Here is a 55015-nt window from a genome sequence, read left to right as displayed (position 1 = left end):
GTCGGGGCGCAGCGCCGCCTTGAACACGTCCAGGTCGATCAGGCCGTTGTCCTTGACGTCCAGGTAGGTCACTTCGAAGCCCTGGCGCTCCAGTTCACGACAGGTGTCGAGCACGGCCTTGTGCTCGGTCTTGATGGTGATGATGTGCTTGCCGCGTTCGGCATAGAAATTGGCGGCCCCCTTGATCGCCAGGTTGTCCGACTCGGTGGCGCCGGAGGTCCAGACGATTTCACGCGGATCGGCGTTCACCAGCTTGGCGACTTCCTCACGGGCGCGTTCGACGGCGTCCTCGGCTTCCCAGCCGAACGAATGGCTGCGCGACGCGGGGTTGCCAAAGCTCTCGTACAGCCAGGGGATCATTTTCTCGACGACGCGCGGGTCGACGGGGGTCGTGGCCGAGTAGTCCAGATAGATCGGGCGGGTGGTCATTTCTACAACTCCTACTGCTTATACGGTGGCATTGGCCGCGACGGCGGTGGTCGGGGCATTGGCGGCGGCATTGTTGGCGCCGCCCACCCGGTTCACTCGCACCGCGCAGGCCTGGGCTTGATTGTTGGCTTCCTGCAATTGGCGCACACGCTGCTGATCGACCAGATCCTGCAGCGACACCGAATCCAGGTAATCGACCATCTTGCGATTCAACGTGGCCCAGAGCTCATGCGTCATGCACTTGCCAGGCTTGCCGTCGTTGCCGCTCGTACAGTCCCGCTTGCCGCCGCAACTGGTGGCGTCCAGCGGTTCGTCGACGGCGAAGATGATGTCGGCCACGGTCACGTTGCGCGCCAGGCGGGCAAGCGAATAACCGCCGCCGGGGCCACGCACGCTGTCCACGAGTTCGTGGCGGCGAAGTTTCCCGAACAGCTGTTCCAGATAGGAAAGCGAAATATTCTGACGCTGGCTGATGGCCGCAAGTGTGACCGGGCCGCTATGCTGCCGCATAGCCAGATCGATCATGGCAGTCACGGCGAAACGCCCTTTGGTAGTTAGCCGCATGGTGAATTCCCTGTGAGTCGGCAAGGGTCGCCGGCGAATCCGGCGGCCAATACCCGAGTAATTGGCTCAAGTATAGCAAATTCCCGAGTAATTTGGTATGGCTCCCGGCTAGAAAAAACCGCGCGGTTGCGCGGTTTTTTTCACTGCCAATTCGCCGGGCGCCCCGCAGGACGCGCCAGCGTACAGGAGACCTCAGGCCGCCTGGTATTGGGTAGCGCGCTTGCGGACCAGTTCGAGCACACCCTGACAGGCGTCTTCGAGGTAGTCCAGCACCTTGCCGAAACCATCGGCGCCGCCGTAGTACGGATCGGGCACGGTGGCCTCTTCGTACTCGTTGGCGAAGCGCATCAGCAGCATGAGCTTGTGCTGGTACGCCTTGGGGCACTGCTGCTGCATGGCGGAAAGGTTGTCCCAGTCCATGGCGAGGATGAGGTCGAAATCGCGGAAGTCTTCCGCGGTGACCTGACGGGCCTCACAGTGCGTGATCTCGTAGCCGCGCTTGCGCGCCGCGGCCTGCGCCCGGGCATCAGGCGCCTCGCCGATGTGAAATGCGTGCGTACCCGCGGAGTCGATGCGAACCACATCGCTCAAACCCGCGTCGTTCACCAAATGGCGAAACACGCCCTCTGCGCTCGGCGAGCGACAGATATTGCCCATGCAAACGAAAAGTACCTTGGTCATCATGGGAGTAAGTGTGCGGGAAAACCCGAGATAAGGCAAGCTTTTTTTGCGCGCACCCCCCTTGATCCACACCAAACCGTCCCCTTAAATATCTTCTATAAATCAGATAGTTAAACCCTATATTTAAGGTTATGCCTGAGAGCGACTAGGGATCGGTTACGCAAATTTCGGGCCCACTTTCCCAACACCTCGCGCCACGCCAATATTCAGTGACCTGTCAGTGAATAGATACGTTTCGACATATTTTCCCCCTCACACTGCGCCATCCAACAGCACCCGTTGCTTCAGGGCGGTCAGGGCATCGCGGGCCGCCGCCGCCTGCTCGAACTCGAGGTTGCGGGCATGGTCCATCATCAGCTTTTCCAGGCGCTTGATCTCGCGTGCCAGGGCCTTTTCGTCCTTCAGCAATTCGGCCGGCACCGCGGCCTCCAGCGCATCGTGCTGGAGCGGCGCGACGATGCCGTCGATCAGTTCGCGCACCGCCTTCTTCACGCCACGCGCCGTAATACCATGATCGGCATTGAATTGCAGTTGCTTGGCGCGGCGCCGGCTGGTCTCTTCCATGGCGCGCTGCATGGAATCGGTAATGCGGTCGGCGTAGAGGATGGCGTGGCCGTTGAGGTTGCGCGCCGCCCGGCCGATGGTCTGGATCAGGCTGCGCTCGGAACGCAGAAAACCTTCCTTGTCGGCATCCAGAATAGCCACCAGCGACACTTCCGGGATGTCCAGGCCTTCGCGCAGCAGGTTGATGCCGACCAGCACATCAAAGGTACCCAGGCGCAGGTCGCGGATGATCTCCACGCGCTCGACCGTATCGATGTCCGAGTGCAGGTAGCGCACCCGCACACCGTGCTCGCTCAGGAAGTCGGTCAGGTCCTCGGCCATGCGCTTGGTCAGCGTGGTCACCAGCACCCGCTCGCCCACCCCCGTGCGCGCCTTGATCTGGCCCAGCAGGTCGTCGACCTGCGTACGCGCCGGCAGCACCTCGACCACCGGGTCGACCAGGCCGGTGGGACGCACCACCTGCTCAACCACGTTGTCGGCATGCTCTTTTTCGTATGCCGCCGGCGTGGCCGACACGAACACGCACTGGCGCATGCGGGCCTCGAACTCTTCGAGCTTGAGCGGCCGGTTGTCCAGCGCAGAGGGCAACCGGAAGCCGTACTGCACCAGGGTTTCCTTGCGCGAGCGGTCGCCCCGGTACATGGCGCTGAGCTGGCCGATGGTGACGTGGCTTTCGTCGATGAACATCAGCGCGTCGCCCGGCAGGTAATCGATCAGCGTGGGCGGCGGCTCGCCCGGCGCGGCGCCCGACAGATGGCGCGAGTAGTTCTCGATGCCCTTGCAGAAACCCAATTCCTGCAGCATCTCCAGGTCGAAACGGGTGCGTTGCTCCAGCCGCTGGGCCTCGACCAGGTGGCCGTCATCGACGAAGCGCTTGGTGCGCTCGCGCAGCTCTTCCTTGATGGTTTCGATGGCGCGCAGCACGGTATCGCGCGGCGTCACGTAATGCGAACCGGGGTAGACGGTGAAGCGCGGCAGCTTCTGACGGATGCGGCCAGTGAGCGGATCGAACAGTTCGAGGCTCTCGATTTCGTCGTCGAACAGCGTCAGGCGCAGCGCCAGCTCGGCGCTTTCCGCCGGAAAGATGTCGATGGTCTCGCCGCGCACGCGGAACACGCCGCGCGTGAATTCGGCGTCGTTGCGGGTGTATTGCATGGCCACCAGGCGCGCCAGGATCTCGCGCCGCGAGATCTGGTCTCCGGCGCGCAGGATCAGCACCATGGCGTGGTAATCGCCCGGGTTGCCGATACCGTAGATGCACGACACGGTGCCGACGATGATGGTGTCGCGCCGCTCGAGCAGGCTCTTGGTGGCCGACAGCCGCATCTGCTCGATGTGTTCGTTGATGGACGAATCCTTCTCGATGAACAGGTCGCGCGTGGGCACGTAGGCTTCGGGCTGGTAGTAGTCGTAGTACGAGACGAAATACTCGACGGCGTTCTTGGGAAAGAACTCGCGCATCTCGGCGTACAACTGCGCCGCCAGCGTCTTGTTGGGCGCCAGCACCAACGCCGGCCGCCCGAGTTGGGCGATGACGTTGGCCATGGTGTACGTCTTGCCCGAGCCGGTCACGCCCAGCAGGGTCTGGTACATGAGGCCGTCCTGGACGCCCTGCACCAGCCCCTCGATCGCGCCGGGCTGGTCGCCGGCGGGCGGATAAGGCTGGTACAGGTGGAACGGGCTGCCGGGAAAATCGACGTACCCCGGACCGGCGCCGGGCACACCCGCCACGGCGGCGTCGGCGCCCTCGCCGCCCGCAGCGCCATTGGCTTTGCCACCGGCCTTGCCGACGGCCGCCTTCGGGTCTATTGCGCTCTTAGGCATGCTAGACTGTTCCCAGGGTAAACCCCCCATTATCCACAGCACTTCCCACTGCGTCCACTCACCCTCAGCAGAGTCCCATGAGCACCCTTTTCGATTCCGTCGAACTCGCGCCGCGCGACCCCATTCTTGGCCTGAACGAACAATTCAACGCGGACACCCGCCCCGGTAAAGTCAATCTGGGCGTGGGCGTGTACTACGACGACCAGGGTCGCATTCCCCTGCTGGGTGCCGTGCGCAAGGCCGAAATCGCCCGCATCGAGGCCGCCGCCGCCCGCGGCTACCTGCCGATTGAAGGCATTGCCGGCTACAACCAGGGCGCGCAAGCCCTGCTGATCGGCAAGAACTCCCCGCTGGCCGCCGCCGGCCGCGTCCTGACCACCCAGGCCCTGGGCGGCACCGGCGCGCTCAAGATCGGCGCTGACTTCCTGCGCCAGCTGCTGCCGACCTCCAAGGTCCTGATCAGCGATCCGAGCTGGGAAAACCACCGCGCGCTGTTCGAACGCGCCGGCTTCGAAGTCGGTACCTACGCCTACTACGACGCCGCCACCCGCGGCCTGAACTTCGACGGCATGCTGGCCGCCCTGAAGGCCGCGCCGGCCAACACCGTGGTCGTGCTGCACGCCTGCTGCCACAACCCCACCGGCGTCGACCCCACCTTCGACCAGTGGAAGCAGATCGCCGCGGTCGTCAAAGAAAACAAGCTGGTGCCGTTCCTGGACATCGCCTACCAGGGCTTCGGCGACGGCCTGCATGAAGACGCGGCGGTCGTGCGCCTGTTCGCCGACCTCGACCTGACCATGTTCATCAGCTCGTCGTTCTCGAAGTCGTTCTCGCTGTACGGCGAGCGCGTCGGCGCCCTGACCGTCGTGGCCGGCAGCAAGGACGAAGCCACCCGCGTGTTGAGCCAGCTCAAGCGCGTCATCCGCACCAACTACTCCAACCCGCCCACCCACGGCGGCACCATCGTCTCCACAGTGCTGAACTCGCCGGAGTTGTTCGCCATGTGGGAACAGGAACTCGGCGCCATGCGCGACCGCATCCGCCTGATGCGCAAGCAACTGGTCGAGAAGATCAAGGAACACGGCGGCAAGCAGGACTTCAGCTTCGTGCTGCAGCAGCGCGGCATGTTCTCGTACTCGGGCCTGACCTCGGCCCAGGTCGACCGCCTGCGCGAAGAGCACGGCGTCTACGCCGTCTCCAGCGGCCGCATCTGCGTCGCCGCGCTGAACAGCGGCAACATCGACCAGGTGGCCAAGGGCATCGCCGCGGTGCTGTAAGGCGCCGTACCGGCATCGCCCCTCGAACGGGACCCGCGGGTCCCGTTTTCATTGCCTGTCACAAAGCCGTCGCCGATCAACGCTTGCTTTTTTGCGTTATGTCCCCCAGAATGCCGCTGTATATATGTACAGTCCGATTCCCACCGGATCATCGCCATGGCCAGCAAACTCACTGATCGTCAACAGCAAATCCTGGACCTCATCCGGCAGACCGTCACGCGCACCGGCTTTCCGCCCACCCGCGCCGAGATCGCCCAGGCATTGGGATTTCGCTCACCCAACGCGGCTGAAGACCATCTGAAGGCCCTGGCCCGCAAGGGTGCCATCGAGCTCACCGCTGGCGCCTCGCGCGGCATCCGCCTGAAGGACGCCTCGCCCACCCAGACCCAGGCGCCGCTGCCCCTGCCAGGACTGGCGCAACTGCTGCTGCCGCTGGTGGGCCGCGTGGCCGCCGGCAGCCCGATCCTGGCGGCCGAGCATGTCGAGCGCGAGATCGGCGTCGATCCCAGCCTGTTCGCCCAGGCGCCCGACTATCTGCTCAAGGTGCGCGGCATGAGCATGCGCGACGCCGGCATCCTCGAAGGCGACCTGTTGGCCGTCAAGAAGGCCTCCGAGGCCCGCAACGGCCAGATCGTGGTGGCCCGGCTGGGCGACGACGTCACCGTCAAGCGCCTGCAGCGCCAGAATGGCCGCATCGAGCTGCTGCCCGAAAACCCCGACTTCAACATCATCGTGGTCGAGGCCGACCAGGAATTCGCGCTCGAAGGCATCGCCGTCGGCCTGATCCGCCCGCACGCGCTGCACTGACCGCACCCTCGCTGGCGGCAGGCGCCCGCCAGTCACGGCAAAAAGAAACCCCGCTCGGCGCGGGGTTTCTTTTTGAGGGCATCCCTTGCGGGACACCCCGGCCAGGCGGATCAGTGCTTGAGCACCGGATCCGTCGAACCAGGCTCGGCCGGCTTGGCGACCAGCGGCTCCTTGACCGCTTCTTCTTCGGCCAGCGGCTCCGGCAGGCGTTCCAGCGCCAACTCCAGCACCTTGTCGATCCAGCGCACCGGCACGATTTCCAGATGGTTCTTGACGTTGTCCGGAATCTCCGCCAGGTCCTTGACGTTTTCTTCCGGGATCAAGACCGTCTTGATGCCACCACGATGCGCGGCCAGCAGCTTTTCCTTCAGGCCGCCGATCGGCAGGACTTCCCCACGCAGCGTGATTTCGCCGGTCATGGCGACGTCGGCGCGCACCGGAATGCCCGACAGGGCCGAAACCATGGCCGTGGTGATCGCGATACCGGCGGACGGGCCGTCCTTGGGCGTCGCGCCTTCCGGCACGTGCACGTGCATGTCGTGCTTCTCGAACACGCTGTCGGCAAAGCCCAGGCGCCGGGCCCGCGAGCGCACCACCGTGCGGGCCGCCTCGACCGACTCCTTCATGACGTCGCCCAGGGAACCGGTGCGTTGGATCACGCCCTTGCCGGGCATGTCCGCCACTTCGATCGTGAGCAGATCGCCACCGACTTCGGTCCAGGCCAGGCCGGTCACCTGACCGATCTGGTTTTCCTTTTCGGCCATGCCGAAGGTGTAGCGGCGCACGCCCAGATAGTCGCTGAGGTTCTCACCCGTGACGTGAACCGGCTTGACCTCGAAGGCCTTGCCTTCGGCCTTGGCGCGGTCGCTCTGGGTCAGCAACTGCTTGATCACCTTGCGGCAGATCTTGCCCACTTCGCGTTCGAGCGCGCGCACACCGGCTTCACGGGTGTAGTAGCGCACGATGTCGCGCAGCGCGCTGTCGTCGACCGTCAACTCGGTATCCTTGACGCCGTTGTTCTTCATCAGCTTGGGCAGCAGATGGTCGCGGGCGATGTGGATCTTTTCTTCCTCGGTGTAGCCGGACAGGCGGATCACTTCCATCCGGTCCAGCAGGGCCGGCGGAATGTTCAGCGTGTTGCTGGTGGCCACGAACATGACGTCCGACAGATCGAAGTCGACTTCGATGTAGTGGTCCTGGAACGTGTGGTTCTGTTCCGGGTCCAGCACTTCGAGCAGCGCCGACGAGGGATCGCCGCGGAAATCCATGCCCAGCTTGTCGATTTCGTCGAGCAGGAACAGGGGATTGCGCACGCCGACCTTCGACATGTTCTGGACGATCTTGCCGGGCATCGAGCCGATGTACGTACGACGGTGACCGCGGATCTCGGCTTCGTCGCGCACGCCGCCCAGCGCCATGCGCACGAACTTGCGGTTCGTGGCCTTGGCGATGGACTGCCCCAGCGAGGTCTTGCCGACCCCCGGAGGGCCGACCAGGCACAGGATCGGCGCCTTGACCTTGTCCACGCGCTGTTGCACGGCGAGGTATTCGAGGATGCGTTCCTTCACCTTCTCCAGGCCGTAGTGGTCGTTGTCGAGCACGGTTTCGGCGTTGGCGATGGAGTTGTTGATCTTGCTCTTCTTTCTCCAGGGGAGGTTGATGAGCGTATCGATGTAGTTGCGCACCACGGTGGCTTCGGCCGACATGGGCGACATGAGCTTGAGCTTCTTGAGCTCGGCATCGGCCTTCTTGCGCGCCTCCTTGGGCATGTGCGCGGCGATGATCTTCTTTTCGAGCTCCTCGATGTCGGCGCCCTCTTCGCCCTCGCCCAACTCTTTCTGAATGGCCTTGACCTGCTCATTCAGGTAGTAGTCGCGCTGGCTCTTTTCCATCTGCTTCTTCACGCGGCCGCGAATCCGCTTCTCGACCTGAAGGATGTCGATTTCGGTTTCGAGCTGCGTGAGCAGGCCTTCGAGGCGCTCGGAGGTGCCGACGATCTCGAGCATCTTCTGCTTCTGCTCGAGTTTCAGCGGAAGATGCGCGGCGATCGTGTCGGCCAGGCGGCCGGCGTCATCGATGCCGGCGAGCGAGGTCAGGATCTCCGGGGGGATCTTCTTGTTGAGTTTTACGTATTGCTCGAACTGGGCGACGATCGCGCGGCGCAGGGCCTCGGTTTCGGAGCCCTGGACGGCGTCCGGCTCGATCGGGGTGACCTGGCAGGTGAAGTGCGAATCGGCGTCTTCGATGCTGTTGATGCGGGCGCGCTGGGTGCCTTCGACCAGCACCTTGACGGTGCCATCGGGCAGCTTGAGCATCTGCAGGATGCCGGCGACGCAGCCGATCTCGTAGACGTCTTCGGGAGTGGGATCATCCTTGCCGGCGGATTTCTGGGCCACCAGCATGATGCTCTTGCCCGCTTCCATCGCAACCTCGAGCGCGCGGATGGAGCGCGGACGGCCGACGAACAGCGGGATGACCATGTGCGGGAACACCACGACGTCGCGCAGCGGCAGCAGGGGGAGGTCGATCGGGTCGGAAGGCAGGGTCTGGCTGGCAGACATAGGAGGTTCCTCGGTATGACTCGGCGTATCGGGGACAGGATGACCGGAAATACCCGGACAGCCCCATCAGTTACGTCTGTTATGGGAACAATAGCCGAAAATTCAAGATCCCGGCGGCCGGATAAACAAAACGGCAAAAAAATCGGCGGCCGGTATCCTGTTTTATTGGACACGCCCCGGCAGTGTGCGTTCAATCGGGGCCCGCAGACAAAAAAACCCGTTACGGAAACGGGTTTTTCTGAAATATCCGTCAGGCCGCGGCGTCGCGGACTTCACCGCGCTCGGGCTTTTCGGTGGCCCCCTCCTCGTCGGCGTAGATCAGCAGGGGCTTGCCCTCGCCTTCGATCGCGCCTTCGTCGAGCACCACGCGCTTGACGTTGCCTTGCGAAGGCAGGTCATACATGGTGTCGAGCAGGGCCTGCTCGATGATCGAGCGCAGGCCACGGGCGCCGGTCTTGCGCTTGAGCGCCTTGCGGGCGATGGCCTTGAGCGCGGCGGGACGCACGTCCAACTCGGCGCCTTCCATGGCGAACAGCTTCTGGAATTGCTTGAGCAGGGCGTTCTTGGGCTCGGTGAGGATCTGCACCAGGGCAGCCTCGTCGAGCTCGTCCAGCGTGGCGACCACCGGCAGGCGGCCGACCAGTTCGGGGATCAGGCCGAACTTGATCAGATCTTCGGGCTCGACCTCGGAGAACAGCTCGCCCACGCCACGCTCGGACTTGGCGCGCACGGAAGCAGAGAAGCCGATGCCGGACTTCTCGGTACGGTCGCGGATGACCTTTTCCAGCCCGTCGAAGGCGCCGCCGACGATGAACAGGATGTTGGTCGTGTCGACCTGGACGAAGTCCTGGTTGGGGTGCTTGCGTCCGCCCTGCGGCGGCACCGAGGCCACCGTGCCTTCGATCAGCTTGAGCAGGGCCTGCTGCACGCCCTCGCCGGACACGTCGCGGGTAATGGACGGATTGTCGGACTTGCGGGAAATCTTGTCGATTTCGTCGATGTAGATGATGGCGCGCTGCGCCTTCTCGACTTCGTAGTTGCAGTTCTGCAGCAACTTCTGAATGATGTTCTCGACGTCCTCACCGACGTAACCGGCTTCGGTCAGCGTGGTGGCGTCGGCCATGACGAACGGCACGTTCAGCATGCGCGCCAGCGTCTGCGCCAGCAACGTCTTGCCCGACCCGGTGGGGCCGATCAGCATGATGTTGCTCTTGGACAGCTCGACTTCGTCGCCCTTGATCTCGCCGTGGCGGATGCGCTTGTAGTGGTTGTAGACGGCCACCGCCAGCATGCGCTTGGGCGAGGTCTGCCCGATCACGTACTGGTCGAGGAACGTCTTGATTTCAGCCGGAGTGGGCAGTTCGGAACGAATCGCCGCGCGCGCGGTCGCCTGCGCTTCCTCGCGGATGATGTCGTTGCACAAGTCTATGCATTCATCGCAGATGAATACCGACGGACCCGCGATCAGCTTGCGGACTTCGTGCTGGCTTTTATTGCAAAACGAGCAATGCAGCACTTTTGCGTCTGCCGATCCCTTTTTTTCAGGCATATGTAGTCGTATCTCAGGTAATGAAGCGCGGGCCCGGGTAAAGGGCCCGGCGCCTGCGCTTACTCAAACAAGGCGGCAGCGGATGGGACACAACCGGGAAGTCAGCCTTCCGAGCGGGAGGTCATCACCTTGTCCACCAGTCCATACGATACCGCATCTTCGGCCGACATGAAGTTGTCACGTTCCGTGTCCAGGGCGATGCGGTCGATCGACTGGCCGGTATTGTCGGCCAGGATGCGATTGAGACGCTCGCGCAGGTCCAGGATCTCGCGCGCCTGGATCTGGATGTCGGAGGCCTGGCCCTGGGCGCCGCCCGAGGGCTGGTGGATCATGATGCGCGAGTTGGGCAGGGTGAAGCGCTTGCCCTTCTTGCCGGCCGCCAGCAGGAAGGCGCCCATGCTGGCCGCCAGGCCGGTGCACAGGGTCGACACATCCGGCTTGATGAACTGCATGGTGTCGTAGATGGCCATGCCCGCGTACACCGACCCGCCGGGCGAGTTGATGTACAGGGAAATGTCCTTGTCAGGATTCTCCGATTCCAGGAACAGCAACTGCGCCACGACCAGGTTGGCCGTCGCGTCGTTGACCGGGCCCACCAGGAAGATGAGCCGCTCGCGGAGCAGACGCGAATAGATGTCGTAGGCGCGTTCGCCGCGCCCCGACTGCTCGATCACCATGGGAATGTAGCCCAGGCCGGTGGGGGTCACCGACGACCCGCCATTCATTGCCGCATAGAAATCGGTGAATCTCTGCATAGTGTTACGCCATCCCCATCAACTGATCGAAAGGCACCTTTTCGTCGGTGACCTTGGCCTTTTCCAGAACGTGCGCGACGACGTTGTCTTCGAGCACGATCGCCTCGATTTCAGCACGACGCTGGCGGTCGGCCAGGTAATAGCTGACAACCTGGGCGGGTTGTTCGTAGTTTTCCGCGAATTCCTCGATGCGGGCGCGGACCTGTTCCGGCTTGGCCTGCAGCTGGGCTTGCTTGACCAGTTCGGACACCAGCAGTCCCAGGCGCACGCGGCGCTCGGATTCGGTCGCGAAGGCTTCGGCCGGGATCGGCACCGACTCGGCGTTCGGCACGCCACGCTGCTTGAGCTCTTCGCGGGCGGCGGCGATGCGGCTTTGCACGTCGTTGTCGACCAGGGCCTTGGGCACGTCGAACTTGCCGGCTTCGACCAGGGCGTCCATCACGCTGGCCTTGGTGCGGCCTTGCGAGCGCACCTTGACTTCGCGTTCGATGTTGCTGCGGATGTCGGCCTTGAGCTTTTCGACATCGCCTTCGGCCTGGCCGAGCGACTTGGCGAACTCGGCGTTCAGCTCGGGCAGCACGCCTTCAGCCACTTCCTTGACGGTGATGGTGAATTCGGCGGTCTTGCCGGCGACTTCCTTGCCTTGGTAGTCATCGGGGAACTTGAGCGGGAAGACCTTGCTTTCGCCAGCCTTCAGGCCGCGGGCGGCTGCTTCGAATTCCGGCAGCATGCGGCCTTGGCCGAGCACGAACGGGAAGTCTTCGGCCTTGCCGCCATCGAACGGCACGCCGTCGATGGTACCGGCGAAGTCAAGCGTGACGCGGTCGCCGTCTTGCGAGGCGCGGCCTTCGCGGACTTCGAACGTGGCGCGCTGCTTGCGCAGCACGTCCAGGGTCTGCTGCACTTCGGCGTCGGTGACCGCGGTCTCAAAGCGGGTGACGGCCAGGGCCGACAGATCCGGCACGACGACTTCGGGGTAGACCTCGAAGGTGGCGGTGAAGGCCAGCGTGTCATCGCTGACGCCTTCGGTCTTGGGTTCCAGGTTCGGGGCACCGGCGACGCGCAGCTTGGCGCCGTCGACGGCTTGTTCGAACGCACGGCCGACCTGGCTGTTGATCACGTCGTAGCGGATGCCAGGGCCATGGCTGCGCTCGAGCATGGCGAGCGGCGCCTTGCCGGGACGGAAGCCGGGAACCTTGGCGGTGCGGGCCACGCGCTTCAACTGCGCCTGGACTTCCTTTTCGACGTCGGCCACCGAGACGGCCAGATCAACACGGCGCTCGAGGCCGGAGAGGGTTTCAACCACAGGCTGCATTAAAAGACCTATTTTCCGAGAGAATGAGATGACGGGCGGATAAACGCGGCATTTTACCGGAAACTTCCGGACCCCTGACGCAACGGGGCGCGAGCACCCGGATAAGCCCGGATGCTCGCGCCCCGTTTTCCACCCGGAAAGGGCGGCAAATTGCCTGCCAGAGCGCGTTATTTGGCCTTGGCGATGCGATCTTCGATGTGCTGCGCGCGCTTGGCCGAGGACGGGTGCGAGCTCATCATATCGCTCTTGCCGCCATCCAGCTCGGCCAGCTTCTGGAACGCCGTCACCAGGCCGCGGGTGTTCAGCTTCTTGGCCTGCAACTGATCGAACGAGTAATCGTCGGCGGCGCTTTCCTGCGACTGCGAGAACTGCGCGTTGATGAACTTCTCGGTCAGGTCGCCCAACTGCGACGAGTTCAAGGCGGCGACCGTGGCGCCACCCGCGGCGCCGGCGGCATCGCGCGCGGCCGAGACCGTGTAGGCGGTCTGCATGGCCTTCTTGCTGTGGCCCAGTGCCACGTGGCCGATTTCATGGCCCACCACGCCCAGGACTTCGTCGTCGGTCATCATGTCCATCAAGCCGCTGTAGACGCGGATGCAGCCGTTGGCCATGGCCCAGGCGTTGACGTCCTTGGTGATGTAGACCTTGTAGTTGGCCTTCTGGCCGTTGACCGTGCCGCCCAGTTGCTTGGCGATCTTCTGCAAGCGGACGTCGTACTTGCTGCCCGGGGCAGCGATCTTTTCCTGGGAATCGCTCTGCGCGCAAGCCTTGTCGGACAAAGTCTTGATTTCGGCATCGCTCAGGGTGGCGGCCTGCACCACCTTGCTGCCGGCGCCCACCAATCCCCCGATATCGAGAGCATGCGACGCGGAGTAAGGGGCGAGTGCGACGGCCAGCGCGGCAACGGTGTAGCGGATCTTCATGGAAAAAAACTCCTCTTGACTGACTCTGTGCGAGTGAGGCGGCAATTCTATATACGCCAAAAGCGCTCAAACCGTTTCGCCACAGAGTTTCGCAAATGCGAATTTCGCTTACATAAATGGCATGCAGATGACTCCTTACCGTGGTAAGTACCGGCGCCGCGCCGTTGTTTTGTCATCAAAAACCCGTCCGGGCGACACCTGGCGTTGATAGAATTGCCGCCGCGGTTTTTTCAGTACCTCCCCAATAAACGGCTCGCACCCATCATGACCCCCAACACCCCTCCCCGCCTCGGCCTGCTGCCGGGCCTGATTTTCAGTTCGCGCTGGCTGCAACTGCCGCTCTACCTGGGCCTGATCGTCGCCCAGGGCGTGTACGTGATGCTGTTCCTGAAAGAACTCTGGCACCTGCTGACACATGCCACCAGCTTCGGCGAGATGGAGATCATGCTGCTGGTGCTGGGCCTGATCGATGTCGTGATGATCTCGAACCTGCTGGTGATGGTGATCGTCGGCGGCTACGAGACCTTCGTGTCGCGCCTGCGCCTGCAGGGCCATCCCGATCAGCCGGAATGGCTCAGCCACGTCAATGCCAGTGTGCTCAAGGTCAAGCTGGCCATGGCCATCATCGGCATCTCGTCGATCCATCTGCTGCGCACCTTCATCGAGGCGGGCACACTGGGCACGCCCAATGCGCGGTTCTCGGAGGCCGGCGTGATGTGGCAGACCATCATCCACGCCCTGTTCATCCTGTCGGCACTGGGCATCGCCCTGGTCGACAAGCTGGCCACGCCGTCGCACCCCAAGCACTGAACGCGGGGCGCCGGCAAAAACACAAAAGCCCTGCACGGCCGTGCAGGGCTTTTGTCTTGGTGGCGCGCCATGGGGCGGCGCGCCACCGGCCTGGAATCAGGCCGCTACCTTGATGTTCTTGGCGCTGGGGCCCTTGGGGCCCGTGCCAACCTCGAACGTGACGCGCTGGTTTTCCTGCAGCGACTTGTAGCCTTCGCTGCGGATCTCCGAGTAGTGGGCGAACAGATCCTTGCTGCCGTCGTCGGGCATGATGAAGCCATACCCTTTTTCGGCGTTGAACCACTTGACGATGCCGGTTGCCATGGAATTTCCTCGAACCTAAAGATGCGATTGCTCGCGGGAGTGCCAGATCATCAAGGATGGGAGAGGAAGCCACTGCAGTACCACTACCGCGACAAGTTGAACGCAGACCGCGTCGCTTGAGAATCTCGCTGAACCCAGTGTATTGGCGAACCTGGAAAAACGTCAAATATGCGGCCATCGCGCGCCTGGCCGCGTGGCAATTGCAACTGGCCATGCGTCGATACAAGCGGATACGCGGCCCACTGCGGCGCTCGCGTCAGCCGGCGAAGCCGCCGGCATCGAGAAATTCCTGTTCCGGCTGCGAGGTCTGGCGCCCCAGCGCGGCGTTGCGGTGCGGGAAGCGGCCGAAACGCTTGATGATGTCGCGATGCAGGACGGCCCAGCGTACCGCGTCGGCGCCAAGCGGCTCCATCAGCGCCACCGCGCGGTTCTGGGCGGTCATGGTCTCGGCATGCTCGAACGGCATGTAGAAGAACTGGCGCAGCGCCGGATCGACCGCCAGGTCGTGACCGGCGGCGATGGCGCGTTCGGCGAACATCAGCGCCAGCGGATCGGTGGCGAACATGTGGGCGGTGCCACGAAAAGCGTTGCGCGGGTACTGGTCCAGCAGGATCATCAGCGCCAGCGCGCCCTGCGGCTCGTCCAGCCAGGCATCAAGCTGCCGCGAGGCGGCGGCCATGTGGGCCTGGCCGCAGCGCTGGCGCAAGCGCTCGTCGAAGGCCGCGTCCTTGGCGAACCATTGCCCCGGCCCAGCCTCGCGCCAGAACGCCACGACGTCTTGCGGCTGGTGGGAAACGGGAGTTGGGCCGGAATGGGTCATGGGGATCGTCCTCGGGTCGGTTGCGGCCGCCGCGCCGACCGGATGGGGTGCGGGGAACAACGGCAAGGATACCCCGGGCGCACGGGCCCGGGCGCGTTGGCGCCGGCTTGGCCCGGCGTCGGGCATCGGAGCGCCGGAAACGACAAGGCTCCCCGCAGGGAGCCCAGACGCAAAAAAGCCCCCGAAGGGGCTTTTCCGAAAACGCAGGACCTTACAGGACCTGAATCTTCGTGGCTTGCGGGCCCTTGGGGCCATTGGCCGTCACAAAGCTGACGCGCTGGTTCTCTTCCAGAGACTTGAAGCCCGAGCCCTGAATTTCGGAGAAGTGAGCGAACAGATCCTTGCCACCCGCTTCCGGGGTGATGAAGCCATAACCCTTTTCCGAATTGAACCACTTAACGACGCCGGTTTCCATACTGTATTTCCTAGAGATAATGGGCAAATGCCCGGAGGTCACGAATCAATCAAGGAGGGGACAGTAGAACAATAACGCTGAGCCGGAAAAGGCACGGCACTGAACGAAAATCGCAACGCTTGTGATCGTGTGCCGACACTATCGTTATGTTCCCCTCACAAGTCAACATAATCCTAAAAAATACGTGCCAATAATGCAACAAAGAGAAACTGCGGACAGAATTTACACGTTTTCATAGGCAAAAAGAAGGCCTGCATAGGTGTAAACACCCACGCATCATAAAAAAACAATCAAGGCTTATTTAAATGCCCGCCCCAAACCCGCACACACTCATACGCCGTTTGGACGGACACTTTGGTTTGCCGCCAGGCTTACTCGTCGATAGGTAAACCCAACAAGTCGAGCGCCGCGCCGAATTCGTCGGGGCCCGAGCAAAGGAAAACCGCCACGTCGCCGGGATTGATATTCTCCAGGACCTGGTCGATTTGGTCTTGCGCATTATCAACATCGTCGACACTGGCAGCGTGTATGTCCGCTCCGCCTTCGACTTTTTCGGGGGGCACGATATCGGCGATCGCATTGAGATCGGTCACGCCCGTCACGACATAGGCGCTGATGCTCTCGCCATCCAGCGTTGTGTGCAGCTCAACGCCGCCCGCCACGTCGGCAACATGCCGACTCAGTATTTCCATGATCACTCTTCCTAGACTTGCGGGCCAGGCCCGCCGGGCAGGCACCACTCGGGTGCGCGTACGCCCAGGCGCGACTATAACAGCCTTATGCTAAGACTTCTTGACAGCCGGACCGAGCGACGGCCGCGCGGCGCCGGAAGTGGCTGCGACAGTGCGACTGCGCACGCCGGCCGCGGTCAGCGCGGCCAGCAAGGGCTTCTGGGCCTCCAGGAACACAGCCTTCTCCTGATCCGCCAGTTTGCACACGAACATCTGCGCCAGCAGCCGGGTGCGGCGCGCCTTGCGGTTGTCGGCTTCCTGGGCCAGCCAGGCGGAGACCCAGTCGGCGGCGGCCTGCGCGTCGCCTTGCTGCTTGATGTGCCCCAGCAGGTCGAACACGGTGACGCCGGTGATGGCGCCGTCCTCCGCGCGGGTCAGAAAGAGCTTGGCGGCCTGACCGGTATAGCCGGGGATCAGGGCAAGGCAATCGCGCTCGGCGGGTTTCTTCATCGGTACTGCCTGTATCGGTTGTGAGTAATCCCGCACTGTAACCCGGGCCCGCGGGCTGTCGCTTGGCCGCCATCGAACTCTGCTATCGTCGGCCTGTTTCTTCCCAACCCTCTTCCCAACCCCATAACGGCGGACATCATGCAACGCGATTTCGATCTGGTCGTCACCATCCTGGGAGCCCTGCGCGACGCGCCCGGCCCCAACCTGAGCACCCACGACATCAAGGAAGCGGCCCTGGCCCACGAGCAGGGCCTGCAATTGGTCGCGCATCACCTCGACCTGCTGGCCGACGCCGGGCTCGTCAAGCAAGTCAGCGAAACGGCGGCCACCGCCGGCGACACGCGCTGGCGCATCACCTGGAAGGGCTACGACGCCCTGGAACAGGATGAAGAGGACGAGGACGACGAGGACTTCGACGCCGAAGAATGAGGCGTCCGCCGGCCCGGGGCGGCGCCTGCCGCCCGGGCGCCCTCAGCGGCGCCGCAGGATGCGGCGCGTCAGCAACGCGGCCGCGGCGCCGATCACCAGGCTGAACATGAACGCGGCGATCGCCAGCATCGCCGACTGGTCGCCGAAGCCGGCCGACCGCGACAACGCCACCACCGCGACGCCAACCACTGCCGCCAGCGCGGCCACGCCAGCCAGCACGCGGCCGGCCGAACGCAGCCGGCCGCAGAGCGAGCCGCCCACCAACGCCACCGCCACCATGGCGGCCATGGACCAGAACAGGTATTCGTAGTGCATGCGGACGGACTCCCCTGCTGTGTTGAGGCGACCGGATTATAGGCGGGCGCGCAGGGCCCTCAGTGCCGCGGCGCGACGGCGACGGCGCTGATCTCCACCAGGGCGCCGTAGTGCAATGCGCGGGTCGGCACGATGGCGCGGGCCGGGCGGTGATCGCCGAAGCGGCGTTCGTAGACGCGATTCACGTCGTTCCACAGGCCGATGTCGGGAATGTAGACGGTGACGTTGACCACCGAGGCCATCGACGCGCCCGCGGCCCTCAGGATGGCCGCCAGGCTGTCCAAGGCGGCCTCGGTCTGCGCGGCCACGCCTTGCGCCAGTTGCGGCCGCTCGCCGGGCCGGGCCGGCGGCAGGAACCCGAGCTGGCCGGAAACAAAGACAAAGCCGTTGGCGCGCACGGCCTGGGAATAATGGCCGGCGGGCGCCGTGGCGTCGGGGGTGTCAATGATGTCCATCTGGACTCCTGTGCGGGACGACCGGGCTACCAGCCGCGAAAACGTTGCCACTGCGCCACGACGCGGCGGTCGCCGCCGCGCACGACCTGGTAAGCGTCGTGCTGGGCGCAGGTGGCGCAGGCATGGTTGGGCACGATCCGCAGCCTGGTGCCCAGCGGCAGGTCCGGCAAGGTGGCGGCGCTGCCGGCGCGCAGTTTGATGATGCCCTGCTCCTGGTTGGTTTCGGCCAGTAGCAGATCGGGATAAACCTTGCCGTCGGCATCACACACCAGTCCATACAACTGATCCACCGGCTGCTTTGCCGTGCCGCGATCGCGCGACATGGCCATCCAGCCCGCGTCCACCAGGATCCAGCCCTTGTCGGGCTGGTGGCCGATCACCGTGGTCAGCACGGAGGCGGCGATGTCGTCCACGGCGCACACGCCGAGCCCGGCCATGACCAGGTCGAAAAACACATAGACACCCGCCCGCACCTCGGTCACGCCGGCCAGACTGCGGGCGAAGTGGGCGGTGGGCGTGGAACCCACGCTGACCACCAGACACGGCAGGCCGGCGGCACGGATCGCCTCGGCGCAACCGACCGCGGCGGCGCGTTCCTGTTCGGCCATGACGGCGATCGCCTCCAGGCTGCGGCAACCGTAGGATTCACCGGCGTGGGTCATGACGCCGCGCAGGCACGCCGCCGCATGCAGGGTGCGCGCAATCGCCAGCAACTGGTCGGTGTGGCCAGGCGCCACCCCCGCGCGGTGGCCGTCGCAATCGATTTCGATCAGGGCGGGAATGGCCGCGCCCGCCTCGGCGGCGCGCGCGGCCACCGCCCGAGCGGCATCGACACTGTCGACCACCACGGTCAGGTCGATCCCGCGTCGGCGCAGCGCCAGCACGCGGTCGAGCTTGGCGGGCGCCACGCCCACCGCATACAGCAGATCGGTGACGCCGGCGGCCGCGAACTGCTCGGCCTCCTGCAGCGTCGAAACCGCCGCCGGCCCCTCGGGACGCGCCATGACGCGGCGCGCGACCTCGATCGACTTGGGCGTCTTCAGATGCGGACGCAGTTGCACGCCATGGCCGGCCATGAGGTTGTTCAGGCGCTCGATGTTGCGCGTCATGCGGGTTTCGTCCAACAACAGGCAGGGCGTTTCCAGCGTATCCAGGGTGGCGCAGGCAGAGGTCATGGCAATATCGACGGAACAGTAACGGGCGGTACGGACGGGAGCGGCGCGGGCGCCGCCCGGGCGGATCCGCATGGCAGGAGTATGGCGCGCCCAGGGGCTTACGTGTTTAATGATGGCTTAATCAATCATTAAGGCCGCACTGAATGATCACAACGGACGACCTACGCTTCTTCCTGAGTCTGGCCGCCACCAGTTCGCTGGCGCAGGCCGCCCGCGCGCTGGATGTGACCCCGCCGGCGGTGACGCAGCGGCTGCACGCGCTGGAAAAGCGCCTGGGCGTGCGGCTGGTAAACCGCTCGGGACGCGGCACCGCCTTGACCGACGAAGGCCGGCTGCTGGCGCTGCGCGCCGGCCAGATCTGCGGCGAACTGAACGACTTGGCCGATGAGCTGGCCGGCCGCCGCGGCGTGGTGGCCGGCCATCTGCGTGTGGTGGCGCCGCTGGGTTTCGGCCAGCGCTATGTCGCCGCGCTGGTGGCCGGATTCCGCGAGGAACAGGCCGACGTGACGGCCAGCCTGACGCTGTCGGACGGCCCGCCGCGCCTGGCCAGCGATGACTGGGACGTAATGATCCACATCGGCGAGCTGCGCGATTCCACCCTGGTAGCCTATCCGCTGGCGCCGAACCGGCGCATCCTGTGCGCGTCGCCCGCCTACCTGGCACGCCACGGGGCGCCGGCCAAACCCGAGGATCTGCGCGACCATGCCTGCATTGCGCTGCGCGAGAACGAAGAGGATGTCACCCTGTGGCGCTTCAAGCGCGGTCGCGGACCGGCGGTGGGCGTGCGCATCGCGCCGGTGCTGTCGAGCAACGCGGGCGCGGCGGCGGTGGCCTGGGCGCTGGCCGGACATGGCATCGTGGCGCGCTCCGAATGGGATGTGGCCGAGCACGTGAAGGCGCGCGCGCTGGTGCCGCTGTTGGCGGGCTGGAGCCTGCCCGAGGCCAACGTGGTAGCGCTGGTGAAATCGCGCCAGGAACTGCCGGCGCGCACGGCGGGGTTCCTGGCGCATTTGCGGACGGCGTTCGCCGTCACGCCATGGCGCGACAAGGCCTGAGGACGAACCCCGGCGGTGGGGGCCGGCGCGTCAGTCCAGCATCGCCTCGGCCTCGATCTCGATCAGCCATTGCGGCAGTGACAGGCCGCTGACGATGATCCACGACGACGGCGGCGGGTCTTGCGGGAAGCGGTCGCGCAGCGCTTGCGCGATCACTTCCTGGTCTTCGCGCGCGCTTTCGCAGATGTAGATACGCAGCATGATGACCTGGGCCAAGGTGGCGCCGGCCGCGGCCAGCACGCGCTCGACGTTGTCCAGCGCGGCTTCGGTCTGTTCCTGCAAGCCGGGCCCGACGGTGCGTTCGTCGGCGTCGACGCCGACCTGGCCCGACAGCAGCATGCGGCGCTGACCGGTCACGATGACGGCCTGGCTGAAGCCGTATTGCACGCTGTTGAACACGCTTTCGGGATTGACGACGGTACGGGTCATGGGGGGTCTCCTGGCGGGTGCCGCGATCCGCGGCGCATGGATGGGTTGATTCTAGGGCCGCAAGACGGCTCAGGCCGTGGCCGGCGCGGATCGGGCACCACGGGCCGCATACAGGGCCACCAGCAGCACCACGACGCCGGCGCCGACGGCGGTCCAGAAGCCCGCGCCGACGCCGTAGCGATCGACGATTCCACCGGCCAGCGCCGCCCCCGCCGCCACCCCCACGCCCAGGCCCGTGACCAGCCAGGTCAGCCCTTCGGTCAGGCGCCGTCCCGGCACGGTGCTTTCCACCAGCGCCATGGCGATGATCATGGTCGGCGCGAACGACAGGCCCGCCAGCAGCACGCCCAGCGACAGCGTGAGCAGATCCCCCACCCACAAAAGCGGCAAGGTGGTGAAGGCGGTGACGCTGGCGGCGATGGCCAGCATGCGCGCCAACGGCATCTGGAACTTCAGCACACCGAACGCCAGCCCCGCGCCGCAGGAGCCCAACGCGTAGGCCGATAACACCGCGCTGGCGCCCGCCGGCACGCCCTGCTGGCGCGCGAAGGCCACGCTCAGCACATCGATCGTGCCGACGATGACGCCCATCGCGGCCATCATGGCGGTCAGCTGGCGCATCAACGGCACGGCCAGCACCGAGGCTTCGCGGCCCTGCAGACGCGGCTGCACCGCCGGCGCGGTGGCCCGCTGCATGACGAAGGCGGCAACGCCCAGGCCCAGCAGCAGCGCCGCGCCCAGGGGGCCCGCCTCGGGAAACAGGATCACGCACAGCCCCACCGCCAGCGGCGGCCCGATGATGAAGCTCAGCTCATCGAATACCGATTCGAGCGCGTAGGCGGTGCGCAGTTGCGGGCGCTCGCGATAGATTTCGGTCCAGCGCGCCCGCGCCATGGCAGGCATGCTCGGCAGGCTGCCGGCCAGCGCCGCGAATACAAACAGGGTCCAGTCAGGCGCCTGCAGCCGCACGCACAGAGCCAGGCCGGCCAGCCCGGCCACACTGGCGCCGGCGGCCAGCGGCAAGACGCGACCCTGGCCGTGGCGATCCACCAGGCGCGAGATGCGCGGGGCCAGCAGCGCCGTGGCCAGCGCGAACGTGGCCGCCACCGCGCCCGCCAGGGTGTAGGCGCCGCGCACCTGCGACAGCATGGTGATGATGCCGATGCCGGTCATGGGTAGGGCCAGCCGCGCCACGGCGCAGGCGGCAACGAACGCGGCGGCGCCGGGCGCCTGGAACAACTCGCGATAGGGATTGGACACCCGGCACCTCTGGGGATGTTGCAGGCCGGCGGCGGAGCCGCCGGATATATTGACATACGTAACGTATGTAAGATCGTATTCACCTGCGCGGCGGATGTCAATTAACATACGCTTCGTAGGTTTATGGAGCCGGACATGGCACGATCGCGCGCCGAGATGATTGAGCAAACCCGCGGAAAACTGCTGGCGACGGCGCGCGAGTCGTTTCGCCGCGTCGGCTACGCGGCCACCTCGATGGATGATCTCACCGCGGCGGCCGGACTGACCCGAGGAGCGTTGTATCACCATTTCGGTGACAAACAGGGCCTGCTGGCGGCGGTCGCCGCGCAGATCGACCACGAAATGGAACAACGTTTGCAAGCCATTTCCCGCGACGCCGCCGATCCCTGGACCGCCCTGCGCGAGCGCTGCCGCGCCTATCTGGCGATGGCGGCCGAACCGGAGATCCGCCGCATCGTGCTGCAGGACGCGCGCGCCGTGCTGGGCCAGACTGGCGCCGCGGCGCAGGAACAATGCACCGCGTCGCTCGCCACCCTGCTGCACGAACTCATGGAGCGGGGCGAAATCGCGCCGGCCGAGCCCCGCGCGCTGGCCCGCATGCTGCACGGCGGCCTGGCCGAAAGCGCCTTCTGGATTGCCGAGGACGATGGCCAGGCGCGTCTGGCGCACGCCCTGCGGGCGTTGGAACTGCTGCTGCAAGGCCTGCGCCTGCCCTGAGCCCGGGCCGGCCGCGTGCCGGCCCTCGCGGCAAGCGCCGTCGTCGCGCATAATGCGACACGACGGGCGCGGGCCGGCCCCAGGCGGCCCGCCGCGCCCCCTTCCCGCAACCTGGATCCCTTGTTCCGCAACATGAAGCTCTCGCGCCATTCTTTCCTGGCGGTCCTGTTTGGCACCGCCGCGCTACTGCCGGCGGCCGCGCCCGCCCAACCGCCGGCGCCGGAGATCAAGCAGGCCCTGGTGGGCAAATGGCGGCACCAGACCATGCTGCGCACGGCCGACGGCCAGGCATTGCCGCCGCAGCCCTCGGGCGGCGCGGGCGTGGCGGAGTTCCGCGGCGACGGTACCTGGTCGATGCAGGGCCCGGGCGCGATGTCCAGCGGCACTTACCGCTGGCTCGATGCCAAGCGCATCGAACAGACCCTGGAGCAATCCACCACCCGGCTCGAGATCGGCGTGGCTTCCATCCGCTACGTGAAAATCCAGGGCGACCACCTGACCCTCACACGGGTCCAGGATCGCAAGGAAATCGACAAGCTGATGCCGCCGCCGGCCCCCGATGCCCGGCGTCCCGATCAGATGATCGTCACCAACGTCTTTACCCGGCTGCCGGCGGACTGACCCGTGCCGACGCCGTCGCCCGCTGCTGGCGCGCGATCGGCCAAAGGCGGTATGGAAGCGTGTCCGCTTCTTTGCTACGCTGAGTCACAACCGTGGAGTTCACTGACCATGCAACCCAAGATCCGCGTGCTTTGCGTGCAGCCCTCGTCGGTATCGGCGCGCTTTGCCTTCCTGGCGATCGCGCTGCGTTGGTCGCTGGGTGCCACCCCGCGCCCGGCGCGCTTGCGGATCGGCCCCCACGACCTGGCGCCGGTCGGTTCCGAAGCCGCTTTCTGGCTGTTCGCGCTGCGCCACGCGTTGGCGTCGCAATCGATGCTGGTCACGCGCGGCGATCACTGGGATGTGGCCGCCTCGGTCGACGGCGATGTCATCCGCGCCTTTGGCCGCAAGTTCGCCTTGCGCCAGTGTCTCTGAAGCGGCCCGGCCGCCGCGCCGGCCCGCTCAGCCGCCCAGCGGCGGCTTGCGGTGATAGGCCGCCAGTTGCTCGGCGGTCCAGCGTTGCCGGGCCTCTTCCTGGCAACAAGTGCGGAACACCTGCGCGCCGACATCCAGAAAGCGTCCCATGTCGTCGTCGGTCAACTTGCCTTGCACCCGCATCAGGCAGTCCGCGTAGGCGGACAGGATGCCGTCCCAACCCTGGGGCTTGCCGGGTGCGACAGGCCTGCTGATCATGCGGGCCATCATTTCGTTATGGTCCATGCTGGATCCCCCTGTAGCCTCGCCACGGCCACGCAGGCCGCGCAGCGGTACACAAGAGACACTGGGCAGCAAGCGCCATGCCCGCGCCGCCGGCCCCGGGCGGGCCGGTCAGAACTCCGGCAGGTCGAACACCGTATGCAGGGTGGAACTGGGCACCGGCACCGAGGCCAGATGCTCGCGTCCGTCATCGCCGGTCAGCACCCGCACCGGGCGCGAGGCCACCGCCACGCCATCCACGCTGATCAGGGTTTCGACATCGGCGCCGGCGTTGATGGCCTCGATCACCTCGGACGCGGCCGCGGTCACGGGCTCGCTGACCCAGCCGGGCACGCCGCGTTCGGCCAGGCCCCAACGCACGTAGGCGATATGGCCACTCACGGCATCTTTGCGTACGGCGACGATCGCGTAGAACATTCGGGCTTCCCTCAGATTGGGTGGCCCGGATCGTATAACAACTTCGCGGATCCGCGATGACAGCCGTCAGGGTTCGATATCGATGGGCGCAAAGGATTTCACCAGGTCATCCAGCTGCTTGAGCTGGGTCAGGAAGGGTTCGAGCTTGTCCAGCGGCAGCGCGCTGGGGCCGTCGCACTTGGCGTTGCGGGGATCCGGGTGAGCCTCCAGGAACAGCCCCGCCAGCCCCACGCCCATGCCCGCCCGCGCCAGTTCCGCCACCTGCTCGCGGCGTCCGCCCGAGGCCGCGTCCAGGGCCGAGCGCTGTTGCAGCGCATGGGTGACGTCGAAAATGACCGGCCGGTTGCCGGTCACTTTCTTCATGACGCCAAAACCCAGCATGTCCACCACCAGGTTGTCGTAGCCGAAACTGGTGCCGCGGTCGCACAGGATGATCTGCTGGTTGCCGGCCTCGGTGAATTTCTCGACGATGTTGAGCACCTGGGTGGGGCTGAGGAACTGCGGCTTCTTGATGTTGACGACACGGCCGGTCTTGGCCAGTGCCACCACCAGGTCGGTCTGGCGGGCGAGGAACGCCGGCAATTGCAGGATGTCGGCCACTTCCGCCACGGGCGCCGCCTGCCAGGGCTCATGCACGTCGGTGATGACCGGCACGCCGAAGTTCTGCTTGACCGCCTCGAAGATCTTCATGCCCTCTTCCAGGCCCGGACCGCGATAGGAATGGATCGACGAGCGGTTGGCCTTGTCGAACGACGCCTTGAACACGTAGGGAATGCCCAGCCTGGTGGTCACGCGCTGGTATTCCTCGCAGGCGCGCAGCGCCAGATCCTTGGATTCCAGCACGTTGATCCCGCCGAACAGCACGAAAGGCCGGTCGTTGGCGCAGGTGATCGAGGGCGAGATGACGACTTCCGGGGCGGTCATGGTGAGGCAATCCTGTAAAAGATGAAGCAGGTAGTAAGAGCGTAATGTACAACCTGCCTGCCCCGGATCCGGCCCGACGCGTCGCTTTTTTGCGAGGACGCGGCGGCGGGAAATCATGCGTTGCCGCGTGCCCAGCCGCTGGCGTTGTGCGACGGCGACGAAAACGCCGCGTCGGCCCGGCCCCGCGCGGCCAAACCCATGGACGAGCGGGAAAACCCTGCTACAACATACCCTGGGCGCCAATGCCCCTGGACTGGGCCGGTCAAGCACATTGCCGGCGGCGGGCCATCCGGCACCAACTCGTGAGGCAAACATGGGATTCCTAGACGCGCTGTTGCGGCGCAAGCCCACCCAGGAGCAGTTTGCCGCGCTGTTCATCGCCGCCGCGCGGCAGCGCGGCTTCAGGGGCGAACTGGGCTACAAGGCGGATGAGTTCCAGTTGCTGCACGGCGCAGGGTCGTACTTCAATTTGCACAACGCGTACAACGCCTATTGCGACGCTCCGGGCGGGCAGCGCCAGGGCGCCCTGCAAGGCTATGTCTCCACCCTGTTAACCAGCAGCCAGACGCACCCGGCGTCGCTGGCCGAGGCCCGCCCGCTGCTGCGTCCGGTGATCCGCGGCCGCGCCATGCTCGAAGCGGTGCGCCTGCACCACCTGCGCAGCGACGGCAACGACAGCGGCTTCCATCCGGCGCTACGCCCCTTTGGCGACGATTGCGTGGTGATGCTGGCGCTCGATCACCCTGAGTCCATCGCCACGCTCACCCACGGGCCCGATGCGCAATGGGGCCTGTCGTTCGACGAGGCCCTGGCCATCGCCATCGACAATCTGCGCGAAGCGGTCGACCATTTCGTGGAGGTGGCTGCCGGCGTGTACGGCGGCGGCTGGGAAGACGGTTACGACATCAGCCGTGCGCTGCTGCCCGACATGCTGGAGCGCATTCCGGTGCGCGGCCGGCCGATATTCATGATGCCGACCCGCGACCTGCTGCTGGTCAGCGGCGATGGCGATGAGGCCGGGCTGTTGAAAATGACGGAACTCTGTCTGCAGGTGGTGGCGCATGGCCGCCCCGTATCGCCCTGCATGTACCGCTACGGCACCGCCGGGCTCGAACGCTACCGGCCGCAACAGCCCCTCCTCGCCCGCCCGCTGGCGCACCTGGCGCGGGTATTGGCGCAGGGCGATTACGAGGCGCAGAAAGAAGCCCTGGATCGCCTGCACGAAGCACGCGGTATCGACCTGTTCGTGGCTACCTACAACCTGTTCACGCAGAGCGACGACCCGGCCGCCTCGTTCTCGCTGGCCACGTGGACCCGCGGCGTGGCGACCTCGCTGCCCAAGGTCGACCGCCTGGCGTTGGTGCGCCCGGAGGCCGCCGACGATTTGGGCGAGGTTCGGGTGGTGAGCTGGGAGCAGGCGGCGGCCGAACTGGCGCCGCTGCTCGAACGCGAAGACCGCTATCCGGCGCGCTACCGCACCCTGGGCTTTCCCGACGACGCGCAATTGGCACGGCTGCCGGCCCTGGATTGAGCGAGCCGCCGCCGCGCGCGGGTCACGCCTGCGTGGCCGGTTCGCTCACCAGCCGATAGGCCAGCGCGCCGATGACCGCGCCGACGATGGGCGCCACCCAGAACAGCCACAATTGCTCCAACGCCCAACCGCCCACGAACAGCGCCGGGCCGGTGGAACGGGCCGGGTTCACCGAGGTATTGGTGACCGGGATGCTGACCAGATGGATCAGCGTCAACGCCAGGCCGATCGGGATCGCCGCGAAGCCGGCCGGCGCGCGCACGGACGTGGCGCCCAGGATCACGAACAGAAAGCCCGCCGTCATCACGACTTCCGTCACCAGGGCGGCAACCAGGGAATACTTGCCCGGCGAATAGGCGTCGAAACCGTTGGCGGCGAAGCGGCTGGCCTGCAGGTCAAAGCCCTGTTGGCCATTGGCGATGGCCGCCAGCACCGCCGCCGCCGCGATCGCGCCCAGCACCTGGGCCGCCACATAGGGCAGGATGTCGCGGGCCGGGAAACGCCCTGCGGCGACCAGCCCGACCGTGACCGCGGGATTGAAGTGCCCGCCCGAAATGTGGCCGACGGCAAACGCCATGGTCAGCACTGTCAGGCCGAACGCCAGCGCGACCCCGGCAAAGCCGATGCCCAACTGCGGGAACCCCGCCGCCAGCACCGCCGCGCCGCAGCCGCCCAGCACCAGCCAGAACGTGCCGAAGAATTCCGCGCCGCAGCGCTTGGATAATGAGTACATGTTTCGCCCTCCGCGATTGAAAGCGCGAAGGTAGCGCGGGCAGGACGTTACGACTTCAAAGCAATGCAAATTCCGCGCGGTTCCTGACATTGCTTGACGATCTCGGCCCGGTCGCCCCGGCCCCGGACGCCATGAGACAGCACGACCGCAGCCCGCGCGATGCCGGCGCCACCAGCCATGCATCGGTGGCGGCCTGTGGTGAACGGCGAGGTGGACGATTGAGGCGCCCGGCGTGGCCAGCCGGTCTTGCCGGAATGCGGCGGCATTGTTACTTTTGCCACTCCCCGTCCCCGACAGGAATGCGTCCGCCATGACCATCGTCGTTTACGCCACCAACGCCCGCGCCCTCTGGGAAACCATCCAGGCGGACATCCCCTCGATTGGTGCCAAGGGCACTTCCGGCGGCAACACCTGGCGCAAGGACGACGGCGGCCGCGCCACCAAAATCTATCGCGCCACGCCTACCGGCCAGCACGACGAGCGCGCCTATTTCGTGGGCACGGTACGCACCGGCCAACTGATGCTGCTGGATCTGCTGCCCGGCAGCGAGCCGTTGACCTGGCCGCTGTTCGGCGCCTTGCATGGCCACCTTGCGGGCATGCTGCTGGCGACCTATCCCGATGCCATCCTGTCGTTGAATCTGTTCCCCAACCGTCCCGCCGAAGACTGAAGCGCCACGCCATGCTGTTGTTCTCCATCGGCGCGCTGGCGCTACTGTCGTTGGCCGTGCTGGCCTGGCGCATCGTCCGCCGCCCGCCCGGCCAGACGCCCGGCGGCATAGCACGCGCCGCAGCCGGCGGCGCCGCGCTCCACCTGTTCATGGGCCCGCCGATCGGCGTGCTGGTGTTGTGGCTGATGCTGTCCGTGGCGGCGCGCAGCGCCGAGCACCTGGTGACCTCGATCCTGCTGATTCCCTGGTCGTACCTGGTGGGCGGCGTGCCGGCGCTGCTATGCGGCCTGGTGGCGGGCGCCTGCACGCCCGCGGCCGTGTCCTGGCGCTCGTACTGTGGGACCGCCCTGCTCGGTGGCCTGTACGGCACCGTGTTCATACTGGGCGTGGCGATGCGGGAGGGCGACTGGATAGCCCTGACATTCCCGCTGCTCGCCGGCGGCGTACCCGGGCTGATTGCCGGCGCCGTGTGCGGGCGCGTGTTGTACGGCGGCCGCAGGGCCGCGGCGGCCGCGACCGGCTGACCGCCCCCTTACCGCCGCCTCGACCCGCCCCCGTTCACGGGTCGCGCAACGCAACCCATCCCGGGTGTGGTGACCTCGGCTCAGCCGCCGAAGGCGCGGCGCAAGCGTTCCATTTCAGCCCGGTTCAGCCGTTTGGCCTCGTCTTCGGCATAGTCGCGTTCACCCGCCTCGTACTTGCCGTCATACATGCAACTGCTGCGGCTGACCCGGCATTCCAGGCTGACGCGCGAGGCGGCGGGCCCCGAGGCGGCGGGCGCGGACCAGACGTTCAGGGGCGACGAGGACGAGCATCCGGACATGAGTGCGGCCAGCAGCAGCAACAGGCCGCCACGGCCAAGCATTTGGATCGACAATGGTTACCCCCGCTCGACAGGAAAGGCGTCAGGCCTCTTTATAACAAAGCCGTGGACAACGCCGTGGCGCGGCTTGCGACGACCCAAGACAATTCGTGCCAAGACCGCGCGGCTCGGCACCGCGCCCGGCGGTCAGGCCATCCGTTTCTACGTTGTCGCGTATTGGGCCAGGCCATGGCCCAGCGACCAGTTTTCGGGCGCCACTTCGATGAGGTTCACGAACACATCCTCGGGGCGCACGCCGGGGCTGGCGCCGAGCCGCCGCGCAAGGCTTTGATACAAGGCTTTCTTCTGCTCCTTGCTGCGGGTGGCGTTCGCGGTGATTTGAATGAATACCAGCTCATCACTGCGCATCACGTTCAGGTAGCTTCTGCCGTAACGGAAATCGCAGGCTTCGTGCCCGGTCACGGTCATGAACGCGTCATCCTCGGGCACGTTGAACGTCTCTCTCATTGCTTGGTAAACGGCTTCGCAGATGGCCTGCCGATAGGCGGGCGGCTGGCCGGCGCGCAGGGAAATATTGACAAATGGCATGATGATTCCTTGGGTGGAAGAGGGTACGAGGAGGGACTTTATGGCCTATCATCCATTTCAACAACGCATCATAAGAAATACCAGAGATAACCACTTGAAATGACTGACCGCCCTCTCGACATCGGCGCCGTGCGGGCGTTCGTGCAGATCGCTGAACTCGGCAGCTTCACCCTCGCCGCCGATGGCCTGGGCACCACGCAGTCCGCCGTCAGCCTGAAGCTCAAGCGGCTGGAAAGGCAGTTGGGCGTACGGCTCATCGAACGCACGCCGAGGCATGTGCAGCTTTCGGCGCATGGCATCGCGTTTCTGGAGCACGCCAGAGGCTTGTTGCAAGCCCACGATCGCGTGTTGAATTTCCGCGCCGGGCAGCGCTTGCGGCTGGCAATAGGCATCAGCGACCATGTGGCCGGTCCGGAGCTACCCGCCCTGATCGCCCGCATGAATGCGCAAGACCCCCAGTTGCTGGTCGAAATCCGCATCGCCTCGTCGGCCGACCTGCTGCAACGATTTGATCGGCGCGAACTGGATGCGGCCCTGGTTCGCACGGACGCGGGCCGCGACGACGGCGAACTCGTAACAAACGAGCCCTTCCATTGGTTCGCCTCTGCGGGCTGGCAGCGTCACGCTGACGAACCCCTGCCCTTGGCCACGATGGCCGAGCCTTGCGGCGTGCGTGCGATGGCCGAAGCGGCGCTGGACGCGGCCGGCATGCCGTGGCGGGAAGTGTTCGTGGGTGGCGGCGTGGCGGCTGTTGCGGCCGCGGTCATGGCCGGCCTGGGCGTGGCCGCCCTGGCACCGCGCATGTTGCCGTTCGGCGCGGAGAACGTGGGCAACCGGCTGGGATTGCCCGCGCTCCCGCGTCTGCCGGTCATGCTGCACAGCCGGGCGCCTGATGGCCGTTCGCGCGACGCGCTCAAGGCTTTGGCGGCGGCGTTCAGAAGCGCCGCGCTCGCCTAGCGGCGGCGGCGGCCTGGGCCAGAAATGGAGTTGGTGCGAAGGAGGGGACTCGAACCCCTACACCTGTTACGGCGTCAGGACCTAAACCTGGTGCGTCTACCAATTTCGCCACCTTCGCAATAGGCCAAGCCCGCTATTGTAGCTTGCTTGTTAAAATCTTGCGTCATGAATCCGCGCCTCGATGCCCTGCACCCCTACCCGTTCGAAAAATTGCGCGCCCTGCTGGCCTCGGCCAGCGTGCAACCGAACGGCCCGACCCCCATCAATCTGTCGATCGGGGAGCCCAAGCACGCCGCGCCGGAACGCGTCGGGCAAGCCATCCGCGACCATCTTGGCGGCTTGTCGGTCTATCCGTCAACCAAGGGCGATCCCGCGCTGCGCCAGGCCATCGCCCAGTGGTTGGCGCGGCGCTACAGCATCCCGGCGCCCGACGCCGAGACCCAGGTGCTGCCGGCGCTGGGCTCGCGCGAGGCGTTGTTCGCCTTCACCCAGACCGTCATCGATCCGTCGGCCGGATCGGTGGTGATCTGCCCCAACCCGTTCTACCAGATCTACGAGGGCGCCACGCTGCTGGCCGGCGCCACGCCCTACTACGTCAACGCGGACGCGTTGCGTAACTTCGCTTGCGACTGGAACCAGGTGCCGGACGAGGTCTGGAAAAAGACCCGGCTGGTGTTCGTGTGCTCGCCCGGCAACCCGGCCGGCAACGTCATGTCGTTGGACGAATGGGAGGACCTGTTCGCGCTGTCCGACCGCCACGGCTTCGTGATCGCCTCCGACGAGTGCTATTCCGAGATCTACCTGGACGAAGGCAATCCGCCACTGGGCGGCCTGCAGGCGGCGCGCCGCCTGGGCCGTGACGACTACCGCAACCTGGTGGCGTTCTCCAGCCTGTCCAAGCGTTCCAACGTGCCGGGCCTGCGCTCGGGCTTCGTGGCCGGTGACGCCAGATTGATCGGCCGCTTCCTGCTGTACCGCACCTACCATGGCAGCGCCATGAGCCCGCTGGTGTCGGCCGCCAGCATCGCCGCCTGGACCGACGAAGCCCACGTCAAGGACAACCGCCGCCTGTACCGCGAGAAATTCGACGCCGTGCTGCCGATCCTGCAGAACGTGCTGGAGGTCTCGCGTCCGCAGGCCTCGTTCTACCTGTGGGCGGCCACCCCGGGCTCGGATACCGCGTTCGTGCGCGACCTTTACGGCCGTACCGGTGTTACCGTGCTGCCGGGCAGTTTCCTGGCGCGCGAGGCGCACGGCGTGAATCCGGGAGAGGGACGCATCCGCCTGGCCCTGGTGGCGCCCCTGGCCGACTGCGTGCAGGCGGCCGAACGCATCGCCCATTTCGTCCATACTTCTGTTTGATCAACCTTTTTTCAAAAGCTGAGCCGCTATGACTCTCGACCTGCAGACCACCATCGAAAAAGCCTGGGACGACCGGGCCAACCTGTCGCCTGCCGACGCCAGCGCCGAAGTGCGCGAAGCCGTCGAGCACACCATCGACGGGCTGGATCTGGGCCGCCTGCGCGTGGCCGAGAAAATCAACGACGACTGGGTCGTGCACCAGTGGATCAAGAAGGCCGTGCTGCTGTCGTTCCGCCTGTACGACAACGCCATCATGGGCCAGGCTCCGCTGCAGTTCTACGACAAGGTGCCGCTCAAGTTCTCGGAATACGGCGACAACGCCTTCAAGCAAGGCGGCTACCGCGTGGTGCCGCCCGCCGTGGCCCGCCGCGGCGCCTTCATCGGCCGCAACGTGGTGCTGATGCCCTCGTACGTCAACATCGGCGCCTACGTCGATGAAGGCACCATGGTCGACACCTGGGCCACCGTCGGTTCGTGCGCCCAGATCGGCAAGAACGTCCACCTGTCCGGCGGCGTCGGCATCGGTGGCGTGCTCGAGCCGCTGCAGGCCAACCCCACCATCATCGAAGACAACTGCTTCATCGGCGCCCGCTCGGAAGTGGTCGAAGGCGTGATCGTCGAAGAGAACTCGGTGCTGGCCATGGGCGTGTACCTGTCGCAAAGCACCAAGATCTATGACCGCGCCACGGGCAAGGTCACCTACGGCCGCGTGCCGTCGGGTTCGGTGGTGGTGCCAGGCTCGCTGCCCTCGGCCGACGGCTCGCACAGCCTGGCCTGCGCCGTCATCGTCAAGCGTGTCGACGCGCAGACCCGCGCCAAGACCAGCATCAACGATCTGCTGAGGGCGTAATGCGCACGACCGCACGGCCGCCCGAAGGGCGTGCACCCTCCCTTGGGGAGGCAGCCGCGCAGCGGCAGGAGGGCCAACCTCCCTCGGTGGTTCTGGATCTGGTCAAGGACCTGATCGCCCGTCCGTCGGTCACCCCGGCGGACGCCGATTGCCAGGCGACGCTGGCCGCGCGCCTGGCGCGCATCGGCTTCACCTGCGAAACCATCGCCCAGGGCGGTGTCACCAACCTGTGGGCGCGCCGTGGCGACACGGCGCCGCTGGCGGTCTTCGCCGGCCACACCGACGTGGTGCCGCCGGGCCCGCGCGAGAAGTGGGAAAGCGACCCGTTCGTGCCCACCGAGCGCGACGGCTACCTGTACGGCCGCGGCGCCGCCGACATGAAAAGCTCGATCGCCGCGTTCGTGGTGGCGGCCGAGGAATTCGTGGCCGCCAACCCGCGGCACGGCGGCTCGATCGCCCTGTTGATCACCTCCGACGAGGAAGGCCCGTCGATCGACGGCACCGCCATCGTCTGTGACGCGCTCAAGGCGCGTGGCGAGCAGATGGACTACTGCATCGTCGGCGAACCCACCTCGGGCGAGGTGCTCGGCGACACCTGCAAGAACGGCCGCCGCGGCTCGCTGTCGGGCACGCTCACGGTCAAGGGCATCCAGGGCCATGTGGCCTACCCGCATCTGGCGCGCAATCCGGTGCACCAGCTCGCGCCGGCGTTGGCCGAGATCGTCGCGATCGAATGGGACCAGGGCAACGAGTACTTCCCGCCGACCACGTTCCAGGTCTCGAACCTGAACTCGGGCACGGGCGCCACCAACGTGGTGCCAGGCGAGGCGGTGGCGCTGTTCAACTTCCGCTTCTCCACCGCCAGCACGCCGGAAGGCCTTAAGGCGCGGGTGCACGAAGTGCTGGACCGCCATGGCCTGGAATACACGCTGGACTGGGAACTGGGCGGCGAGCCCTTCCTGACCCCGCGCGGTTCGCTGACCGATGCGCTGGTCAAGGCCATCCGCGACGAAACCGGCGTGACGGCCGAGCTGTCGACCACCGGCGGCACGTCCGACGGCCGCTTCATCGCCAAGATCTGCCCGCAGGTCATCGAGTTCGGCCCGTGCAACGCCACGATCCACAAGGTCAACGAGCGCATCGAGCTGGCCTCGCTGGAGCCGTTGAAAAACATCTATCGGCGCACGCTGGAAAACCTCCTGCCCGCCAAGTAAAAAGCCCCTCATGTATCAATCCGCCCGCCAAGAACTGCTGACCCTGCGCGACCTGATCCGCTACGGCGTATCGCGCCTGAACGCCGCCCAGGTGGCGCTGGGACACGGCAGCGACAACGCCTGGGACGAGACGGTCTACCTGGTTCTGCACGCGCTGCACCTGCCGCTGGACACGCTGGAGCCCTTCCTGGACGCCCGCGTGCTCAGCGAAGAGCGCAACCGCGTGCTGGACCTGATCGACCGCCGCGTCACCGAGCGCGTGCCAGCCGCCTATCTCACCAACGAGGCCTGGCTGCGCGGGCATCGCTTCTACGTGGACGCGCGCGTCATCGTGCCGCGCTCGCCCATCGCGGAGCTGCTGGACGAAGGCCTGTCGCCCTGGGTGCAGGACGCGCAGGCCGTCGACAGCGTGCTGGACATGTGCACCGGCTCGGGCTGCCTGGCGATCCTGGCGGCCCTGGCCTTCCCCTATGCGCAGGTGGACGCGGTCGACGTATCGCCCGACGCGCTCGAGGTCGCCCGCCGCAACGTCGACGACTACGGCCTGGGCGACCGGCTGACGCTGCGCCAGAGCGACCTGTTCGACAGCCTGCCCGAGCGCCAGTACGACGTGATCATCTGCAATCCGCCCTACGTCAACAGCGGCTCGATGGACGCGCTGCCGCAGGAATACCGCCACGAGCCGCGCCTGGCCCTGGCCGGCGGCGCCGACGGCATGGACCTGGTGCGCCGCATCCTGGGGGCGGCCCCGCGCTACCTGTCGGAAAACGGCGTGCTGGTGCTGGAGATCGGCCACGAGCGCGACTTCTTCGAAGCCGCCTTTCCTGAACTGTCGCCGGTGTGGCTGGATACGGCCGAAGCGTCGGATCAGTTGCTGCTGCTGACCCGCGAGCAGTTGACAACGTGATCCGCGCCTCTGGATTGACCCTTCGCCGCGGCACCAAGGTGCTGCTGGACGACGCCGAATTCGTGGTGCACCCGGGCGAACGCGTCGGCATCGTCGGCAAGAACGGCGCCGGCAAGTCATCGCTGTTCGCGCTGCTGACCGGCGCGCTGGACCTGGACGCCGGCAACCTGGCGCTGCCGGCCGGCTGGCGCATCGCCAGCGTCGAACAGGAACTGCACGCCGACGACCGCCCCGCGCGCGAATTCGTCATCGACGGCGACACGCCGCTGCGCGCGCTGCAGGCGCGCCGCGCCGAACTCACCGACGACCAGGGCACGCAGATCGCCGAAGTCGAAGCGGCGCTGGTCGAGGCCGGCGCCTGGAGCGCGGCCTCGCGCGCCGAACAGTTGTTGGCGGGCCTGGGCTTCAAGCCGGCCGAATGGAGCCAGCCGGTGGCGAGCTTTTCCGGCGGCTGGCGCATGCGCCTGGCGCTGGCGCGCGCGCTGATGGCGCCGTCCGAACTGCTGCTGCTGGACGAGCCCACCAACCACCTGGATCTGGACGCCATGCTGTGGCTGGAGAAATGGCTGGCCGCCTACCCCGGCACCGTCATGCTGATCTCCCACGACACCGAGTTCCTGGACGCGGTGGCCAAGTCCATCCTGCATTTCGACCACGCCAAGCTGGTGCGCTACCGCGGTGGCTACGGCGATTTCCTGACGCAGCGCGCCGAGCGCCTGCGCCAGACCAACATCGCCTATGAGCGCCAGACGCGCGAAGCCGCGCGCCTGCAAGGCTTCATCGACCGTTTCAAGGCCAAGGCCTCCAAGGCCAAACAGGCCCAGAGCCGGGTCAAGGCCCTGGCGCGAATGCAGGTGCTGGCGCCGCTGCACGCCGAGGCTGGCATCGACATCCGCATCCCCTCGCCCGATCAGGTGCCGGACCCGCTGCTGACACTGGAGCATCTGTCGGCCGGCTACACCGACGCCGCCGGCAATGCCGTGCCGATCCTGCGCGACGTGACACTGATGGTGCGCGCCGGCAGCCGCGTCGGCGTGCTGGGCGCCAACGGCGCCGGCAAGAGCACGCTGATCAAGACCCTGGCGGAAGAACTGCCGGTGCAGGCGGGCGAGCGCCGCGCCTCGCGCGGGCTGGCGATCGGCTACTTCCACCAGCACCAGCTCGACATGCTGGATGTGGACAGCACGCCGCTGGCCCATCTGGCGCGGCTGTCGCCGGACACGCGCGAGCAGGAACTGCGCAACTACCTGGGCGGCTTCGGCTTCTCGGGCGACACGGTCAACAGCAAGGTCGGCCCGATGTCGGGCGGCGAGAAAGCCCGCCTGGCGCTGTCGCTGATCGTGTGGCAAAAGCCCAACCTGCTGCTGCTGGACGAACCCAGCAACCACCTGGACGTCGAAACGCGCGAGGCCCTGGCCGCCGCGCTGGCCGAATTCGGCGGCAGCATGCTGCTGGTGTCGCACGATCGCCACCTGCTGCGCACCACCGTGGACAGCTTCTGGATCGTCGCCGACGGCGCCGTGCGCGAGTTCGACGGCGACCTGGAGGACTACCGCGACTGGCTGGCGGCCCGCAACGCCGGCGAGCGCGCCGAAGCGGCCCGCGAAAACGCCGAGAACGGCGAGGCCGTGATCGACCGCAAGGCGCAACGGCGCGCCGAGGCCGAACAACGCCAGCGCCTGTCGGCCTTGCGCAAGCCGCTGGAAGCCAAGCTGGCCAAGGTCGAGGCCGAAATGGAAAAACTGCGCGCCAAGCTGCAGGCGCTCGACGCAGTCATCGCCGACCCGGATCTGTATTCCGACGCGCGCCGGGCGGAACGCCAGAAGGTCATGGCCGAGCATGGCGAGCACGGCAAGCGCATGCAGACGCTGGAAGAACAGTGGCTCGAACTGCAGGGCGCGCTGGAAGAGATCGAGCAAGGCGAAGCCTGACTCGGGGGCGGACGGCATGGGCCGTCCGCCCTAGCCATTGGCACGCAATACTCAATAACAATAATAATTATCATTTATAATTTGCGGCGAATCTGACTCTATCTGACGCGGGGCGTCAGCGACATGTCTTCGCTTACCGATGTATTTCTCCGGCACTACCGCGAGGTGCTGGGCTTTCTCGCCATGCGCACGGGCTCGCGCGACGTGGCGCAGGATTGCGCCCAGGACACGTGGATCAAGCTGGCCGAATTCAAGGACAAGACGCTGCCGGACAACGACCGCGCCTATGTCTTTCGCGTGGCGGCCAACATCGCCACCGACTGGCACCGGCGCCGCAGCCGCGAACTGAACGTGGCCGCCCACTACGCGGCGGCGCAACCGCCGGCCTTCGAGGCCGACACGCTCGAAGTGGCCTCGGCCAACCAGTTGCTGCGCCGGCTCGAATCCGCCCTGCTGCGCCAGCCGCGCCGCAGCCTCGACGTGTTCGTGCTGCATCGGCACGACGGGCTGACCTACGGCGCCATCGCCGAACGTCTTGCCATCTCGGTCAGCGCGGTCGAGAAACACATGATGCGCATTCTGCTGGCCTGCGACCAGGCCTTGTCGGCGTGAGCAAGGCCAGCGTTCGCGGCAAGGCCCCGTCGGCCGACGAGCAGGCCTCGCACTGGGTCATCCGCCACAGCGGCCAGCCGCTGGATCCGCAGGCGCAAGCCGAATTCGATGCCTGGTATCACGCCGACCCGCGCCATGCCGCCGCCTACGAGCGCTTGGCGCGCGTCTGGCGCCGCATGGGCCAGATCGATCGCGGCAAGCTGGCGGCGCGCCCACCGCGCAAGCGCCGCACGGCGCTGGCCTTGGCGCTCATCGCGGCCGGCGGCCTGGCCGCCTACACGTTGCGCGACTTCCAACCTGGCGCCGACTACGCCAGCGGCACGCAGCCGCTGCGCGTCGCCCTGCCCGACGGCTCCCGCGCCATCCTGGACGCGCACTCGGCCATCGCCTTGGACTTCGGGCCGGACAAGCGCGAAGTGCGCCTGTTGGCAGGCCAGGCGTTGTTCGAGGCCGCACCGCGGCGCGCCGCTGGGCCCGCCTTCACCGTCGTCACCGCCAACGCGCGCGCGACGGCCTTGGGCACCCGCTACACGGTCACGCGCGATCCCGACGCGACCCGCGTCACCGTCTACACGCACCAGGTGGCGGTGCAATGCCTGGCCTGTGCCGACGCCCAGGCGCGCATCCTGGAACCCGGCCAACGCATCGCCGTCAGCGCCGCCGGCATGCGCCGCGACCCGGCACCGCCCGAGTCCGCGCCCGCCTGGAGCGAAGGGCTGCTGGCCTTCAACGACACCGCCTTGCCCGCTGCCGCCGCGCAACTGGCGCGCTACACCGGCAAGCGCATCCTGGTGCTGGGCGAGCGGGCGCGCAACACCCGCGTGTCCGGCACGGCCGGCATCGCCGACCCCAAGCGCGCGCTCGACCTGCTGCTGGCGCAGACCAAGGTGCGCATCACCGACCTGCCCGGCCTGTTGATCCTGCGCTAACGGCGCGCCAAGACATCCGCCGCGCGGCATTTGGCAATCGGTAAATAAGAATCAATATAAATTATTCATCAACTTTGCAATGAGGCATTTCGTCCCGCGTGGCGTCCTACCCCCGACATCACCACCGCGTAGGACGTTTTCATGCCTTTCCCTCTTGACGGCAAACGCCGGCCTTCCGTCCCGGCCGCGCTGTTATGCCTCATGTTGACTCTGGCCGCCCCCGCCCCCGCCGCGGCCCAGCCGCCCGCCCGCACTCAGCGTTTCGATATGCCCGCCCAGCCGCTGGGCGACGCGCTGCTCGCGCTCGGCCGCCGGTCCGGGCTGGAGATCTCGTTCCCGCCAGCCGCCGTGGCCGGCAAGACCGCCCCCGCCCTGCAAGGCGAATACTCCGCCCTGCTGGCCCTTGAGCGCCTGCTGGCCGGCTCGGGCCTGGCGTTGCGCGCCGACGGCCCGGGCCGCTACATCGTCTTCATCGACAAGGCCAACCCGTTCTCGACCTCGCGGCTGGAGCCGGTGCGCGTCTATGGCGAACAGACCGGCGAGCGCGTCTACGGCAAGGAAGAGATCGCCGCCACGCCCTCCTCCAACCACGACCTCAGCACGCTGGTGGCGAACCATCCGGCGGTGCGCACCAACCCGGGCGCGGCCGGCTCGCAGAACCGCGGCTCGCTCAACGTCGAGGACATCTCCTTCCACGGCGCCAGCCCCTACCAGAACCTGTTCCAGATCGACGGCATCGACGCCACCAACCGCGTCGACCCGGCCAGCAAGAACCTGAACCTGCAGGTCGGCAACGTGCCCAGCAATCCGCAGTCGTACTTCATCGACACCAGCCTGCTGGAAGCGGTGCGCGTCCATGACAGCTTCGTGCCGGTGGAATACGGCCGTTTCACCGGCGGCGTGGTCGACGCGCGGTTGCGCCGCTTTTCGGGCGAGAACCACCTTAGGCTGGATTACCGCTGGAATACCTCGAAGATGACCCAGCAGCGGGTGGCCCCGGGCGAAGAGAACAGCTGGGCGCAAGGCCAGCCCGGCTACTCGCCCGAGTGGAAGAAGCGCTTCTACACCGCCGTGGGCGATATCGCCTTCAGCGACAAGGCCGGCGTGGTGTTGGCCATGTCGCGGCGCGAATCGGACATCACGCGCTGGAACATGGGCGTGGACGACAAGGGCCAGCCGCGCCAAGGCCAGGACAGCTATCGCGACCGCATCGACAACTTCCTGGGCAAGTTCAGTGTGCGCGCCAGCGCCGACACCACCGCCGACCTGACGGTCAAGTACAGCGACCGCCGCGAAACACTGTCCAGCTACCTGTTCCGCGACACGCGCTGGGACAACAACCACGGCGCCTACGGCCTGAGCGGCAACCTGGAGCACCTGTTCCAGGGCGGCCGCGTCACGTTGCAGGCCGGCTGGGACCGCGCCGCCAGCGACCGCCAATCGGTCGGCGACGAACTGGTGACCTACCAGCCCTACAAGCTGCCGCAGTACACCGCGGGCGGCTTCGGCAAGGAGCAGACGCGGCAGGACACCTGGACCCTCAAAGGCCGTGTCGACCTGAACCCGGTGCGCACCGGCATCTTCAGCCACAGTCTGTACGCGGGCGCCGACCTGCAACAGATCGACGCCGGCTTCAAGCGCTTCCAGGACTCCTATTCGTACCGCCGCGCCTACGGCGCCAATGGCAAGTACCAGGATTTCAGCAAGGTCCACTACCTGCCCGGCAGCGTCAACGTGAATTACCACATGGCCGGCCTCTACCTGTCCGACCGCATCGAGTGGCGGCGGCTGGCGCTGGACCTGGGCGTGCGCTACGACCACGAGACCTTCCTGGGCAACACCAACCTGGCCCCGCGCACGCGCCTCGAATGGGATATGTTCGGCGCCGGCGACACGCTGCTCAGCGCAGGCTGGTCGCGCTACTACGGCGGCGAAGTGCTGGAGACCGCGCTCGAGGCCGAGCGCAGCCGCCTGCGGCGCCAGGTGCTGGACAGCAAAGGCCGCCCGGTGGCCGACGGCGGCAAAGAATACTTTGTCGACTATCGCGGACTGCGCATGCCGTACGACGACGAATGGGCCGTGTCGCTGCGCCAGCGCGTGGCGGGCATCGAAGGCCTGCTGAGCTATGTGCATCGCAATGGCCGCGACCAGTGGACCAAGAACGGCACGCAAGCCTCCGGCTATCACTACGCCAACGACGGCTTCTCCACCACCGACGGCGTCAGCCTGACGCTGCGCACGCTGGAACCCTGGCGCCTGGGCGACACGCGCTGGAACCTGCAAGCCACCTGGAGCTGGCAGAAGCGCAAGACCAACGGCGACCTGGTCACCGGCTACACCGCCGAGGCGCGCGATCCCGACGAGCGCGTCATCTACAACGGCTCGGAGATCCGCGCCATCGACCTGCCGCCCAGCAGCTTCTACCAGCCCCAGGTCGCCTCGCTCACGCTGATCGGCGCCTACCCGCGCGCGGGCCTGACCTGGAGCAACCAGCTGAACTGGCGCAGCAAGCGCGATGCGACCATCTACGTCGGCGTCGGCCCCCGGCCCTACTACCTGGACCGCTATGAATCCGGCGAACTGCCGTCGTACTGGACCTGGGACACCAAGCTGGCGTGGCAACCGACGTTCGCGCGCAACCTGGAATTCACGGTGGAAGTGCTGAACCTGCTGAACCGCATGCCGGCGGTCACGGCCAGCAATCCGAACCTGAAGTCCAACCGCAGCACGTTCCAGTCGGGGCGTGAGCTGTGGTTGCAGGTGGGGTATCGGTTCTGAGGGCGAGCGCGGCCTGAGGCGCCGCCTTCGTTCAGTCCGAGTTCTTCGCCCCCCATCGCCCCTGCGTTGAGGGGTACGGGCTCCCAACACGTCCTATGACAGGTTTCACTCAGTCAAGGACGCTTGCATGCCCATCCCCCTCAAACGCCGCCCGCGCCGCCGGCCCGATGTGTCGATTGCACTCTTCTGCGCGGCGCTGGCGCTTGCCGCGCCCGTCTTGGCCGCGCCCACTGCCCGCGCCAGCCTCTATGACCTGCCCGCGCAGCCTTTGGGCGACGCCTTGCTCGCGCTGGGCCGTCAATCCGGCCGGGAAATCTCGTTCCCACCGGCCGCGGTGGCCGGCAAGACCGCCCCCGCCCTGCAAGGCGAGTACTCTGCCCTGACCGCCCTGAACCGCCTGCTGGCCGGTTCCGGACTGACGCTGCGCGCCGACGGGCCGGGCCGCTACATCGTCTTCATCGACAAGACCAACCCCTTCTCGGCATCGCGGCTGGAGCCGGTGCGCGTCTATGGCGAACAGATCGGCGAACGCGTCTACAGCCGCGAGGAGATCGCGCAAACGCCCTCATCCAACCGCGACTTGAGCACATTGGTGGCGACCCACCCGGCGGTGCGGACGAATCCGGGCGCGGCGGGGTCGCAGAATCGTGGCTCGCTGGATGTCGAGGAAATTTCGTTCTACGGCGCCAGCCCCTATCAGAATCTGTTCCGGATAGACGGCATGGACGCGACCAACCGGGTGAATCCGGCCAGCAAAAACCTCAACCTGCAGATTGGCAACGTGCCGAGCAACTCGCAGTCCTACTTCATCGATACCAGCCTGCTCGAAGACGTCCATGTCTACGACAGTTTCGTGCCGGCGGAGTACGGCAGTTTCACCGGCGGCGTGGTCGATGCACAGCTACGCCGGTTCTCTGGCAAAAACGGACTGAAGCTGGATTACCGCTGGAACACTTCCAACATGACCCGGCAGCGAATCGCCCCTGGCGAAGAGAACGCTTGGGCACAGGGCAAGCCCGGTTTCTCGCCCCAATGGAAAAAGCAGTTTTACTCCGCCATCAGTGACATCGCGGTCAACGACAAGGCCGGCATGGTCCTTGCCATGTCGCAGCGGCAGTCCCAGATAACCCGCGCGCTCCTGAGCGTGGATGAGACCGGCAGACAAATCATCTACAACCGCAACAACTATCGCGACCACATCGATAACTTCCTGGGCAAGTTCAGCGTGCAGGCCAACGCCGAGACGACCGCCGACCTCATCCTGAAATACAGCGACCGGCGCGAAACGCTGGCCAGCGATATCTTCCGCCATACCCATTGGGATCACAATCATCGCGCCTATGGACTGAACGGCAACCTGGAGCGCCTCTTCCCGGGCGGACTGATCACCCTCAAGGCCGGCTGGGATCATGCCCTGAGCAATCGCAAATCTCCCGACAACGAATTGGTGACCCACGTTGTTTTGCCGCTGCCCCAATACACCAGCGGCGGCTTTGGCCGGGAACAGACCGAACAGGACACCTGGTCGGTCAAGAGCCGCGTCGACCTCGATCCACTGCGCACCGGCGCGCTCACCCATATCGCCTATGCGGGCGTCGATCTCCACCAGATCAATGCCGGATTCAAGCGCTTCCAGGATTCGTATTCCCTGAACCGCGTCCACCGCGCCGACGGCACCTACACGGATCGCAGCAAGACGCACAATCTGCCTGGCACCGTCGACGTGAAGTACCACCGGGAAAGCCTGTATCTGTCCGATCGCATTGAATGGCGCAGACTGGCCCTGGACGCGGGACTGCGCTATGACCACGAGAGCTTCCTGCACAGCGGCAACTTTGCGCCCCGCACCCGCCTGGATTGGGACATGTTCGGTTCGGACAATACGCTCTTGAGCGCGGGCTGGTCACGCTACTTCGGCGCCGAAGTACTGCAGACCGCTCTCTGGGCTGAACGCCAACGGCTGTCCCGCCTGGAGATCGACGGCAGAGGCAACCCTGTCGACCGTGGCCCCAAGCCGTACATGACCGAGTATGCGGGGCTGCGCATGCCGCATGACGACGAATGGGCCGTCTCGTTGCGCCAGCGCATCGCCAGCGTCGAAGGCAGGATCAATTACGTGCGCCGCAACGGCCGGGATCAATGGACCCGGCGGCGCATCGCCAGCGACGACCCCTATCGCTATCGCTACACCAACGACGGCGGATCCACCACGGACAGCATCCACGTCATGCTCAAGACCCTGGAGCCCTGGCGCGTCGGCAAGACCCGCTGGAACCTGGTGGCCACATGGGGCTGGCAGAAGCGCAAGACCAACAACGATCTGGTTGAGGGCTACGACGGCGACGCGCGCGACCCCGACGAGCGCGTCATCTACAACAACGCCGAGATTCGCGCCCTCGACCTGCCGCCCACCTCCTTCTACCAGCCCCAGGTTGCCACGTTGACCCTGATCGGCGCCTACCCCAGCGCCGGCGTCACCTGGAGCAACATGCTGAACTGGCGCGGCCGGCGCGCGGCAACCGTCTATGACGGCCGTGGCCCGGCGCCCGCGCTGCTGGATCGCTACAAATCGGCGGATATGGCGTCGTACTGGACCTGGGACACCAAGCTGACGTGGCAGCCGCCTGTCATCCAGAGGCTGGAGTTGACGGTTGAAGTCCTGAATCTGTTGAACCGGATGCCGGCGGTCGCGCCCAGCAATCCCAGAAGAAGAACCAGCCCCGATACCTATCAATCCGGACGCGAACTGTGGCTGCAGGTCGGCTACCGCTTCTGACCACAAATCAGACCGCCTGCCCTGGAGCCTCGCCGGCTAGATCCCTACCATCTCCATGACCCCTTCGGCCACGGCGCATCGTCGCGCCGCACCGCGCGCGCCGCAACGCAGGAGCATGCACATGGCATTGAGCCGATCCCAGACCGTAGTCAAGGCCACCATCGTGGATCACGGCCGGCAGCGTGGCGTCAGTCCGCCGGCCATCCAGATCGCGGCCGACATTGCCTATATCGAGTCGGCGTTTGGCGCCTCGCCGCGAGACGCCGACGCCGGCTCCAGCGCCTGCGGCCTGTTCGGGTACACCGAGGAAACCTGGCGCGAGCACCACCACGCCCTCGGCGACAAGCACGCGCCGTGCAACCAGATCACCGCGTTCTACAACGACCTCGCGGTCTACATGTCCTGGTACAACAGCCCCGCCACCAATCGCCACATTCCTGACGACATGACGCTGGGGGAATTCGTCTTCATCATGCATCACGGCGGCCGGGGCGGGCCGCTGTTGTGCAAGGACGCGGCCCTGGAACGCTACCGCGCGCACATCACCGACGACACGCGTCGGCTGACGGCCACCTATCCCGAGCCCTGCCCGGGCGCGCTGGTGCTCGACGCCGAGGCCTACAGCGGCTACGCAGTGACAGGCGACAGTGCCGGCTGCATCAAGGTGGCGGCCGATGGCGAGGCTTATATCGATTACATCCTCGAACCCCTGCTCTCGGATGACGAGCGGCGGAGCATCGTCGAACGGGATCCGGACGGGGCGTTCCACATCCTGGACGCGTGACACGCCGGCCGCGCGGCAAGAGCGGTCGGGGCATCGGCCAAAGCCCCCGCCAATCAATCAATTGAAGTCCATATAGATTATTCATCGATTGCACACTGAGGGATCACCACCGTCGCTGCGTCCTACGTCTGACCTCAACGCGACACGGAACGTATCGATGCCTTTGCGTGGCAACACCAGACCCCGGCTGAACACCTTGGCCGCCTTGCTGCATGCCGTCGCGCTGGCGGCCCTGCCGGCCCATGTATCGATGGCATCGGGCCAGCCGGCCCCGGCGACCGCGCCAAACATTGCGCCGAGCGCTGCACCCGATACCCCGCCCGTTCTCCCGCTCAATATCGCACCCGCGACCGCATCCGGCAGCGCGTCCGCTGCCGCGCCCGGCGTCACCTCCGGCATCCCATCCGACACCGCGACCGGCACCGGAGTCAGCGCCGTCACGTGCCGGCTAGCGGCGGCGTGGAACATTGCCTGCCTGCGCGAGCACTATGCCGGGCCCGCCGCGCGTTGGCCGGCGCCCGCCATCGATGCCGGCGTGCGCTGGAACGAATGGGCGCCAGTGCCGCCGGTCACTTCGCCACCGCTGCAATGGGTCGCCGCCAACCCCGGTCAGGCGGAACTGGCCGCCGACGTGGCGCGGCCCGCGATCGTGGCGTTGGGACAGATGCTGTTCTTCGACGGCCGCCTGTCGCGCAAGGGGCTGGTGTCCTGCGCCTCCTGTCACCAGCCCCAGCGGGCTTTCACCGACGGCCGGCCGCTGGCGGTCGGCGAGGACCAGTTGATGGGCCGGCGCCGCTCCACGCCGTTGTATGCCGCGCCGTTCGCGCCCAAGCTGTTCTGGGACGGGCGCGCGGCCAGTCTCAAGGAACAGGTGCTGGGGCCGCTGCACGATCCCCGCGAGATGAACCACGACGCCGCCGGCGCGGTGGCGCGGCTGCGGGAAAGCGAGGGATATCCCGCCCGGTTCCTTGAAGCGTTCGGCGAGCCGGCAACGGCGGCGGGCCCGGCGTCAATGGCTTCGACGGCGGCAAAGCCGGCGGCAACCGCGGCTACGAATGCAACGGCCGCCACGTCGGCGCTCGACGCCGACCGCCTGGCGCGCGCGCTGGCCGCCTACGTGGCCTCTTTGCGGCCGGAAAAGACGCGCTTCGACGCGTTTCTGGCCAGCGGCCCCGGCGCGCTGGACGATGCCGAGTTGCTGGGCCTGCACCTGTTCCGCACCAAGGCGCGCTGCATGAACTGCCACAACGGCCCGCTGCTCACCGATCACCAGTTCCACAACATCGGGCTATCGTTCTATGGCCGCCGCAACCAGGATCTGGGGCGCTATGAAGTGACGCGTGATCCGGCCGACCTGGGCAAGTTCCGCACGCCCAGCCTGCGCAACGTGGCGCGGGCGGGCCCGTGGATGCACAACGGACTGTTTCCGGATCTGAGGGGGCTACTACGCATGTACAACGCCGGCATGGGCCGCGAAGCGCCGCCGGCCGATCCCCGAGACCCGCCCGCCCCGCGCAAGTCGGAACACATCAAGCCGCTGGATCTCAGTCCGGACGAGATCGAGGCTCTGCTGGCATTCTTGAAGACGTTGTAGTGCCATCGGCCGGGCCCGCGCCGCACCGGAAAAAAGAACGGCCGCGACATCGTCGCGGCCATCGGCATTCACGGCGCAGTCAGGCCGCGCCCTAGCGGACAACGGCGCTCAGCCGCGCGTCACGAGTACGGACGCTCGCGCAGACGCGTGTGATGATCGACCACGGTGTCGATCACTTCGCGCAGGATGGTCTCGGCCAGGGCGGGCGGCACGCCGGCCTCTTCGGCCAGGCGCCGGATGCGCTGGATCTGCTGCTCTTCGCGCACCGGATCCACCAGATCCATGTCGTTGGCCTGCTTGAGCTCACCGATCATGTCCGTGCAGCGGAAACGCACACCGAGCAACAGGATGATCTGCTGGTCGATTTCATCGATCTCGGCGCGCAGCGATGCCAGTTCGGCTTTCGGGGAATCTTGATTGGCCATGTCTTTCAACCTTGAACGATATCCAGCTTGGCAATGCCCAGCGCCAGCGTCTTGGCGCCGACATCGCGGAAATGGATTTCCGCCTGCGCGTCCTGCCCCGCGCCGCTCAGGCTGACGATGGTGCCGTCGCCGAAGCGCGCGTGATGCACGCCCTGTCCCACACGATACTGCTTGTCGCCCACGGTGACGCCGGACGCCGTGCCGCGCGGTTGACGCGGCGCAATGGTGTGGGTGGGCTTGCGGCCGAACGCATCGCCACGATTGCCGTTCCAGCCGCCGCCGGCGCTGAGGGCGGGCGCCAGGCCGGCCTTGGGCGACAGCCACTTCAGGTGCTGCTCGGGAATCTCGTCGAGGAAGCGCGAACGCATGGCGTAGCGCGTCTGGCCATGCAGCATGCGGCTTTGCGCCAGGCTGATGTACAGGCGCTGGCGCGCGCGGGTGATCGCCACGTACATGAGGCGGCGCTCTTCTTCCAGGCCGGATTGCTCCAGGATGCTGTTCTCGTGCGGGAACAGGCCTTCCTCGAGGCCGGTGATGAAGACGGCGTCGAACTCCAGGCCCTTGGCTGCGTGGACGGTCATGAGCTGGACGGCGTCCTGGCCTTGCTGGGCCTGGTTGTCGCCGGCTTCGAGCGCGGCGTGCGACAGGAAGGCCGCCAACGGCGTCAGGCCATCGGACACCACCGGCGCCGCATCGACCACGCCGGGCATCAGCGTGCTGGAGGTGTCCTGCGCCGGCACCACGCCCGCCGGCAGGCCGTCGTAGTTTTCCTCGGAGGCGAACACCGCCGCGGCGGTGATCAGCTCGTTCAGGTTCTCGAGGCGTTCGGCGCCTTCGCGCTCGGCCTTGTAATGCGCGTTCAGGCCGCTGGCCTCGAGCATGTGCTCGACCATTTCGGGCAGCGGCAGGTCGCGCGTTTCCTCGATCATGCGATGGATCAACTGGGCGAACTGGGCCAGGTTGGAGCCCCCCTTGCCGGCCACCAGCGCCACCGCCGCATACAGGCTGGAGTCATGGGCGCGGGCCGCGTCGGCCAGTTGTTCGAGGGTGCGCGCGCCGATGCCGCGCGTCGGGAAATTGACCACGCGCATCCACGAGGTATCGTCGTGCGGGTTGGCCATCAGGCGCAGGTAGGCCAGCGCGTGCTTGATTTCCTGGCGCTCGAAGAAGCGCAGGCCGCCGTAGACCTTGTAGGGAATGCCGGCCGAGAAGATGGCGTGCTCGATCACGCGTGACTGCGCGTTGCTGCGGTACAGCACGGCGATCTCGCGGCGCAGGCTGCCCTCGTTGATCAGCGCGCGGATCTCGTCGACGATCCATTGCGCTTCCATGCCGTCCGAGGGCTGCTCGATGACGCGCACCGGCTCGCCTTCGCCCTGGTCGGTCCAGAGATTCTTGCCCAGGCGGCCGCTGTTGTGGCCGATGAGCGCGTTGGCGGAATCCAGGATGTGGCCATACGAGCGGTAGTTCTGCTCCAGGCGGATGACCGTGCCGTGCGCGTAGTCGCGCTCGAAGTCGGCCATGTTGCCGACGTTGGCGCCGCGGAACGCGTAGATGGACTGATCGTCGTCACCCACGGCGAAGATCGCCGCGCCACCGCCGGCCAGCAGCCGCAGCCACTTGTATTGCAGCGTGTTGGTGTCCTGGAACTCGTCGACCAGGATATGGCGGAAGCGGCGCTGGTAGTGCTCGCGCACCGGCGCGTTGCGCGACAGCAGTTCGTAGGCGCGCAGCAGCAGCTCGGCGAAATCGACCACGCCTTCGCGCTGGCACTGGGCCTCGTAGAGCTGGTAGATCTCGATCAGACGGCGGCGGTGCGCGTCATAGGCTTCGACGTCGGCCGGGCGCAGGCCCTCTTCCTTGGCGCCGTTGATGAAGCGCTGCACGTCGCGCGGCGGAAATTTTTCGTCGTCGACGCCGTTGGCCTTCATCAGCCGCTTGATGGCGGCGAGCTGGTCGGTGACATCGAGGATCTGGAAGGACTGCGGCAGGCCCGCATCGCGATGATGCGCGCGCAGCATGCGGTTGCACAGGCCGTGGAAGGTGCCGATCCACAGGCCGCGCGTATCGATCGGCAGGATGGCCGACATGCGCGCCAGCATTTCGCGGGCGGCCTTGTTGGTGAACGTGACCGCCAGCAGCCCAAAAGGCGAGGCCTGGCCGGTTTGAATCAGCCAGGCCATGCGGGTGGTGAGCACCCGGGTCTTGCCGCTGCCCGCCCCGGCCAGGACCAGGGCGTGCTGCGGTTCTAACGTTACTGCGGCGCGTTGTTCAGGGTTGAGCTTCTCTAGCATCATGCCGCGTAGCGGCGCAGACGTTGAGCGAATTGCTCGAGCCCGGCGATGCCGCTTTGCTGGGCGCGCTGGCACCAGGCCTGCAGATCATGGAGGAGCTGTTCGCTGCTGGCGCTGGAGCTTTCCCAGATGCGGCCGAGTTCGCGGCGCATCTGCACCAGCGTCGACAGCGACTTGTTCTGGGCGATGGCCTTGTCCACGGCTTCGAGCTGTTCCGGCGGGAGGATCTCCTCGTTGCGGTGGATGGCGCGGCGCACCTTGTGCAGGTTGGTCCAGCCGCAATCGGCATTGCCGTCCTGGCGCGCGGCCTTCAGCTTGGCGAGTTCCTCGCGGGCGGCGCTCTTGATCACGTCCGCGTAGCGGGCCATGACTTCGTAGCGGTGCGTGATCACGCCTTGCAGGGTGCGCAGGTCGATGCCGGTCTTGGAATCATCCAGCTTGAGCTTGGGCGCGACCTTCTTGATCTTGGCCAGGCCCAGGAACTTCAGGATGTTGATGTAGCACCAGCCGATGTCGAACTCGTACCACTTGGCCGAGAACTTGGCCGACGTGCCGTGGGCGTGATGGTTGTTGTGCAGCTCTTCGCCGCCGATCACGATGCCCCACGGGAACACGTTGGTGCTGGTATCCGGGCTGTTGTAGTTGCGGTAGCCCCAGTAGTGGCCGATGCCGTTGACCACGCCGGCCGCCCAGAAGGGAATCCAGGCCATCTGCACCGCCCACACCGTGACGCCGATGGCGCCGAACAGGGCGATGTCGATGGCGAGCATGGTCAGCACGCCCCACAGGCTGTGCTTGCTGTAGACGTTGCGTTCGAGCCAGTCATCAGGAGTGCCGTGACCGAACTTGGCCATGGTTTCCTTGTTGTTGGATTCTTCGCGGTAGAGCTCGGCGCCGCGGAACAGCACCTTCCAGATGCCGAACAGGATGGGCGAATGAGGATCGCCTTCCTTTTCGCACTTGGCGTGGTGCTTGCGGTGGATGGCGACCCATTCCTTGGTGACCATGCCGGTCGTCATCCAGAGCCAGAAGCGGAAGAAGTGCATGACGGCCGGATGCAGATCCAGGCCCCGGTGCGCCTGACTGCGGTGCAGGAAGACGGTGACGGCCACAATGGTGATGTGCGTCAGAACCAGGGTGTAAACGACGATCTGCCACCAAGAGGCTTGGGTCAGACCGCCGGCAATGAAGGAGAGGATGTAATCCATAAAGCTGTAATGAGCCTCGCTTGAAGAGTACCTAAAGTTTAGCGTACCTTTGCCGCGTTATGACAACGCGGTTTCAAAATAGTTTTTGAGGGAAATCAAGGACTAAGCCCTGCTTTTGACCATTTGACGGCAAGCTTGCGGCCGGTCCGGCGGCCCGTTCACGGGGCATCCGGCCCATTGCCGCGCGCGCAATCGCCATCATGCGGACACTGCATTTGGCCATCGAGCACGATTAAAGTTCCTGTCAGGCGGGCCGCTGTCTTGCGGCAGCCACGCGCCTGGCGCACACTTCGATCCGCCCTCACCGCTCCCGACGCTGCCCGATGTTCCGCAAAAATATCCGCCCCTCTTTCACCGCCGCCTTGGCCATCGCGCTGGCGCCCCTGGCGGCGCCCGTCGCCGCGCAGTCGCTAAAAACCGGGGACACAACTGTCCTGGCGTCCTATTACGAGATCCGCGGGTCGGACTGCCTGGCCTTGCGCGCGCCCCGCGTCACCATCACCCAACCCCCCCGGCTCGGCACCGCCACCATCGTGCAGACACGCGGCCAGTCCAGCGATTCCGGACGTTGCGCATATAAGACAGTGCCGATCGCGCAATTGGTCTATCAGGCCAACCAGCCCGGGGCTGATTCGCTGGCCTGGGAAGTGAAATACCAGAATAAGACCATTGGAACGCGGCGCTACAGCGCCACGCTCGGCATCGCCCCGGCCCCTTGAGCGGATGGGCGGGCCGGCCCGCCCATCCGCGAGTCGCGTACCCCAGGCAGACCCGTGGCGCAGACGGGGCGCGGCCCGCGTCCCAGCGGCCCGCCGCCGGCGGGAGCGCCCGCCGGCTTCACTTCAGGCTTCGGACTTGTCCTGAACAACGGCGGCCGTCACGGCGACCGCTTCCTCGGCATCCGCGGCCTCCGCCGCGGCGACCGGCGCGCCCGCCTCGACCTGCGCCTCGGTATCGGCCCCGGCCGTGGCAGCGCCCTTCTTGCGGCGCTCGAACACGGCAGCGAAGAAGCCGTCGGTGCCGTGGACGTCCGGACGCAGTTGGACGTAGGGCCCTTGCAGCTTCAGGTTGTCGCAACGGCCCGCCAGGATCTCGGCCGCGTCCAGGCGCTCGAAGTCAGGATGACTGGCCAGGAAGCGTTCGGCCTGCACCTCGTTTTCTTCGGCCAGCAGGCTGCAGGTGGCGTACACCAGCCGGCCACCGGGCGCAACGCAGCGCGCGGCGCTGTTGAGGATGCGTTCCTGCAACTGGCCCAGTTCGGCCAGCGCCTCGGGATGCTGGCGCCATTTCAGGTCGGGGTTGCGGCGCAGTGTGCCGATACCGCTGCATGGGGCGTCAACCAGGACGCGCTGGGCCTTGCCGGCCAGGCGCTTGACGCGGGCGTCGTTCTCGCTGTCGATCGCCACCGGCACCACATTGGACAGGCCGCTGCGGGCAAAACGCGGCTTGGCGCGCGCCAGGCGGGCGGCCGAGACGTCGAAGGCGTAGAGGCGGCCGGTGGAACGCATCAGCGCGCCCAGCAACAGGGTCTTGCCGCCGGCGCCAGCGCAGAAGTCGATGATCATTTCGCCGCGGCGCGGCGCCACCAGCAGGGCCAGCAGTTGGCTGCCCTCGTCCTGCACCTCGATGCTGCCGTTCTCGAACTGCGGCCAGCGGTTGATGGCCGGACGGCCCTCCATGCGGATGCCCCAGGGCGAGTACGGCATAGCCACGGGCTCGTAGCGGCCGGCGCTTTGTTGCAGCTCGGCCAGCATGGCGTCGCGCTCAACCTTGAGCGGGTTGACGCGCAGATCCAGGCTGGCCTGGCGGTTGAGCGCCTCGATCAGCGTTTCCGGGCTGTCCATGGCGCCCAGGCGCTCGTCGAGCCAGTCGGGGATGCTGCCGCGGACAGCGCGCGGCAGCGTCGCCAGGTCGATCTGCAGTACCCGCTGGAGCCATTCGGCCTCGGCTGGATCCAGGCCTTCCTGGAGCGTTTCCCTGCCCAGCGTGGCGGCCAGGCCCAGGATGGCCAGGCGGCGCGAGGCCGGCCCGACGCCGCTTTCGCCGAACTGGCGGTAGCGGCGCAGGTGGCGCAGCACGTCGTAGACCGCTTCGGCCACTTCCGAGCGGTCGCGCGCGCCCAGGCCGGGATGGCCACGCAGCCAGTGCGACAGAGCAGCGTCGGCCGGGTAGGTCCATTGCAGGATCTCGCCCAGCACGCGCTGCACCTGGTCGATGCGGCTGGCGGCGTACGACAGGCGCGGCCGGTTGAATTGGGGCTTCTGCGGGGCGGCGTCACGCTGGCCGTGGCCTTCGCGGCGGTCGGAGCCGCGGGAGCCGCGCTCACCATCGCGGCCTTCGCCACGCGGAGCGCCGTAGGACGGACGCGAATCCGGACGGCCCTGGCCTTCGCGGCGATCCGAACCGAAGGAGCCGCGCTCGCCGCCACGGCCTTCGCCACGCGGAGCGCCGTAGGACGGACGGGAGTCCGGACGGCCCTGGCCTTCGCGGCGGTCCGAACCGAAGGAGCCGCGCTCGCCGCCACGGCCTTCGCCACGCGGGGAGTCATAGGAGGGGCGTGAATCCGGACGGCCGTAGCCTTCGCGGCGGTCCGAACCAAAGGAACCCCGTTCACCGCCACGGCCTTGGCCTTGACCTTCACGGCGATCCGAGCCGTACGAGCCGCGTTCGCCACGCGGCGCGTCATAGGAAGGGCGCGGCGTCGGGCGGCCCGAGCCTTCGCGCCGGTCGCCGCCGAAGGAACCGCGTTCGCCACGGCCTTCGCCGCGCGGCGCGTCATAGGACGGACGCGGGGTGGGGCGGCTGTCGCGGCGCTCGTCCGGACGGCCTTCGCGGCCTTCACGGCCGCTGGCGGCACGCTCGGGGCGCGGCGCGCGCTCCTGGGCGGTGCGGGCTTCGCCCTTGGGGCGCGAGAAGAAGGACCGGCCGTCGCGCCCTTCGGTGGTGCGCGCGCCGGCGGCGGCCGGACGGGAACGCGGAGATTGAGGTTTGCTCATGGTGTATTCCAGTGGGGTGGACACGTGCCACCCGATAAATGCGATTCAGGGCCGTCGGCGGCCCGGCTGCGCGGCTGGCGTCGGCTCAGGCCGCCGCGGACCAGGTGAACAGGCGGTCAGGATTACCCAGCACGTCCACCCGGTGGTCATTCGTCAGGGTAACCCGGCCCTCGGCCAGCCAACGCACGGCGGCCGGAAAAGCCCGGTGTTCGACCTCCAGTACGCGCTGGGCCAACTGCTCGGGGGTATCGCCGGCCAGGACCGGCACGCAGCCCTGGGCGATGATGGGACCGTGGTCCAGCACCGGCGTCACGAAATGCACGGTGCAGCCATGCACCCGCACGCCGGTGGCCAGCGCCTGGGCGTGCGTGTGCAGGCCCGGGAACGCCGGCAGCAGCGACGGATGGATGTTGACCAGGCGGCCGCTGTAATGGTTGACGAAGCCGGGAGTCAGCACCCGCATGAAGCCGGCCAGGATGACGTAGTCCGGGGCGTGCAGGTCGATTTCCGTGGCCAGCGCGGCGTCGAAGGCTTCGCGGCTGGCATAGTCCTTGTGGTACAGCGCCGCGGTGGCAATGCCCTGGGCGGCGGCCCATTCCAGGCCGGCGGCGTCGGGCCGGCTGGCGATCACGGCGGCGATGGTGGCCGGCCAGCCTTGCTGGCGACAGGCCTGAACCAGGGCCTGCATGTTGCTGCCGCGTCCCGATATCAGGATGACGAGGCGGCGCGGTGAAGAAGAGGTTTCCGGCAAGATGAGCGATCCAAATTGGGGATGACGAACAATCCCGTAACCCAAAATTGTAAACTCTCGCTCGTGAAACCACCGCTGCGCATCTACCGATCCCTTCCGCCGCCCGCCCAGCGCGCCCCCAGCGCGCTGACCATCGGCAATTTCGACGGCGTCCACCGCGGACACCAGGCCATGCTGGCGCGGGTCTGCCAGGTCGCGCGCGAGCGCGGGCTGACCCCGGCCGTGATGACCTTCGAACCCCACCCGCGCGAATACTTCGCCACCCTGAACCAGCGTCCCGAGTTGGCGCCCACCCGTATTTCCGGGCTGCGCGACAAGCTGGCGGCGCTGGCGCGCTACGGCGTATCGCAGGTCGTGGTCGAACGCTTCAACGCCCGCCTGGCGGAAATGTCGGCCAACGCCTTCATCGAGAACCTGCTGGTGCGCGGCCTGGACACCCGATGGCTGCTGGTGGGCGAGGATTTCCGCTTTGGCCACAAGCGCAGCGGCGACATCGACCTGCTGCGCGAGGCCGGCCTGCGCCATGGCTTTGAGGTGCAGACCCTGGCCGACATCACCGACCGCCACGGCCACCGCATTTCCAGCTCGGAGGTGCGCACCGCCCTGGCCGTGGGCGACCTGGACCGCGCCCGCCACCTGCTGGGCCATCCCTTCCATATCAGCGGCCACGTGATCCACGGCCAGAAGCTCGGCCGCACGCTGGGCTATCCGACCATGAACCTGCGGGTGGCCGAGCGCTGCGCGGCCCGTTCCGGCATCTATGTGGTGCAGGTCTATGGCCTGGCCGAGCGCGCCTTGCCGGCGGTGGCCAGTCTGGGCGTGCGCCCGACCGTCGAAGACCGCGGCCGCGTGCTGCTGGAAGCGCACCTGCTCGACGAGACCGTCAACGCATACGGTAAACTCGTGCGTGTCGAATTCCTGCACAAGCTGCGGGACGAAGAAAAATTTCCTGACCTCCCTTCCCTGACTGCCGCCATCGCCGAAGACGCGCGAAACGCGCGCGCCTATTTTGCCGTTCATGGACTATAAAA

General features: G+C 66.5%; 56 protein-coding genes and 1 tRNA gene (1 of these 57 cut by a window edge). 25 read left to right on the top strand and 32 right to left on the bottom strand.

The window, feature by feature from the left end; genetic code table 11:
- The 4 genes from ACN6O8_RS19360 to uvrB all read right to left on the bottom strand — a co-directional run.
- Window positions 1-429, bottom strand: partial view of an IscS subfamily cysteine desulfurase gene (locus ACN6O8_RS19360; RefSeq protein WP_427992618.1) — the 5' end (the start) only. Its footprint begins 783 nt before the window's first position; only the first 429 of its 1212 coding nucleotides appear in the window; it begins with the start codon at window positions 427-429; its stop codon lies beyond the left edge, outside the window.
- 18 nt (window positions 430-447) lie between these two features.
- Complete coding sequence (iscR, locus tag ACN6O8_RS19355) at window positions 448-993, bottom strand: Fe-S cluster assembly transcriptional regulator IscR (RefSeq protein ID WP_427992617.1); 546 nt, start codon at window positions 991-993, stop codon at window positions 448-450.
- A 192-nt stretch (window positions 994-1185) separates the two neighbouring features.
- A complete protein-coding gene (locus tag ACN6O8_RS19350; protein WP_427992616.1) occupies window positions 1186-1677 on the bottom strand; it encodes a low molecular weight protein-tyrosine-phosphatase in 492 nt (163 codons plus the stop codon).
- Between the two features lie 249 nt (window positions 1678-1926).
- Window positions 1927-4062, bottom strand: a complete 2136-nt coding sequence (gene uvrB, locus ACN6O8_RS19345) for an excinuclease ABC subunit UvrB (protein ID WP_427992615.1) — start codon at window positions 4060-4062, stop codon at window positions 1927-1929.
- Between the two features lie 77 nt (window positions 4063-4139).
- Between uvrB and ACN6O8_RS19340 the strand changes: the two genes are divergently transcribed.
- Window positions 4140-5339 carry an amino acid aminotransferase gene (locus ACN6O8_RS19340; protein WP_427992614.1) on the top strand — a complete coding sequence of 400 codons (1200 nt, stop codon included), beginning with the start codon at window positions 4140-4142 and terminating at the stop codon, window positions 5337-5339.
- 156 nt (window positions 5340-5495) lie between these two features.
- Window positions 5496-6146, top strand: coding sequence for a transcriptional repressor LexA (gene lexA / locus ACN6O8_RS19335; protein ID WP_427992613.1), 651 nt, complete (start codon window positions 5496-5498; stop codon window positions 6144-6146).
- A 110-nt stretch (window positions 6147-6256) separates the two neighbouring features.
- Here lexA and lon read toward each other — a convergent pair whose 3' ends face one another.
- From lon to ACN6O8_RS19310, 5 genes are all read right to left on the bottom strand, one after another.
- Window positions 6257-8707: an endopeptidase La gene (gene lon / locus ACN6O8_RS19330; RefSeq protein WP_427992612.1), complete on the bottom strand. Its 2451-nt coding sequence runs from the start codon at window positions 8705-8707 to the stop codon at window positions 6257-6259.
- A gap of 250 nt (window positions 8708-8957) precedes the next feature.
- Entirely contained in the window at window positions 8958-10256 is a 1299-nt protein-coding gene (gene clpX, locus ACN6O8_RS19325; RefSeq protein WP_427992611.1) for an ATP-dependent Clp protease ATP-binding subunit ClpX, read from the bottom strand.
- A gap of 101 nt (window positions 10257-10357) precedes the next feature.
- Complete coding sequence (gene clpP, locus ACN6O8_RS19320; protein WP_054502146.1) at window positions 10358-11011, bottom strand: ATP-dependent Clp endopeptidase proteolytic subunit ClpP; 654 nt, start codon at window positions 11009-11011, stop codon at window positions 10358-10360.
- A gap of 4 nt (window positions 11012-11015) precedes the next feature.
- Window positions 11016-12326: a trigger factor gene (gene tig, locus ACN6O8_RS19315; protein WP_427992610.1), complete on the bottom strand. Its 1311-nt coding sequence runs from the start codon at window positions 12324-12326 to the stop codon at window positions 11016-11018.
- 167 nt (window positions 12327-12493) lie between these two features.
- Window positions 12494-13249, bottom strand: a complete 756-nt coding sequence (locus tag ACN6O8_RS19310; protein ID WP_006386184.1) for a M48 family metallopeptidase — start codon at window positions 13247-13249, stop codon at window positions 12494-12496.
- A 264-nt stretch (window positions 13250-13513) separates the two neighbouring features.
- Here ACN6O8_RS19310 and ACN6O8_RS19305 point away from each other — a divergent pair, with 264 nt between their 5' ends.
- Window positions 13514-14059 carry a TIGR00645 family protein gene (locus ACN6O8_RS19305; RefSeq protein WP_427992609.1) on the top strand — a complete coding sequence of 182 codons (546 nt, stop codon included), beginning with the start codon at window positions 13514-13516 and terminating at the stop codon, window positions 14057-14059.
- A 96-nt stretch (window positions 14060-14155) separates the two neighbouring features.
- On the opposite strand, the gene ACN6O8_RS19300 is transcribed toward ACN6O8_RS19305, so the two are convergent.
- From ACN6O8_RS19300 to ACN6O8_RS19280, 5 genes are all read right to left on the bottom strand, one after another.
- Window positions 14156-14362: a cold-shock protein gene (locus ACN6O8_RS19300; protein WP_006225311.1), complete on the bottom strand. Its 207-nt coding sequence runs from the start codon at window positions 14360-14362 to the stop codon at window positions 14156-14158.
- Window positions 14363-14618: 256 nt separating this feature from the next.
- The gene (locus ACN6O8_RS19295; RefSeq protein ID WP_427992608.1) at window positions 14619-15182 is read right to left on the bottom strand and encodes a DUF924 family protein; all 564 of its coding nucleotides are present in this window, start codon (window positions 15180-15182) and stop codon (window positions 14619-14621) included.
- Between the two features lie 211 nt (window positions 15183-15393).
- A complete protein-coding gene (locus ACN6O8_RS19290; protein WP_006220190.1) occupies window positions 15394-15597 on the bottom strand; it encodes a cold-shock protein in 204 nt (67 codons plus the stop codon).
- A gap of 371 nt (window positions 15598-15968) precedes the next feature.
- Window positions 15969-16289: a hypothetical protein gene (locus tag ACN6O8_RS19285; protein ID WP_427992607.1), complete on the bottom strand. Its 321-nt coding sequence runs from the start codon at window positions 16287-16289 to the stop codon at window positions 15969-15971.
- Window positions 16290-16379: 90 nt separating this feature from the next.
- Entirely contained in the window at window positions 16380-16778 is a 399-nt protein-coding gene (locus tag ACN6O8_RS19280) for a hypothetical protein (RefSeq protein ID WP_427992606.1), read from the bottom strand.
- A gap of 138 nt (window positions 16779-16916) precedes the next feature.
- On the opposite strand from ACN6O8_RS19280, the gene ACN6O8_RS19275 reads away from it, so the two are divergent.
- Window positions 16917-17207, top strand: coding sequence for a DUF2513 domain-containing protein (locus tag ACN6O8_RS19275; protein ID WP_049073176.1), 291 nt, complete (start codon window positions 16917-16919; stop codon window positions 17205-17207).
- Between the two features lie 42 nt (window positions 17208-17249).
- Here ACN6O8_RS19275 and ACN6O8_RS19270 read toward each other — a convergent pair whose 3' ends face one another.
- From ACN6O8_RS19270 to ACN6O8_RS19260, 3 genes are read right to left on the bottom strand one after another with little or no spacing between them, the layout of a single operon-like run.
- The gene (locus ACN6O8_RS19270; protein WP_427992605.1) at window positions 17250-17522 is read right to left on the bottom strand and encodes a hypothetical protein; all 273 of its coding nucleotides are present in this window, start codon (window positions 17520-17522) and stop codon (window positions 17250-17252) included.
- Between the two features lie 59 nt (window positions 17523-17581).
- Window positions 17582-17977 (bottom strand): RidA family protein, encoded by a 396-nt coding sequence (locus ACN6O8_RS19265; RefSeq protein WP_427992604.1) that lies wholly within the window; start codon window positions 17975-17977, stop codon window positions 17582-17584.
- Between the two features lie 26 nt (window positions 17978-18003).
- Window positions 18004-19152: a DSD1 family PLP-dependent enzyme gene (locus ACN6O8_RS19260; RefSeq protein ID WP_427992603.1), complete on the bottom strand. Its 1149-nt coding sequence runs from the start codon at window positions 19150-19152 to the stop codon at window positions 18004-18006.
- Between the two features lie 143 nt (window positions 19153-19295).
- Here ACN6O8_RS19260 and ACN6O8_RS19255 point away from each other — a divergent pair, with 143 nt between their 5' ends.
- On the top strand, window positions 19296-20207 hold the full coding sequence (locus ACN6O8_RS19255; protein ID WP_427992602.1) for a LysR family transcriptional regulator: 912 nt from the start codon (window positions 19296-19298) through the stop codon (window positions 20205-20207).
- A gap of 30 nt (window positions 20208-20237) precedes the next feature.
- Here ACN6O8_RS19255 and ACN6O8_RS19250 read toward each other — a convergent pair whose 3' ends face one another.
- Together ACN6O8_RS19250 and ACN6O8_RS19245 are read right to left on the bottom strand one after the other, a co-directional pair.
- Complete coding sequence (locus ACN6O8_RS19250; protein ID WP_427992601.1) at window positions 20238-20636, bottom strand: RidA family protein; 399 nt, start codon at window positions 20634-20636, stop codon at window positions 20238-20240.
- 69 nt (window positions 20637-20705) lie between these two features.
- A complete protein-coding gene (locus ACN6O8_RS19245; RefSeq protein ID WP_427992600.1) occupies window positions 20706-21896 on the bottom strand; it encodes an MFS transporter in 1191 nt (396 codons plus the stop codon).
- 135 nt (window positions 21897-22031) lie between these two features.
- On the opposite strand from ACN6O8_RS19245, the gene ACN6O8_RS19240 reads away from it, so the two are divergent.
- From ACN6O8_RS19240 to ACN6O8_RS19230, 3 genes are all read left to right on the top strand, one after another.
- Window positions 22032-22613 (top strand): TetR/AcrR family transcriptional regulator, encoded by a 582-nt coding sequence (locus tag ACN6O8_RS19240; RefSeq protein ID WP_427992599.1) that lies wholly within the window; start codon window positions 22032-22034, stop codon window positions 22611-22613.
- A 132-nt stretch (window positions 22614-22745) separates the two neighbouring features.
- Complete coding sequence (locus ACN6O8_RS19235; protein ID WP_427992598.1) at window positions 22746-23234, top strand: hypothetical protein; 489 nt, start codon at window positions 22746-22748, stop codon at window positions 23232-23234.
- A gap of 108 nt (window positions 23235-23342) precedes the next feature.
- A complete protein-coding gene (locus tag ACN6O8_RS19230; RefSeq protein ID WP_427992597.1) occupies window positions 23343-23648 on the top strand; it encodes a hypothetical protein in 306 nt (101 codons plus the stop codon).
- A 27-nt stretch (window positions 23649-23675) separates the two neighbouring features.
- On the opposite strand, the gene ACN6O8_RS19225 is transcribed toward ACN6O8_RS19230, so the two are convergent.
- From ACN6O8_RS19225 to kdsA, 3 genes are all read right to left on the bottom strand, one after another.
- On the bottom strand, window positions 23676-23933 hold the full coding sequence (locus ACN6O8_RS19225; RefSeq protein WP_427992596.1) for a hypothetical protein: 258 nt from the start codon (window positions 23931-23933) through the stop codon (window positions 23676-23678).
- 108 nt (window positions 23934-24041) lie between these two features.
- The gene (locus tag ACN6O8_RS19220) at window positions 24042-24347 is read right to left on the bottom strand and encodes a carbohydrate isomerase (RefSeq protein WP_427992595.1); all 306 of its coding nucleotides are present in this window, start codon (window positions 24345-24347) and stop codon (window positions 24042-24044) included.
- Window positions 24348-24413: 66 nt separating this feature from the next.
- Window positions 24414-25271, bottom strand: a complete 858-nt coding sequence (gene kdsA, locus ACN6O8_RS19215) for a 3-deoxy-8-phosphooctulonate synthase (protein ID WP_427992594.1) — start codon at window positions 25269-25271, stop codon at window positions 24414-24416.
- Between the two features lie 313 nt (window positions 25272-25584).
- Here kdsA and ACN6O8_RS19210 point away from each other — a divergent pair, with 313 nt between their 5' ends.
- Window positions 25585-26802 (top strand): hypothetical protein, encoded by a 1218-nt coding sequence (locus tag ACN6O8_RS19210; RefSeq protein ID WP_427992593.1) that lies wholly within the window; start codon window positions 25585-25587, stop codon window positions 26800-26802.
- A gap of 22 nt (window positions 26803-26824) precedes the next feature.
- Here the strand turns inward: ACN6O8_RS19210 and aqpZ are convergent, their stop codons facing one another.
- Complete coding sequence (gene aqpZ, locus ACN6O8_RS19205; RefSeq protein ID WP_427992592.1) at window positions 26825-27535, bottom strand: aquaporin Z; 711 nt, start codon at window positions 27533-27535, stop codon at window positions 26825-26827.
- 310 nt (window positions 27536-27845) lie between these two features.
- On the opposite strand from aqpZ, the gene ACN6O8_RS19200 reads away from it, so the two are divergent.
- Window positions 27846-28205: a hypothetical protein gene (locus ACN6O8_RS19200; RefSeq protein ID WP_427992591.1), complete on the top strand. Its 360-nt coding sequence runs from the start codon at window positions 27846-27848 to the stop codon at window positions 28203-28205.
- A gap of 11 nt (window positions 28206-28216) precedes the next feature.
- Complete coding sequence (locus ACN6O8_RS19195; RefSeq protein ID WP_427992590.1) at window positions 28217-28729, top strand: hypothetical protein; 513 nt, start codon at window positions 28217-28219, stop codon at window positions 28727-28729.
- 80 nt (window positions 28730-28809) lie between these two features.
- On the opposite strand, the gene ACN6O8_RS19190 is transcribed toward ACN6O8_RS19195, so the two are convergent.
- Both ACN6O8_RS19190 and ACN6O8_RS19185 read right to left on the bottom strand, forming a co-directional pair.
- Window positions 28810-29082: a hypothetical protein gene (locus ACN6O8_RS19190; protein WP_427992589.1), complete on the bottom strand. Its 273-nt coding sequence runs from the start codon at window positions 29080-29082 to the stop codon at window positions 28810-28812.
- A 147-nt stretch (window positions 29083-29229) separates the two neighbouring features.
- Complete coding sequence (locus ACN6O8_RS19185; RefSeq protein WP_427992588.1) at window positions 29230-29616, bottom strand: tautomerase family protein; 387 nt, start codon at window positions 29614-29616, stop codon at window positions 29230-29232.
- Window positions 29617-29715: 99 nt separating this feature from the next.
- Between ACN6O8_RS19185 and ACN6O8_RS19180 the strand changes: the two genes are divergently transcribed.
- Entirely contained in the window at window positions 29716-30573 is an 858-nt protein-coding gene (locus ACN6O8_RS19180) for a LysR family transcriptional regulator (RefSeq protein WP_427992587.1), read from the top strand.
- Between the two features lie 31 nt (window positions 30574-30604).
- On the opposite strand, the gene ACN6O8_RS19175 is transcribed toward ACN6O8_RS19180, so the two are convergent.
- A tRNA-Leu gene (locus ACN6O8_RS19175) sits at window positions 30605-30691 on the bottom strand.
- A gap of 47 nt (window positions 30692-30738) precedes the next feature.
- On the opposite strand from ACN6O8_RS19175, the gene dapC reads away from it, so the two are divergent.
- The 10 genes from dapC (at window position 30739) to ACN6O8_RS19125 (ending at window position 44716) form a co-directional block, all read left to right on the top strand.
- Window positions 30739-31935: a succinyldiaminopimelate transaminase gene (gene dapC / locus ACN6O8_RS19170; RefSeq protein ID WP_427992586.1), complete on the top strand. Its 1197-nt coding sequence runs from the start codon at window positions 30739-30741 to the stop codon at window positions 31933-31935.
- Between the two features lie 28 nt (window positions 31936-31963).
- On the top strand, window positions 31964-32785 hold the full coding sequence (gene dapD / locus ACN6O8_RS19165) for a 2,3,4,5-tetrahydropyridine-2,6-dicarboxylate N-succinyltransferase (RefSeq protein ID WP_427992585.1): 822 nt from the start codon (window positions 31964-31966) through the stop codon (window positions 32783-32785).
- 86 nt (window positions 32786-32871) lie between these two features.
- Window positions 32872-33999 carry a succinyl-diaminopimelate desuccinylase gene (dapE, locus tag ACN6O8_RS19160; RefSeq protein ID WP_427992584.1) on the top strand — a complete coding sequence of 376 codons (1128 nt, stop codon included), beginning with the start codon at window positions 32872-32874 and terminating at the stop codon, window positions 33997-33999.
- 10 nt (window positions 34000-34009) lie between these two features.
- Window positions 34010-34906 (top strand): 50S ribosomal protein L3 N(5)-glutamine methyltransferase, encoded by an 897-nt coding sequence (prmB, locus tag ACN6O8_RS19155; RefSeq protein ID WP_427992583.1) that lies wholly within the window; start codon window positions 34010-34012, stop codon window positions 34904-34906.
- Window positions 34903-36837 carry an ABC-F family ATP-binding cassette domain-containing protein gene (locus ACN6O8_RS19150; protein WP_427992582.1) on the top strand — a complete coding sequence of 645 codons (1935 nt, stop codon included), beginning with the start codon at window positions 34903-34905 and terminating at the stop codon, window positions 36835-36837. The genes prmB and ACN6O8_RS19150 overlap by 4 nt, the downstream gene beginning before the upstream one ends.
- A 123-nt stretch (window positions 36838-36960) precedes the next feature.
- On the top strand, window positions 36961-37449 hold the full coding sequence (locus ACN6O8_RS19145) for an RNA polymerase sigma factor (protein WP_427992581.1): 489 nt from the start codon (window positions 36961-36963) through the stop codon (window positions 37447-37449).
- Complete coding sequence (locus tag ACN6O8_RS19140) at window positions 37446-38378, top strand: FecR family protein (protein ID WP_427992580.1); 933 nt, start codon at window positions 37446-37448, stop codon at window positions 38376-38378. Before ACN6O8_RS19145 ends, ACN6O8_RS19140 begins: the two co-directional genes overlap by 4 nt.
- Window positions 38379-38579: 201 nt before the next feature.
- Window positions 38580-41156: a TonB-dependent receptor plug domain-containing protein gene (locus ACN6O8_RS19135; protein ID WP_427992579.1), complete on the top strand. Its 2577-nt coding sequence runs from the start codon at window positions 38580-38582 to the stop codon at window positions 41154-41156.
- A gap of 127 nt (window positions 41157-41283) precedes the next feature.
- Window positions 41284-43932 (top strand): secretin and TonB N-terminal domain-containing protein, encoded by a 2649-nt coding sequence (locus tag ACN6O8_RS19130; RefSeq protein WP_427992578.1) that lies wholly within the window; start codon window positions 41284-41286, stop codon window positions 43930-43932.
- A gap of 121 nt (window positions 43933-44053) precedes the next feature.
- Window positions 44054-44716 (top strand): hypothetical protein, encoded by a 663-nt coding sequence (locus tag ACN6O8_RS19125; RefSeq protein ID WP_427992577.1) that lies wholly within the window; start codon window positions 44054-44056, stop codon window positions 44714-44716.
- Window positions 44717-44797: 81 nt separating this feature from the next.
- Here the strand turns inward: ACN6O8_RS19125 and ACN6O8_RS19120 are convergent, their stop codons facing one another.
- A complete protein-coding gene (locus tag ACN6O8_RS19120; protein ID WP_427992576.1) occupies window positions 44798-45184 on the bottom strand; it encodes a hypothetical protein in 387 nt (128 codons plus the stop codon).
- Window positions 45185-45251: 67 nt separating this feature from the next.
- On the opposite strand from ACN6O8_RS19120, the gene ACN6O8_RS19115 reads away from it, so the two are divergent.
- A complete protein-coding gene (locus tag ACN6O8_RS19115; RefSeq protein WP_427992575.1) occupies window positions 45252-46310 on the top strand; it encodes a cytochrome-c peroxidase in 1059 nt (352 codons plus the stop codon).
- Window positions 46311-46429: 119 nt separating this feature from the next.
- On the opposite strand, the gene ACN6O8_RS19110 is transcribed toward ACN6O8_RS19115, so the two are convergent.
- From ACN6O8_RS19110 to ACN6O8_RS19100, 3 genes are read right to left on the bottom strand one after another with little or no spacing between them, the layout of a single operon-like run.
- The gene (locus ACN6O8_RS19110) at window positions 46430-46735 is read right to left on the bottom strand and encodes a chorismate mutase (RefSeq protein ID WP_427992574.1); all 306 of its coding nucleotides are present in this window, start codon (window positions 46733-46735) and stop codon (window positions 46430-46432) included.
- Window positions 46736-46740: 5 nt separating this feature from the next.
- Window positions 46741-49032, bottom strand: coding sequence for a UvrD-helicase domain-containing protein (locus ACN6O8_RS19105; protein ID WP_427992573.1), 2292 nt, complete (start codon window positions 49030-49032; stop codon window positions 46741-46743).
- A complete protein-coding gene (locus ACN6O8_RS19100; protein WP_427992572.1) occupies window positions 49029-50237 on the bottom strand; it encodes a DesA family fatty acid desaturase in 1209 nt (402 codons plus the stop codon). Before ACN6O8_RS19100 ends, ACN6O8_RS19105 begins: the two co-directional genes overlap by 4 nt.
- 323 nt (window positions 50238-50560) lie before the next feature.
- On the opposite strand from ACN6O8_RS19100, the gene ACN6O8_RS19095 reads away from it, so the two are divergent.
- Window positions 50561-50956: a hypothetical protein gene (locus tag ACN6O8_RS19095; RefSeq protein ID WP_427992571.1), complete on the top strand. Its 396-nt coding sequence runs from the start codon at window positions 50561-50563 to the stop codon at window positions 50954-50956.
- A 123-nt stretch (window positions 50957-51079) separates the two neighbouring features.
- Here the strand turns inward: ACN6O8_RS19095 and ACN6O8_RS19090 are convergent, their stop codons facing one another.
- Entirely contained in the window at window positions 51080-52435 is a 1356-nt protein-coding gene (locus ACN6O8_RS19090) for an RsmB/NOP family class I SAM-dependent RNA methyltransferase (RefSeq protein WP_427992818.1), read from the bottom strand.
- An 883-nt stretch (window positions 52436-53318) separates the two neighbouring features.
- The gene (gene purN, locus ACN6O8_RS19085) at window positions 53319-53921 is read right to left on the bottom strand and encodes a phosphoribosylglycinamide formyltransferase (protein WP_427992570.1); all 603 of its coding nucleotides are present in this window, start codon (window positions 53919-53921) and stop codon (window positions 53319-53321) included.
- 126 nt (window positions 53922-54047) lie between these two features.
- On the opposite strand from purN, the gene ACN6O8_RS19080 reads away from it, so the two are divergent.
- Complete coding sequence (locus ACN6O8_RS19080) at window positions 54048-55013, top strand: bifunctional riboflavin kinase/FAD synthetase (RefSeq protein ID WP_427992569.1); 966 nt, start codon at window positions 54048-54050, stop codon at window positions 55011-55013.
- The last annotated feature ends 2 nt before the right edge of the window (window positions 55014-55015 follow it).

This window comes from Achromobacter sp. (assembly GCF_050285565.1).
Classification (GTDB): Bacteria; Pseudomonadota; Gammaproteobacteria; order Burkholderiales; family Burkholderiaceae_B; genus Achromobacter.
Note: the sequence above shows the minus strand (reverse complement) of the source record. Positions and strands in the feature narration are given on the sequence as shown.

Excerpts from the sequence above, each read along its gene's own strand:
- ACN6O8_RS19145 (WP_427992581.1), top strand. The coding sequence starts at position 36,961 with ATGTCTTCGCTTACCGATGTATTTCTCCGGCACTACCGCGAGGTGCTG.
- kdsA (WP_427992594.1), bottom strand. The coding sequence starts at position 25,271 with ATGACCGCCCCGGAAGTCGTCATCTCGCCCTCGATCACCTGCGCCAAC.
- aqpZ (WP_427992592.1), bottom strand. The coding sequence starts at position 27,535 with ATGTACTCATTATCCAAGCGCTGCGGCGCGGAATTCTTCGGCACGTTC.
- ACN6O8_RS19305 (WP_427992609.1), top strand. The coding sequence starts at position 13,514 with ATGACCCCCAACACCCCTCCCCGCCTCGGCCTGCTGCCGGGCCTGATT.
- ACN6O8_RS19295 (WP_427992608.1), bottom strand. The coding sequence starts at position 15,182 with ATGACCCATTCCGGCCCAACTCCCGTTTCCCACCAGCCGCAAGACGTC.
- ACN6O8_RS19310 (WP_006386184.1), bottom strand. The coding sequence starts at position 13,249 with ATGAAGATCCGCTACACCGTTGCCGCGCTGGCCGTCGCACTCGCCCCT.
- uvrB (WP_427992615.1), bottom strand. The coding sequence starts at position 4,062 with ATGCCTAAGAGCGCAATAGACCCGAAGGCGGCCGTCGGCAAGGCCGGT.
- ACN6O8_RS19180 (WP_427992587.1), top strand. The coding sequence starts at position 29,716 with ATGACTGACCGCCCTCTCGACATCGGCGCCGTGCGGGCGTTCGTGCAG.
- ACN6O8_RS19100 (WP_427992572.1), bottom strand. The coding sequence starts at position 50,237 with ATGGATTACATCCTCTCCTTCATTGCCGGCGGTCTGACCCAAGCCTCT.
- ACN6O8_RS19300 (WP_006225311.1), bottom strand. The coding sequence starts at position 14,362 with ATGGCAACCGGCATCGTCAAGTGGTTCAACGCCGAAAAAGGGTATGGC.
- dapC (WP_427992586.1), top strand. The coding sequence starts at position 30,739 with ATGAATCCGCGCCTCGATGCCCTGCACCCCTACCCGTTCGAAAAATTG.
- ACN6O8_RS19185 (WP_427992588.1), bottom strand. The coding sequence starts at position 29,616 with ATGCCATTTGTCAATATTTCCCTGCGCGCCGGCCAGCCGCCCGCCTAT.
- ACN6O8_RS19280 (WP_427992606.1), bottom strand. The coding sequence starts at position 16,778 with ATGAAGAAACCCGCCGAGCGCGATTGCCTTGCCCTGATCCCCGGCTAT.
- ACN6O8_RS19095 (WP_427992571.1), top strand. The coding sequence starts at position 50,561 with ATGTTCCGCAAAAATATCCGCCCCTCTTTCACCGCCGCCTTGGCCATC.
- prmB (WP_427992583.1), top strand. The coding sequence starts at position 34,010 with ATGTATCAATCCGCCCGCCAAGAACTGCTGACCCTGCGCGACCTGATC.
- lexA (WP_427992613.1), top strand. The coding sequence starts at position 5,496 with ATGGCCAGCAAACTCACTGATCGTCAACAGCAAATCCTGGACCTCATC.
- ACN6O8_RS19225 (WP_427992596.1), bottom strand. The coding sequence starts at position 23,933 with ATGGACCATAACGAAATGATGGCCCGCATGATCAGCAGGCCTGTCGCA.
- ACN6O8_RS19270 (WP_427992605.1), bottom strand. The coding sequence starts at position 17,522 with ATGCACTACGAATACCTGTTCTGGTCCATGGCCGCCATGGTGGCGGTG.
- ACN6O8_RS19130 (WP_427992578.1), top strand. The coding sequence starts at position 41,284 with ATGCCCATCCCCCTCAAACGCCGCCCGCGCCGCCGGCCCGATGTGTCG.
- ACN6O8_RS19120 (WP_427992576.1), bottom strand. The coding sequence starts at position 45,184 with ATGTTCCACGCCGCCGCTAGCCGGCACGTGACGGCGCTGACTCCGGTG.
- ACN6O8_RS19260 (WP_427992603.1), bottom strand. The coding sequence starts at position 19,152 with ATGACCTCTGCCTGCGCCACCCTGGATACGCTGGAAACGCCCTGCCTG.
- clpP (WP_054502146.1), bottom strand. The coding sequence starts at position 11,011 with ATGCAGAGATTCACCGATTTCTATGCGGCAATGAATGGCGGGTCGTCG.
- ACN6O8_RS19340 (WP_427992614.1), top strand. The coding sequence starts at position 4,140 with ATGAGCACCCTTTTCGATTCCGTCGAACTCGCGCCGCGCGACCCCATT.
- ACN6O8_RS19275 (WP_049073176.1), top strand. The coding sequence starts at position 16,917 with ATGCAACGCGATTTCGATCTGGTCGTCACCATCCTGGGAGCCCTGCGC.
- ACN6O8_RS19240 (WP_427992599.1), top strand. The coding sequence starts at position 22,032 with ATGGCACGATCGCGCGCCGAGATGATTGAGCAAACCCGCGGAAAACTG.
- dapD (WP_427992585.1), top strand. The coding sequence starts at position 31,964 with ATGACTCTCGACCTGCAGACCACCATCGAAAAAGCCTGGGACGACCGG.
- ACN6O8_RS19125 (WP_427992577.1), top strand. The coding sequence starts at position 44,054 with ATGGCATTGAGCCGATCCCAGACCGTAGTCAAGGCCACCATCGTGGAT.
- ACN6O8_RS19195 (WP_427992590.1), top strand. The coding sequence starts at position 28,217 with ATGCTGTTGTTCTCCATCGGCGCGCTGGCGCTACTGTCGTTGGCCGTG.
- ACN6O8_RS19230 (WP_427992597.1), top strand. The coding sequence starts at position 23,343 with ATGCAACCCAAGATCCGCGTGCTTTGCGTGCAGCCCTCGTCGGTATCG.
- ACN6O8_RS19285 (WP_427992607.1), bottom strand. The coding sequence starts at position 16,289 with ATGGAAATACTGAGTCGGCATGTTGCCGACGTGGCGGGCGGCGTTGAG.
- ACN6O8_RS19105 (WP_427992573.1), bottom strand. The coding sequence starts at position 49,032 with ATGATGCTAGAGAAGCTCAACCCTGAACAACGCGCCGCAGTAACGTTA.
- iscR (WP_427992617.1), bottom strand. The coding sequence starts at position 993 with ATGCGGCTAACTACCAAAGGGCGTTTCGCCGTGACTGCCATGATCGAT.
- ACN6O8_RS19210 (WP_427992593.1), top strand. The coding sequence starts at position 25,585 with ATGGGATTCCTAGACGCGCTGTTGCGGCGCAAGCCCACCCAGGAGCAG.
- ACN6O8_RS19235 (WP_427992598.1), top strand. The coding sequence starts at position 22,746 with ATGAAGCTCTCGCGCCATTCTTTCCTGGCGGTCCTGTTTGGCACCGCC.
- clpX (WP_427992611.1), bottom strand. The coding sequence starts at position 10,256 with ATGCCTGAAAAAAAGGGATCGGCAGACGCAAAAGTGCTGCATTGCTCG.
- ACN6O8_RS19220 (WP_427992595.1), bottom strand. The coding sequence starts at position 24,347 with ATGTTCTACGCGATCGTCGCCGTACGCAAAGATGCCGTGAGTGGCCAT.
- ACN6O8_RS19135 (WP_427992579.1), top strand. The coding sequence starts at position 38,580 with ATGTTGACTCTGGCCGCCCCCGCCCCCGCCGCGGCCCAGCCGCCCGCC.
- ACN6O8_RS19250 (WP_427992601.1), bottom strand. The coding sequence starts at position 20,636 with ATGACCCGTACCGTCGTCAATCCCGAAAGCGTGTTCAACAGCGTGCAA.
- ACN6O8_RS19290 (WP_006220190.1), bottom strand. The coding sequence starts at position 15,597 with ATGGAAACCGGCGTCGTTAAGTGGTTCAATTCGGAAAAGGGTTATGGC.
- purN (WP_427992570.1), bottom strand. The coding sequence starts at position 53,921 with ATGCAGGCCCTGGTTCAGGCCTGTCGCCAGCAAGGCTGGCCGGCCACC.
- ACN6O8_RS19265 (WP_427992604.1), bottom strand. The coding sequence starts at position 17,977 with ATGGACATCATTGACACCCCCGACGCCACGGCGCCCGCCGGCCATTAT.
- tig (WP_427992610.1), bottom strand. The coding sequence starts at position 12,326 with ATGCAGCCTGTGGTTGAAACCCTCTCCGGCCTCGAGCGCCGTGTTGAT.
- ACN6O8_RS19255 (WP_427992602.1), top strand. The coding sequence starts at position 19,296 with ATGATCACAACGGACGACCTACGCTTCTTCCTGAGTCTGGCCGCCACC.
- ACN6O8_RS19350 (WP_427992616.1), bottom strand. The coding sequence starts at position 1,677 with ATGATGACCAAGGTACTTTTCGTTTGCATGGGCAATATCTGTCGCTCG.
- lon (WP_427992612.1), bottom strand. The coding sequence starts at position 8,707 with ATGTCTGCCAGCCAGACCCTGCCTTCCGACCCGATCGACCTCCCCCTG.
- ACN6O8_RS19200 (WP_427992591.1), top strand. The coding sequence starts at position 27,846 with ATGACCATCGTCGTTTACGCCACCAACGCCCGCGCCCTCTGGGAAACC.
- ACN6O8_RS19110 (WP_427992574.1), bottom strand. The coding sequence starts at position 46,735 with ATGGCCAATCAAGATTCCCCGAAAGCCGAACTGGCATCGCTGCGCGCC.